Source organism: Desulfofalx alkaliphila DSM 12257 (assembly GCF_000711975.1).
Taxonomy (GTDB): domain Bacteria; phylum Bacillota; class Desulfotomaculia; order Desulfotomaculales; family Desulfohalotomaculaceae; genus Desulfofalx; species Desulfofalx alkaliphila.
Window position 1 is genome coordinate 173,014 of the sequence record NZ_JONT01000001.1, and the last position, 57,671, is coordinate 230,684.

The 57,671-nt window shown below is 43.3% G+C and carries 50 protein-coding genes, 6 tRNA genes and 1 pseudogene (1 of these 57 running past the window's edge); 40 read left to right on the forward strand and 17 right to left on the reverse strand.

Annotated features, from left to right (window positions below):
• The 7 genes from BR02_RS0100900 to BR02_RS0100935 all read left to right on the forward strand — a co-directional run.
• Positions 1 to 649: the 3' portion of a pyruvate, water dikinase regulatory protein gene (locus BR02_RS0100900; protein ID WP_238442371.1), read on the forward strand. Its footprint begins 146 nt before the window's first position; 649 of the gene's 795 nt are visible here — the last part of the coding sequence; its start codon lies off the left edge, out of view; the stop codon is at positions 647 to 649.
• Between the two features lie 141 nt (positions 650 to 790).
• Entirely contained in the window at positions 791 to 3,439 is a 2,649-nt protein-coding gene (ppdK, locus tag BR02_RS0100905) for a pyruvate, phosphate dikinase (protein WP_031513308.1), read from the forward strand.
• Between the two features lie 299 nt (positions 3,440 to 3,738).
• Positions 3,739 to 4,146: a hemerythrin domain-containing protein gene (locus tag BR02_RS0100910; RefSeq protein WP_031513310.1), complete on the forward strand. Its 408-nt coding sequence runs from the start codon at positions 3,739 to 3,741 to the stop codon at positions 4,144 to 4,146.
• 1,062 nt (positions 4,147 to 5,208) lie between these two features.
• Entirely contained in the window at positions 5,209 to 6,132 is a 924-nt protein-coding gene (locus BR02_RS14625; protein ID WP_169738547.1) for a GGDEF domain-containing protein, read from the forward strand.
• A gap of 383 nt (positions 6,133 to 6,515) precedes the next feature.
• Complete coding sequence (gene abc-f / locus BR02_RS0100925) at positions 6,516 to 8,159, forward strand: ribosomal protection-like ABC-F family protein (protein WP_034638604.1); 1,644 nt, start codon at positions 6,516 to 6,518, stop codon at positions 8,157 to 8,159.
• Positions 8,160 to 8,961: 802 nt separating this feature from the next.
• Complete coding sequence (locus tag BR02_RS14630) at positions 8,962 to 10,692, forward strand: MFS transporter (RefSeq protein WP_238442375.1); 1,731 nt, start codon at positions 8,962 to 8,964, stop codon at positions 10,690 to 10,692.
• Between the two features lie 406 nt (positions 10,693 to 11,098).
• Positions 11,099 to 12,280 carry an MFS transporter gene (locus tag BR02_RS0100935; protein WP_238442376.1) on the forward strand — a complete coding sequence of 394 codons (1,182 nt, stop codon included), beginning with the start codon at positions 11,099 to 11,101 and terminating at the stop codon, positions 12,278 to 12,280.
• Between the two features lie 137 nt (positions 12,281 to 12,417).
• On the opposite strand, the gene BR02_RS0100940 is transcribed toward BR02_RS0100935, so the two are convergent.
• Positions 12,418 to 13,284 carry an AraC family transcriptional regulator gene (locus BR02_RS0100940; RefSeq protein WP_031513320.1) on the reverse strand — a complete coding sequence of 289 codons (867 nt, stop codon included), beginning with the start codon at positions 13,282 to 13,284 and terminating at the stop codon, positions 12,418 to 12,420.
• A gap of 173 nt (positions 13,285 to 13,457) precedes the next feature.
• Here BR02_RS0100940 and BR02_RS15820 point away from each other — a divergent pair.
• The 4 genes and pseudogenes from BR02_RS15820 to BR02_RS0100955 form a co-directional block, all read left to right on the forward strand.
• A pseudogene (locus BR02_RS15820) lies at positions 13,458 to 14,441 on the forward strand (NADH:flavin oxidoreductase); the annotation flags it as partial.
• 60 nt (positions 14,442 to 14,501) lie between these two features.
• Positions 14,502 to 15,374, forward strand: coding sequence for an FAD-dependent oxidoreductase (locus tag BR02_RS15825; RefSeq protein ID WP_238442377.1), 873 nt, complete (start codon positions 14,502 to 14,504; stop codon positions 15,372 to 15,374).
• Positions 15,375 to 15,580: 206 nt separating this feature from the next.
• Positions 15,581 to 16,144 carry an RNA polymerase sigma factor gene (locus tag BR02_RS0100950; RefSeq protein ID WP_051688050.1) on the forward strand — a complete coding sequence of 188 codons (564 nt, stop codon included), beginning with the start codon at positions 15,581 to 15,583 and terminating at the stop codon, positions 16,142 to 16,144.
• Positions 16,141 to 17,688, forward strand: a complete 1,548-nt coding sequence (locus BR02_RS0100955; protein WP_051688051.1) for a LolA family protein — start codon at positions 16,141 to 16,143, stop codon at positions 17,686 to 17,688. Before BR02_RS0100950 ends, BR02_RS0100955 begins: the two co-directional genes overlap by 4 nt.
• A gap of 88 nt (positions 17,689 to 17,776) precedes the next feature.
• Here the strand turns inward: BR02_RS0100955 and BR02_RS0100960 are convergent, their stop codons facing one another.
• Entirely contained in the window at positions 17,777 to 18,682 is a 906-nt protein-coding gene (locus BR02_RS0100960; protein ID WP_031513326.1) for a DUF2935 domain-containing protein, read from the reverse strand.
• A gap of 79 nt (positions 18,683 to 18,761) precedes the next feature.
• On the opposite strand from BR02_RS0100960, the gene BR02_RS16075 reads away from it, so the two are divergent.
• Positions 18,762 to 19,127 (forward strand): YbaN family protein, encoded by a 366-nt coding sequence (locus tag BR02_RS16075; RefSeq protein WP_051688065.1) that lies wholly within the window; start codon positions 18,762 to 18,764, stop codon positions 19,125 to 19,127.
• Between the two features lie 19 nt (positions 19,128 to 19,146).
• On the opposite strand, the gene mnhG is transcribed toward BR02_RS16075, so the two are convergent.
• From mnhG to BR02_RS0101000, 7 genes are read right to left on the reverse strand one after another with little or no spacing between them, the layout of a single operon-like run.
• A complete protein-coding gene (gene mnhG / locus BR02_RS0100970; protein ID WP_031513329.1) occupies positions 19,147 to 19,515 on the reverse strand; it encodes a monovalent cation/H(+) antiporter subunit G in 369 nt (122 codons plus the stop codon).
• On the reverse strand, positions 19,502 to 19,777 hold the full coding sequence (locus BR02_RS0100975; RefSeq protein ID WP_031513331.1) for a monovalent cation/H+ antiporter complex subunit F: 276 nt from the start codon (positions 19,775 to 19,777) through the stop codon (positions 19,502 to 19,504). The genes mnhG and BR02_RS0100975 overlap by 14 nt, the downstream gene beginning before the upstream one ends.
• Positions 19,770 to 20,252 (reverse strand): Na+/H+ antiporter subunit E, encoded by a 483-nt coding sequence (locus BR02_RS0100980; RefSeq protein ID WP_031513333.1) that lies wholly within the window; start codon positions 20,250 to 20,252, stop codon positions 19,770 to 19,772. Before BR02_RS0100980 ends, BR02_RS0100975 begins: the two co-directional genes overlap by 8 nt.
• Before the next feature lie 29 nt (positions 20,253 to 20,281).
• On the reverse strand, positions 20,282 to 21,769 hold the full coding sequence (locus BR02_RS0100985; RefSeq protein ID WP_031513336.1) for a Na+/H+ antiporter subunit D: 1,488 nt from the start codon (positions 21,767 to 21,769) through the stop codon (positions 20,282 to 20,284).
• The gene (locus tag BR02_RS0100990) at positions 21,762 to 22,100 is read right to left on the reverse strand and encodes a Na(+)/H(+) antiporter subunit C (RefSeq protein ID WP_031513338.1); all 339 of its coding nucleotides are present in this window, start codon (positions 22,098 to 22,100) and stop codon (positions 21,762 to 21,764) included. The genes BR02_RS0100985 and BR02_RS0100990 overlap by 8 nt, the downstream gene beginning before the upstream one ends.
• 2 nt (positions 22,101 to 22,102) lie before the next feature.
• A complete protein-coding gene (locus tag BR02_RS0100995; RefSeq protein WP_031513340.1) occupies positions 22,103 to 22,528 on the reverse strand; it encodes a Na(+)/H(+) antiporter subunit B in 426 nt (141 codons plus the stop codon).
• Entirely contained in the window at positions 22,512 to 24,929 is a 2,418-nt protein-coding gene (locus tag BR02_RS0101000) for a Na+/H+ antiporter subunit A (RefSeq protein ID WP_031513342.1), read from the reverse strand. Before BR02_RS0101000 ends, BR02_RS0100995 begins: the two co-directional genes overlap by 17 nt.
• A 137-nt stretch (positions 24,930 to 25,066) precedes the next feature.
• On the opposite strand from BR02_RS0101000, the gene BR02_RS0101005 reads away from it, so the two are divergent.
• On the forward strand, positions 25,067 to 25,747 hold the full coding sequence (locus BR02_RS0101005) for a universal stress protein (RefSeq protein ID WP_114638755.1): 681 nt from the start codon (positions 25,067 to 25,069) through the stop codon (positions 25,745 to 25,747).
• A 23-nt stretch (positions 25,748 to 25,770) separates the two neighbouring features.
• Here the strand turns inward: BR02_RS0101005 and BR02_RS0101010 are convergent, their stop codons facing one another.
• Complete coding sequence (locus tag BR02_RS0101010) at positions 25,771 to 26,334, reverse strand: site-specific integrase (protein ID WP_031513347.1); 564 nt, start codon at positions 26,332 to 26,334, stop codon at positions 25,771 to 25,773.
• Between the two features lie 330 nt (positions 26,335 to 26,664).
• Between BR02_RS0101010 and BR02_RS0101015 the strand changes: the two genes are divergently transcribed.
• From BR02_RS0101015 to BR02_RS0101055, 9 genes are all read left to right on the forward strand, one after another.
• The gene (locus tag BR02_RS0101015; RefSeq protein WP_031513349.1) at positions 26,665 to 27,276 is read left to right on the forward strand and encodes a flavodoxin family protein; all 612 of its coding nucleotides are present in this window, start codon (positions 26,665 to 26,667) and stop codon (positions 27,274 to 27,276) included.
• 84 nt (positions 27,277 to 27,360) lie between these two features.
• Positions 27,361 to 28,350 carry a deoxyguanosinetriphosphate triphosphohydrolase gene (locus tag BR02_RS0101020; protein WP_031513351.1) on the forward strand — a complete coding sequence of 330 codons (990 nt, stop codon included), beginning with the start codon at positions 27,361 to 27,363 and terminating at the stop codon, positions 28,348 to 28,350.
• Positions 28,351 to 28,638: 288 nt separating this feature from the next.
• Positions 28,639 to 30,447, forward strand: coding sequence for a DNA primase (gene dnaG / locus BR02_RS0101025; RefSeq protein WP_157834906.1), 1,809 nt, complete (start codon positions 28,639 to 28,641; stop codon positions 30,445 to 30,447).
• A gap of 14 nt (positions 30,448 to 30,461) precedes the next feature.
• Positions 30,462 to 31,574: an RNA polymerase sigma factor RpoD gene (gene rpoD / locus BR02_RS0101030; protein ID WP_031513356.1), complete on the forward strand. Its 1,113-nt coding sequence runs from the start codon at positions 30,462 to 30,464 to the stop codon at positions 31,572 to 31,574.
• A 70-nt stretch (positions 31,575 to 31,644) separates the two neighbouring features.
• Positions 31,645 to 31,719 (forward strand) — tRNA-Asn (locus tag BR02_RS0101035).
• An 8-nt stretch (positions 31,720 to 31,727) separates the two neighbouring features.
• Positions 31,728 to 31,803 (forward strand) — tRNA-Ile (locus BR02_RS0101040).
• Positions 31,804 to 31,841: 38 nt separating this feature from the next.
• Positions 31,842 to 31,917: transfer RNA gene (locus tag BR02_RS0101045), tRNA-Glu, on the forward strand.
• A gap of 3 nt (positions 31,918 to 31,920) precedes the next feature.
• A tRNA-Val gene (locus tag BR02_RS0101050) sits at positions 31,921 to 31,996 on the forward strand.
• Between the two features lie 113 nt (positions 31,997 to 32,109).
• Positions 32,110 to 32,562 carry a GNAT family N-acetyltransferase gene (locus tag BR02_RS0101055; RefSeq protein ID WP_031513358.1) on the forward strand — a complete coding sequence of 151 codons (453 nt, stop codon included), beginning with the start codon at positions 32,110 to 32,112 and terminating at the stop codon, positions 32,560 to 32,562.
• 41 nt (positions 32,563 to 32,603) lie between these two features.
• On the opposite strand, the gene BR02_RS15710 is transcribed toward BR02_RS0101055, so the two are convergent.
• Complete coding sequence (locus tag BR02_RS15710; RefSeq protein ID WP_207640964.1) at positions 32,604 to 32,945, reverse strand: hypothetical protein; 342 nt, start codon at positions 32,943 to 32,945, stop codon at positions 32,604 to 32,606.
• A 150-nt stretch (positions 32,946 to 33,095) separates the two neighbouring features.
• On the opposite strand from BR02_RS15710, the gene BR02_RS14235 reads away from it, so the two are divergent.
• The 3 genes from BR02_RS14235 to BR02_RS0101080 all read left to right on the forward strand — a co-directional run bounded on the left by BR02_RS14235 (position 33,096) and on the right by BR02_RS0101080 (position 35,698).
• Positions 33,096 to 33,815 carry a tRNA (adenine(22)-N(1))-methyltransferase gene (locus BR02_RS14235; protein ID WP_034638608.1) on the forward strand — a complete coding sequence of 240 codons (720 nt, stop codon included), beginning with the start codon at positions 33,096 to 33,098 and terminating at the stop codon, positions 33,813 to 33,815.
• Positions 33,787 to 34,905, forward strand: coding sequence for a Nif3-like dinuclear metal center hexameric protein (locus BR02_RS0101075; protein ID WP_031513364.1), 1,119 nt, complete (start codon positions 33,787 to 33,789; stop codon positions 34,903 to 34,905). Before BR02_RS14235 ends, BR02_RS0101075 begins: the two co-directional genes overlap by 29 nt.
• Before the next feature lie 88 nt (positions 34,906 to 34,993).
• A complete protein-coding gene (locus tag BR02_RS0101080) occupies positions 34,994 to 35,698 on the forward strand; it encodes a zinc ribbon domain-containing protein (RefSeq protein ID WP_031513366.1) in 705 nt (234 codons plus the stop codon).
• Positions 35,699 to 35,831: 133 nt separating this feature from the next.
• Here the strand turns inward: BR02_RS0101080 and BR02_RS0101085 are convergent, their stop codons facing one another.
• Entirely contained in the window at positions 35,832 to 36,485 is a 654-nt protein-coding gene (locus tag BR02_RS0101085; RefSeq protein ID WP_031513368.1) for an undecaprenyl diphosphate synthase family protein, read from the reverse strand.
• Between the two features lie 159 nt (positions 36,486 to 36,644).
• On the opposite strand from BR02_RS0101085, the gene BR02_RS0101090 reads away from it, so the two are divergent.
• Positions 36,645 to 38,177 (forward strand): class I adenylate-forming enzyme family protein, encoded by a 1,533-nt coding sequence (locus tag BR02_RS0101090; RefSeq protein WP_031513370.1) that lies wholly within the window; start codon positions 36,645 to 36,647, stop codon positions 38,175 to 38,177.
• 18 nt (positions 38,178 to 38,195) lie between these two features.
• On the opposite strand, the gene BR02_RS0101095 is transcribed toward BR02_RS0101090, so the two are convergent.
• The 5 genes from BR02_RS0101095 to BR02_RS14640 form a co-directional block, all read right to left on the reverse strand.
• On the reverse strand, positions 38,196 to 39,110 hold the full coding sequence (locus BR02_RS0101095) for an ATP-dependent metallopeptidase FtsH/Yme1/Tma family protein (protein ID WP_031513372.1): 915 nt from the start codon (positions 39,108 to 39,110) through the stop codon (positions 38,196 to 38,198).
• 124 nt (positions 39,111 to 39,234) lie between these two features.
• Positions 39,235 to 39,310, reverse strand: a tRNA-Phe gene (locus tag BR02_RS0101100).
• 7 nt (positions 39,311 to 39,317) lie between these two features.
• Positions 39,318 to 39,393 (reverse strand) — tRNA-Val (locus BR02_RS0101105).
• A 111-nt stretch (positions 39,394 to 39,504) separates the two neighbouring features.
• The gene (locus BR02_RS14240; RefSeq protein WP_051688052.1) at positions 39,505 to 39,711 is read right to left on the reverse strand and encodes a universal stress protein; all 207 of its coding nucleotides are present in this window, start codon (positions 39,709 to 39,711) and stop codon (positions 39,505 to 39,507) included.
• Entirely contained in the window at positions 39,687 to 39,911 is a 225-nt protein-coding gene (locus BR02_RS14640; RefSeq protein ID WP_051688053.1) for a hypothetical protein, read from the reverse strand. The genes BR02_RS14240 and BR02_RS14640 overlap by 25 nt, the downstream gene beginning before the upstream one ends.
• Before the next feature lie 558 nt (positions 39,912 to 40,469).
• On the opposite strand from BR02_RS14640, the gene BR02_RS0101115 reads away from it, so the two are divergent.
• The 14 genes from BR02_RS0101115 to BR02_RS0101180 all read left to right on the forward strand — a co-directional run bounded on the left by BR02_RS0101115 (position 40,470) and on the right by BR02_RS0101180 (position 57,640).
• Positions 40,470 to 41,060: a 4Fe-4S dicluster domain-containing protein gene (locus tag BR02_RS0101115; RefSeq protein WP_238442372.1), complete on the forward strand. Its 591-nt coding sequence runs from the start codon at positions 40,470 to 40,472 to the stop codon at positions 41,058 to 41,060.
• A gap of 3 nt (positions 41,061 to 41,063) precedes the next feature.
• Entirely contained in the window at positions 41,064 to 41,933 is an 870-nt protein-coding gene (locus BR02_RS0101120) for a CoB--CoM heterodisulfide reductase iron-sulfur subunit B family protein (protein WP_031513376.1), read from the forward strand.
• A gap of 301 nt (positions 41,934 to 42,234) precedes the next feature.
• Entirely contained in the window at positions 42,235 to 43,404 is a 1,170-nt protein-coding gene (gene sat / locus BR02_RS0101125) for a sulfate adenylyltransferase (protein WP_031513378.1), read from the forward strand.
• A 211-nt stretch (positions 43,405 to 43,615) separates the two neighbouring features.
• Positions 43,616 to 44,056 (forward strand): adenylyl-sulfate reductase subunit beta, encoded by a 441-nt coding sequence (gene aprB, locus BR02_RS0101130; RefSeq protein WP_031513380.1) that lies wholly within the window; start codon positions 43,616 to 43,618, stop codon positions 44,054 to 44,056.
• Positions 44,057 to 44,119: 63 nt separating this feature from the next.
• Positions 44,120 to 46,000: an adenylyl-sulfate reductase subunit alpha gene (gene aprA, locus BR02_RS0101135; RefSeq protein ID WP_031513382.1), complete on the forward strand. Its 1,881-nt coding sequence runs from the start codon at positions 44,120 to 44,122 to the stop codon at positions 45,998 to 46,000.
• Positions 46,001 to 46,218: 218 nt separating this feature from the next.
• Entirely contained in the window at positions 46,219 to 47,469 is a 1,251-nt protein-coding gene (locus tag BR02_RS0101140; protein WP_031513384.1) for a CoB--CoM heterodisulfide reductase iron-sulfur subunit A family protein, read from the forward strand.
• A gap of 4 nt (positions 47,470 to 47,473) precedes the next feature.
• A complete protein-coding gene (locus BR02_RS0101145) occupies positions 47,474 to 49,714 on the forward strand; it encodes a hydrogenase iron-sulfur subunit (RefSeq protein WP_031513386.1) in 2,241 nt (746 codons plus the stop codon).
• A gap of 255 nt (positions 49,715 to 49,969) precedes the next feature.
• Positions 49,970 to 51,079 (forward strand): HD-GYP domain-containing protein, encoded by a 1,110-nt coding sequence (locus BR02_RS0101150; protein ID WP_031513388.1) that lies wholly within the window; start codon positions 49,970 to 49,972, stop codon positions 51,077 to 51,079.
• Positions 51,080 to 51,174: 95 nt separating this feature from the next.
• On the forward strand, positions 51,175 to 52,329 hold the full coding sequence (locus tag BR02_RS0101155) for a S1C family serine protease (protein ID WP_031513390.1): 1,155 nt from the start codon (positions 51,175 to 51,177) through the stop codon (positions 52,327 to 52,329).
• Positions 52,330 to 52,395: 66 nt separating this feature from the next.
• Positions 52,396 to 53,646, forward strand: coding sequence for a nickel-dependent lactate racemase family protein (locus BR02_RS0101160; protein WP_031513392.1), 1,251 nt, complete (start codon positions 52,396 to 52,398; stop codon positions 53,644 to 53,646).
• Positions 53,647 to 53,766: 120 nt separating this feature from the next.
• On the forward strand, positions 53,767 to 53,985 hold the full coding sequence (locus tag BR02_RS0101165; protein WP_031513394.1) for a FeoA family protein: 219 nt from the start codon (positions 53,767 to 53,769) through the stop codon (positions 53,983 to 53,985).
• Positions 53,986 to 54,009: 24 nt separating this feature from the next.
• The gene (gene feoB, locus BR02_RS0101170) at positions 54,010 to 55,920 is read left to right on the forward strand and encodes a ferrous iron transport protein B (protein WP_031513395.1); all 1,911 of its coding nucleotides are present in this window, start codon (positions 54,010 to 54,012) and stop codon (positions 55,918 to 55,920) included.
• 26 nt (positions 55,921 to 55,946) lie between these two features.
• Complete coding sequence (locus BR02_RS0101175; protein WP_031513397.1) at positions 55,947 to 57,140, forward strand: D-alanyl-D-alanine carboxypeptidase family protein; 1,194 nt, start codon at positions 55,947 to 55,949, stop codon at positions 57,138 to 57,140.
• 59 nt (positions 57,141 to 57,199) lie between these two features.
• Positions 57,200 to 57,640: a Fur family transcriptional regulator gene (locus BR02_RS0101180; RefSeq protein ID WP_031513399.1), complete on the forward strand. Its 441-nt coding sequence runs from the start codon at positions 57,200 to 57,202 to the stop codon at positions 57,638 to 57,640.
• The last annotated feature ends 31 nt before the right edge of the window (positions 57,641 to 57,671 follow it).

Below are 57,671 nucleotides of genomic sequence, written 5' to 3' on the forward strand. Positions count from 1 at the left end.
CAACAGTATTATTGCATACACACTGGTTATTCCTGAACTGAGAGACGCCTTGGTGCTTGAGGCGTCCCGTTATAATATCCCCTTGGTGGATATCATGGGCCCCATATTAAGTGCAATTGAAAGCGTAACCCATAAATCACCTAAATTCGAGCCAGGATTGGTTAGGCGACTGGACGAGGAATACTTTCGCCGGGTGGAAGCCATTGAATTTGCAGTGAAATATGACGATGGAAAAGACCCCAGAGGTATTACCAAGGCGGATTTGATAGTGTTGGGAGTATCACGCACCTCAAAAACACCATTGAGCATGTATTTGGCCCACAAACGCATCAAAGTTGCCAACGTGCCACTGGTGCCGGAAGTTTGCCCGCCGGATGAAATATTTCACGTGTCGCCCAACAAAGTAATCGGCTTAACCATTCGTCCTCAACAGCTAAACGTCATTCGGCAAGAAAGGTTGCGCACACTGGGCTTAACGTCCCATGCCGATTACGCCAGCATGGAAAGAATTTTAAAAGAACTGGAATATGCCGAAGGCATAATGAAACGGGTCGGCTGTACCGTAATAGATGTAACCAACAAGGCAGTGGAGGAAACAGCCAGTAAAGTGCTGGAGCTTTATTACCGGGGCAAGAGAAATAACCGTTAGCCGGTAAACCACCTTACAACCGTGAACGAAGTTGTCTGTTAAATAGTGCAGGGTTGGTTTCCATGCCCGCCCCGTAAGACAACCTTTAATATAATTTAGATTTGCCAATCAATTGACAAAAATCGTCAGGAGGGAAAACAAATGTCAAATGCCAAATACGTGTACCTTTTTCATGAGGGTAAGGCAGAAATGAAAAGCTTGCTGGGGGGCAAAGGTGCTAACCTGGCTGAAATGACACACATTGGACTACCGGTACCGCCGGGATTTATTATTACCACAGAAGCCTGCATTGACTTCTATAACGCCGACAGGCAGTTTCCCCAAGGCTTAGAAGAGCAGGTGCTGGAAAAGGTAAAGATTTTGGAAGAAACCACAGGCAAAAAATTTGGGGATCCCGAAAGACCGCTGCTGGTTTCGGTGCGTTCAGGTGCGGTAATTTCAATGCCCGGAATGATGGATACCGTACTAAACCTGGGCTTGAATGACGAAACGGTAGAAGGATTGGCTGCCTCCACCAATAACCCACGGTTTGCCTATGACTGCTACCGCCGTTTCTTGCAAATGTTTGGTGATGTGGTGCTGGGTATCGATCACCATTATTTTGAAGTGGTGTTAGAAAGCCAAAAGGTAGATAAAAATGTGTATTTTGATCACCAACTCACAGCAGAAGATTGGCAACAGATAATTGCAAAGTATAAGCGGATTATTGAAAAAGAAACAGGCAAACAATTCCCCCAGCAGCCTATTGAGCAGCTGTTTTTAGCCATTAATGCGGTATTTAACTCCTGGAATACCGACCGGGCGGTGGTTTACCGTAGAATACATAGAATTCCTGATGATCTGGGTACCGCTGTCAACGTTCAAGCCATGGTATTCGGCAACATGGGCGATGACTGCGGTACAGGGGTAGCTTTTACCCGTAATCCCTCAACCGGTGAAAAATCACTGTATGGTGAGTACTTAACTAACGCCCAGGGTGAAGATGTGGTGGCCGGTATTCGTACCCCGCAGCCCATATCTAAACTGGCGGAAGAAATGCCCGATGTGTACAGGCAATTTAAAGAAACATGTGAACTGCTGGAAAAGCATTACCGCAACATGCAGGATATCGAGTTTACCATTGAACGGGGCAAGCTGTGGATGCTGCAAACAAGAAACGGTAAGCGCACTGTGCAGTCTGCAATAAAAATAGCGGTTGATATGGTTGAAGAAGGGTTAATTACTAAAGAAGAAGCAATCACCCGTGTAGAACCGGCACAATTGGATCACCTGCTGCACCGGCGTATTGACCCCGACGCCAAACTGGATGTTTTGGCCAAAGGATTACCTGCTTCACCGGGGTCTGCAGTGGGCGCGGTGGTGTTCGATTCTGATCTGGCAGAAAAAATAGCCCAAGAAGGCAAAAAAGTATTGCTGGTAAGACTGGAAACAACCCCAGATGATATTCACGGCATTGTTGCTGCCCAAGGTGTGTTAACCTCCAGGGGTGGCATGACCAGTCACGCAGCGGTGGTAGCCCGGGGTATGGGTAAACCCTGTGTATGCGGTTGTGAAGCCATTAAAATAGACTATGCGAGCAAAAGCTTCCGGGTGGGCGATAAGGTAGTAAAAGAAGGGGATGTCATTTCAATTGATGGCAGCACCGGCCAAGTGATAATGGGCGAAGTGCCCATGATTGATCCCGAGATTTCGCCGGAGTTTCAAAAGCTCCTCCAGTGGGCCGATGACATTCGTAGGTTAGACGTGCGCGCCAACGCCGACAACCCAGAGGATGCCCGCAAGGCCAGAGAGTTTGGTGCCCAAGGCATTGGCTTAACCCGTACCGAGCATATGTTCATGGCGCCTGATCGTATACCGCTGGTACAAAAAATGATATTGGCAGACGATATAGAGGGTAGAAAACAAGCACTGGATCAACTATTGCCAATGCAGCAAAATGACTTTTATGGCATATTAAAGGCAATGGACGGTCTGCCGGTATGTATTAGATTACTGGATCCACCCCTGCACGAGTTCTTACCCAGCGCTGAAGAACTGGCAGTTGAAATAACTAGACTTAAACTTTCCGGTGAAAACGCAGAAGAATTATTAGAAAAAGAAGACTTGTTGCGCCAAGTGCGCACCTTGTCGGAATTTAACCCCATGCTGGGACACCGGGGTTGCCGTTTGGGCATCACCTATCCCGAAGTTTATGAAATGCAAGCACGGGCCATCTTCCAAGCCACTGCACAGTTGGTAAGCGAAGGTTATACCGTAATTCCGGAGGTAGAAATTCCACTGGTAATTGAAGAAAAAGAGCTGGCCTACTTAAGACAGGTAGTGGTGGAAACAGCTGACCGGGTTAAAGAAGAAACCGGCATTGATTTTCACTACACAGTGGGCACTATGATTGAAATGCCCCGGGCTGCGCTACTGGCCGATGAAATAGCAAACCAGGCAGACTTTTTCTCCTTTGGCACTAACGACCTTACCCAAACCACCTTAGGTTTTTCCAGGGATGATGCCGAAGGTAAATTCATGCACCACTACCTTGAGCGTAAAATACTAACTGACAATCCATTTATAGTGCTAGATCGCAAAGGTGTGGGCAAACTAATGCAGATTACCGTTGAACAGGGTCGCAAAGTTAAGCCAGATTTATTAATCGGTATTTGCGGTGAACACGGCGGTGAGCCCAGTTCGGTAGAGTTCTGCCATATTATCGGCTTAGATTATGTTAGCTGCTCCCCTTACCGGGTGCCCATTGCCCGGCTGGCTGCCGCCCAAGCTGCGGTTAACAACAGGGACTAATTGAAATAGAGCTGAAATAAATCATAAGAACAGGGTATTGTCATTTAATTGGCAAGGCCCTGTTCTTATATTTATCAGGCTTCGGCAGAGACCCGGTGGCCGGGGCGGGGCTAGAATTGCCAGCCGAAATGTGATCCTTTCTGAACATTCTATAATGAAAGGCAATCCCTTCCCGCAATTCTGAATGGAGCCAAGCGGAAGAAAAATCCTTATTATATGATTTACGTCACAGTAAAGGCCAGGCAATACAGGTATAATGTAGAAAACTTACAATAATGTCAGGAAAGGAAGGGGTTTTGATGAGTAATTTAGACAATCTAAATAGGCAGCACCAAGAAATTGCACAGGTGATAAAAGATATTGAAGCCATTATTAATCAAAAGGATATTGAGCAGGAAAGTTTTAATTTGTCCTTTAAAATTGGCCTATTGGCAGGAAAGTTGTTAACCCACTTAAGTTCAGAGGATAAGTATCTTTACCCTGCCCTGGTTAGCCATGCCCATTCTAAAGTGCAAGAAACAGCCAAGCGGTTTAAAAATGAAATGGGAAACCTAGCCAACGACTTTACGAACTATAAAAAAACATATATGATAGCTAACAATATTAAAAAGAATCCAAGCCAATTTGCAAAAGACACCGCCACTGTTTTTAATGCCATTAAAAAAAGAGTAGAGGCAGAGGAAAAAAACTTGTACCCGCTTTTGTAGAATTTCCGCCCTAAAACCAAGCCCGATTTATTAATCGGTATTTGCGATTTCTGTCATATTATTGGTTTAGACTTTGCTAACTGTCTTCCTTACCGGGCGCCCATTGCCCGGCTGGCTGCCGCCAGGCTGCTGTTATCAGCATAGACTTTTGAAAAACAATTGGAAAAGAGCTTAGAACAAGGGTATTGTTACTTATTTATAGAGGTAATACCCTTGTTGTTTTTTTGGGCTTAGGCCTTTGTATGGGAAAAACATCTTATAATCCTCCTTGCTACCATGTTGCATAATAGTAATAATGTAATAGTGAAAACAGCTTTTGTACCTTAAATACTTCTTAGGGGTGATAATGCAGTGCTTTTAGCCGGCTTAGTCTTTGGTTTGTTGGATGGTTTGTTTCACTTTTTGGTGGAGATATTCTTATTATTCAAGGTATCTTTGAAATAACCGGGAAGGAAATCAGCAGTGCAGGATATTATACAATTTTTGCTCTTTTGGGTTTAATAGGTGGCGGGATTAATAATAAAAACTAGAAGATGGCCGGTAAACAAGGGTGGTACTCCGCTTGGATTTTCAAGCGGTATATTTTTTATTAAAGGTTAATGTACCTATGGGGACCTCCATTAGCAGTTGTTTATTTATCCCCCATTGAATACCGCAAAGGTAATAGATTTTTAGTTAGCCAGGAAAGACATGGCAAGGGGTTTATGATAATATAGTATTTAGAGAACTAAAGAAAGTGGCAGCATAGCAAAAAACAAAATGGTATATTATAAACCATTGCATATTAGAGTGGTGGTGAAATAAATAGATAAGATTCAAAAAAAATACTGGTCATTTGCATACTTAAAGGGGAAAATTATAAAAACCTTCCGTGATAATAGTAGCATTTTAGGTGAGTGTGCACCCATTAATATCCGGAGGATTTATTATTTATCAATTATTGCCATCCCATTGCGTATTATTGATATTTCTCTCTTTACTTTCTCGAAATCCTATGACACACCGGTTTTGAAGACCTGGAGTCAGGGAATTATTGCATCCCATCTTATATTGCTATTTTTTATGATTGCTTTCTTCTTAGCAGCCCATAAACTAAAAAACAGAACAGAACCAAATACCGCCATGTCTGTATTACAATACATTGTTGTGCTTGTTATTATGGCGTCAGGCATTGCCGTAGTCACTGTTGATCAATTGGTAACCACCAATATCACGCCTTTTTTGTTAATTTGCATTATAGTCGGCTCTGTTTTTTTAATTAGACCATTGATTTCTTTTATGATTTTTATAACTTCGTATGCGGCCTATTATTATTTAATAGCCTTAACCATAACCAACCAGCAGATACTGCTTTCCAACAGGGTTAATGGAATTACTGCCATAGGAATCGGTTTCTTGCTTAGCCTTATTATGTGGCATTATAATTTCACCAATATTACCCAAAAGCGGTGCATTGAGAGTCAACAAAAACAATTAGAGAAAATGGCATATTATGATCCCCTTACTGATTTGCCTAACAGGCGTTATCTAGAGAAATTGCTGGAACGAGAGTTTTCTTCAATGCAGCGTTGCGGTCATGAAACGGTTTTAATAATATTAGATATTGATAACTTTAAAAACATTAATGATACCTACGGTCATCCGGTAGGTGACAATATACTTAGGCAACTGGCCAATCTTTTAATAAACAATGTTAGAGAATCAGATACCGTATCTAGGTTTGGCGGAGAAGAATTTATTATCCTTATGCCCAAAACTTCCGTGGAGGAAGGGTATGCCTTTGCTGAAAGGCTAAGAAAGTTAATTATGGAAAAAAGATTTACCGTAGGGGCCATTACATTACAAGTTACTGCCAGCTTCGGTGTATCTTCAATGGCTGATATAAATAATCAAAATTTAGAGGATTACTACTTCCATGCAGATAAAGCGCTCTATTTGGCTAAACAAGGGGGTAAAAATAGAGTTGAAGTGGCCTGTGGGGGGTAGGATGGCAGACTGAGCATAATAAGTCTGGGATAGAAGTGCCCTACAAAAAGTTGACACTAAAGGGAATGAATAATATACTGAAATGGGTATTATCAAATTAAATTTTAAGAAAGGGTAAGGTACCATAAGCGATGCGCAACTAATCCACTTATTCTCAATTTAAAATGTGATGGATATAAGCCTTGATTGTCGCTACAACAAGAAAGGTTTTATTGGTGCACATTTTTTTAATATGGGTGGATAGTATTTTCTTTTAATTCATTGCTTTTAGATACGTTAGCCTTGCAAATTAAGTCTTTCCTGGGCAGCCTCTTCTTTTGGGTATGTTCCCGGGTAAGGATTTAATGAATACTATCCTCTCCATTTTTCAAGGAGGGGTTTTTTTGTTATTAATTGAGTGCAGCAAGATTAAGAAGTCCTTTGGCCATAGGTTAATCCTGGATATAGATGACTTAAAGATTTATTCAGAGGATCGAGTCGGCATAGTAGGGGTTAATGGAGCAGGGAAAACTACCTTGCTTAATATATTAAGTAAAAGGATGGAGCCTGATGAGGGTTGGGTTAGGCTATACGGAAAGGCGGGGTTTATCTCCCAGCTGGATGAGCCCGATAGAAAGTATATAAGTGAGGAAGCCGCCGCTAAATTTGGGATTAGACCCCTTTGGAATGGGAAGATGAGTGGGGGTGAGAAAACCCGCTTTAAACTTGCACAGGCTTTGGAAGAGCCAAATATGATGATTTTTGCCGATGAACCTACCGTCAATGTGGATATGGAAGGCATTGAACTTGTTGAGGGGAAATTTGCAGACTATCAAGGGGCCCTAATAATCATTTCCCACGACCGGAGCCTTTTAGATAAGTTATGTACCCAGATTATCGAGATAGAAAATAGTAAAATAAAAATTTATAAGGGTAATTATAGTGATTATCGGGCTCAGAAGATGAGGGAAAGGGAGCGGGCTCAATTTGAATATGAGGAGTATATTAAAGAGAAAAAGCGGTTGAAAACAGTAATGATCAAGATCAAACAAAAGGCCAAGGGCATGAGGAAAACCCCCAAAAGGATGGGTAACTCCGAGGCCAGGCTCCATAGGCTGGGTCCCCAAAGGGCAATGGCTGGCTTGGAGAGGGCAGTTGAAAATGTTAAAAAGAGAATTGAACACTTAGAGGTTAAAGAAAAACCCAAAATTCCACCGGCTATTAAAATGGATCTTTTAGATTCCGGGAAACTCCATAGCAAAATAATCGTTGAAGGAGAAAATCTCAATAAAGCATTTGGTGAAAAGGTGATATTTAAACAGGCAGCCTTTAAGATATATAATAGCTCCAAAGTTGCTTTAATAGGCCCTAACGGTAGCGGCAAGAGCACCTTAATTAAAATGATTATCGACGGTGACGGGGCCATAAAAACTGCCCAGGGAGTAAAAATAGGTTACTTCAGCCAGGAGTTGGAAATTCTTCGAGAAGACCAAAGTATTATTGAAAGTGTAATGGAAAGCAGTATCTACCCTGAAAATTTCGCCCGGCTTATTCTGGCCAGACTGCTTTTTAGAGAGGATACTGTCTATAAAAAGATTAGTGTTCTAAGCGGTGGCGAAAGGGTAAAGGTTTCTTTTGCTAAAATACTTTTGGCGGATAACAATATGCTAATATTAGATGAACCCACCAATTATTTAGATATTAATTCTCTGGAAGTGGTAGAGGAAGCCCTCAGGGAATACGACCGAACTCTTTTATTTGTTTCCCATGATCGAAGGTTTGTAGAAAACGTGGCCGATCAGATCATGAGCATCGAGAATTATCAAATTAGAATGTTTTCCGGACCCCTCAGCGAGTATTTGGCAAAGAAAAACAAAAGCTCAGACAGTGGGGCTGAAGAAATTGAAAAACAAATAATTCTTCTGAAGAATCGTCTATCAGAGGTGATCGGAAGATTGTCAATGCCATCTAAAGAAGATGATATCTCAGCCCTGGACCGGGAATACTATCAAATTTTAAGGGAACTGAAAAATCTGGAGAAAAAATAAGCCAAGTTTAAAATCCCCGTTAAAACCAACGGGGATTTTCTTGATCTTACAAGGAAGGGATAAATCAGTGTTTTTTATGCCCTGGCAAAATGATAGCCATATTTAAAATCATTCCCGAAAGGAAAAATTATCTTTCTAAGGTGATAGTCGTGGGGTGTTGTCACTTAGTTGGCAAGACCTTTTTCGTTATTTATTATGCAATGTCATATAGAAAACTGACTTATTCAGGTAAATAGTATATGATAATTATTCACCTAACCGTAGACCTGAAAGATGGCAAATTACCAGGGGACTAATTTAAAGCACCCACATCTTTATATAACATCCCATAAGCTATTCGCCGCATAAAAAGTGAAAAAAAACATTTAGACAAGCAAATAAGTACCTATTAAAAATGCCCTGGAGCATTTATTTTAAGGGTTTAAAGCAAAAAGGCCTGAAGAAAATGGCTAAATTGAGTGTCTATTGCAGTAGTATGTAACGTGTGATACAGACTTTAGAGGAAATACGACATATAATTACAGTCAACTTGTTCATGTAATATACATCACAAGCAAGATTGGAGGTAATTGGATCTACATAAAAGATATTTGTGGAAATCAGGAAGCATTTTTCTGGGCTTTATCCTTGGGTTATTTACCAACCCCTTCCTTTATCTTATTTCATTTTTTATTTTTCCGCCGGCTTGTCTCTTCTATAAATGTAAAGGCAGGCAATCGGTTTCAGTTTGAACAGAACTTAATTGGGTGTGATAGAGATAAAGAAAATCTACTACGGGTATGTGGTTGCGGCAGCGTCTTTTATGTTCTGGTTTGCGGCCTGGGGAACCTTTACCACCTTTAGTATCTTCTTAAAACCGCTAATTGAAGATTTTGGCTGGCTGAGGGCAGATATTACGCTGGCCTATTCAGTTTCATGTATTGTGCAGGCCATCTGTGCACTGGGCATGGGGAGGTTAACAGATAAGTTTGGGCCGCGGCTAGTGGTGGGTGTATTTGGTTCTTTAATCGCCTTGTCCTATCTATTGCTTTCAAAGGTGGCTTTTCTTTGGCAATACCAGCTTGTTTATGCGGTTATATGTGGCATTGGGCTTAGCACTGTCACTGTTCCCATTATGACTACCATCGCAAGATGGTTTGATAAAAAACGAGGGACTGTTTCCGGGGTAGTCCAAGCCGGAATGGGGATAGGTGGTTTAGTATTTGCACCCTTTACCGGTTGGATGATCCTGGAGTTTGGCTGGCGAACTTCTTATCAAGTTCTTGGTTTTATAACCTTACCTCTTATTTTGCTCTCAGCGCTACTATTAAAAGGCAGCCCAGAGGATAGGCCGAATTTACCGAATAAAACAACAGCGGGAGGGGTTCCTAAAAAGCGCAATATCAAGGGGTTTACCATAGGTAAGGCAATTAAAACAAGGCAATTTTGGATGATTGCTCTTATGTCGCTGGTAACTATGGTTTTAAGTTCTATATTGCCTAACATTCCTGTTACTATTTTAATGATGGGTTTTGTTTTAACATTGCTTAATCAATTGGGGGCACCATTTAGAAGCGATTTAACGGCCCTTTTATTACTGTGTATAGCTTTCCCTGCGGTGATAGGCGGTATTGTAACCCCAATTGGTGCCACAACACCTAATTTTTTAATAATTAGTATTACTCAAGACGTTCTTGGAGTTACCATACCCTTTAGTAGCTGGGTCATTGCATGTTTACCTATAGCCGCCATACAAGTCGTAGCTATGTTGCTAATTTTTAAGTTCTGTTACAGCACTGATCTTCCTGGTTTAAAAAGCATAAGGGAAATAAAAGGATCTATTGTTGAGGAATATAGTGCTTTGGGCCAAATGTCAAAAAGAGAATCCTTTTCACTTTATGTCTTATGTTTAGCCATTTTTCTGTTTATGGTTCCAGGTCTTGTTACGATTAGTTTAGGGCAAGAACATTCTTTGGCGAAACTATTTAACACCTACCTAAGCATGGAAAAAGTAGCACTTTTTGCAGCCATAGTGCTATTAATTATCCCCATTGACTGGAAAAACCGAGAATATGTTTTATCTTGGAAAGAAGCCGGCGAATCACTGGACCTGGGTTTGTTTCTATTTATTGCAGTAACAATGACTTTGCCCGCCGCATTTATGGAAACAGGGCTGTTGGATTATGTAACTATTGTGTTGCAAGATCTTGTGGGTGAAATGTTTCCGATTTTAGTGGTGTTTATATTGGCTTGCTTAGTAAGTCTTTTAAGTCAATTGGGCTTACAAATGCCACTGATAGCCTTGTTTATACCCATAACGGCCAGTTTAATAGATGCTATTGGGGGAAACCCTTTGGCAGCAGTGCTGGCGGTGGGTATGGCAGCGGTGGGAACTACTTATGCCGTGCCTGTCAGTACACCCGTTCACGTGATACCATTTTCCACGGGTAGAATTTCAATGGGTCAATTTGCAAAGAGTGGTGTGGCTTTTAGCATAGTATCTACTTTACTTTTAGTTTTTGTGCTTTATCCGCTGGCTTGTTTAATTTTATAAAAGCAATGGGTTTCAGATCAAGCAGAACTTATTTGGTGTGACGCCGACAGAAAAAATCTACTAGGCTATATGGTTGCGGCGGCATCCTTTATGGACAGGCCAGGGCTGGATATTCCTCTCCGGTATTTACCATAGCTCAATGGGATTCAATGAGAATTGAGGAGTCCAAAGCTTTTTTTATAACAATTGATCGGCGATTATAAGCTCACGGGATGGCTGATTTACATGGATACGCCTCCCCCAATAATTCTTATTCAATGGGGTATGCCTAGTTTCTAGCTATAGTAATAAAGTTAATGGTCTTCTATGGTAGCTGCAGCCCCAGCACTGGCAATTGGTGTGGACTGTGTTTGGAGTATTCACTCAATTAAGTATATTTATAATGCTAAAGGAGGCGATAAATTTGGTGAATCACCGGGTACAAGATTCATATAAATGGGTGGTCCTAAGTATTTCTTTTCTTATGATGATGTGCTTTGCTTTATCCTTACAAGTGTTGCCGCCACTTTTTGAGCAAATAATGAAAGAAGTGTCTTTCTCGAACTCCCAGGCAGGAATCTTAATGGGGGCTTACGCTATTCCCGGGATTTTTCTCCCTTTCTTAGTTGCCTATCTGGCTATTCGTTTCGATATAAAAAAATTGATTATTGTGGCTTTACTTATTATGATTGGCGGATTAACAGCCTTTTCTTTTGTGGGATCTTTTCCACTTTTTATTTTATTTAGACTAATGGCAGGGGTGGGAGCGACTGTGTTAGTGGTACTCGCTCCTCTCTTAATTACTATGTTTTTTGATCGAAACAGAATGGGAATTGGCATGGGGATCTTTAATATGGCCGTGCCGTTGGGTACTGTCTTAGCAGCCAATTTTTCCGGTCTTTTGGGACAAGTATTTGGCTGGAGGGTTATGTTACAGGGTGTTGCAGGTTTTTTAGGGCTGGTGCTGCTATTTGTGATAATAGCCCTTTCGCTGCCTAAAAGTAACGACTCTAATGGGTCAAGTGGAGATTCAAGGCCGAAGTTCAAAGGCAGTATGAGTTTATGGTTTCTGGTTGCCATTTGGACACTTGCCAATGCTCAGCTTTTAGCTTATGTCACTTTCGGCCCTCAGTTTTATCAGTCTATCGGTTTAGGGGAGCGTGCAGGATTTTTAACCAGCTTGATTATGCTTGCATCAATCTTTTTAGCACCGATCATGGGGTTGCTTTTTGATAAAACGGGTCGTAAAAAACCTTTTTTCCTAATGGGGAATCTTATCATCTTAATTTCTTTTGCCTTCTTAGCTGCGAATTTCTTTGGTCTCCCCTTATGGGCTGTTGCTTTGGGGGTCGGCTTTGCTCCGATACCTGTCTTCGTTTTTACCCTTCTTCCTGAGACAGTTAAACCCCACGAGATAGGTATGGGGATGGGGATGCTAACAGTTGCCTCGAACTTAGGTACAACGGTAGGCCCCCCTGTTTTAGGCTCAATGCTAGATCAAACAGGTGGTAATTTCTTGATTTCATTTATTGCTTTGGCAGGGGTATCGGCAGCAATCATCGCCCTTACCTTTGGGTTAAAAACCGGGGGCTTAGGGAGGAAAAATTAAATTATGTTTGTCTGGGCAAACAAGCGCCACATGATAGCAGGCCTTCAAATTCCCTCAGTGAGTAAAAAAAATAACCTGAATTTAAAATCCCCGTTAACACCAACGGGGATTTTCTTGAAACTACAAAGAAGGACAAATCAGTGTTTTTTTCGAACAGGGATCCAAACTTCACTATAGGCGTAACCCTTTTTATGTTCATTCATTTTAGTAAAAGAAAAAGTGGGGACCTTGATCACTTCGTAATTTGAGGAGGGGAGCCATTCTGAATATATTCTTGCCATTGTTGTTTGTAAAGTATCAGGAAATGGCCCTTCATTGGGAAATATTGCCCAAGTACAGGCTGGCACCGGCACTTTTTCTAATAAATCACTTACTTGTTCTTCAGTGGTTAATACACCGATCAAGTGAGTTAAGTAGCCTTCTTCTTTTAAAAAATTAGCGTCTGCATCATAAGAAGCATTTACAATTTCATAGGGCTCCATATTTTGAAGAGAATGCATTTCTGCCCTTTGTTGGTCCGTTATGCTTTGGGCAAGCTTTACAATCTCCATATTAACCCCTTCAAACTGCATAGGAACACGCCTGCTTACGCCGACTAAATTAAATGCGGGCTTGTCTTCAATTCTAAACTCCATGGTACTTCCTCCTTTGATTGTTATTACAAATGAAAGCTTGGGAAACACTTTACTTATGCCTTTTTTACTTACATCTGAAGGCAAAAAACCACTCCACCTTTTAAATGCCCTGGTAAAACCGTCCAATGACTGGTAACCATATTTAAAAGCAACGTCCGTTACTTTTTCTCCATTTAATAAATCCTTATTTGCTTCCGACAATCTTCTGTTTTTTATATATTCACTAAGGGTCATTCCTGAAAGATAAAAAAATATCTTTCTAAGGTGATAGTCTGACACCCCGGCATATTCAGAAATTCTTTCAAGGGATAGATGGTCTGTTAAATGCTCTTCAATATAGTCAATGACACCGTTTAATTCTTTTAACATGGCCCCCTCCTTTTCATATCTACATGATACCAAAGCTTTATTAATGATACTCGACTTTATTAATAAAATAATATCGAATCACCTTTACTGAATCAATTTTAATCATAGGGCACATAAATAATAGCAAGAGGTACAAACTATAACACAGAATTTTACAAATGGGAGATGTAGCTATGTTTGAAAATTTTCTTTCGCCTGGCAAAATAGGCAATTTAACGCTGAAGAATCGTTCGGTTTTCCCGCCAATGGGCTCCGGATATGTGGACAACGAATACCCTAAGCAGCAATTAATCGATTATCATGTGCGGAGGGTGCTCGGTGGCTGTGCCATGAATATTGTAGAAATTGCCACCGTTCACTATACAACGAAATCCCCCACCGTTTTGGGGATATATGATGACAAGTTTATTCCGGGCCTTGCGGAATTGGCAAAAGCAATTAAAGACGCCGGCGGTATTGCCTGCATTCAGCTGTGGCATGGGGGCAGACAGACCTCAGGGAAACCTTTCGGGGGCCAGCCCGTTGCTCCCTCTGTGGTTACCAATGCATTTATTGGGGAAGAACCCAGGGCTCTGACACTTGAAGAAGTGCAGGAGATAATCTCAAGCTAAGGCGACGCTGCAGTGAGGGCCAAAAAGGCCGGCTTTGATGCGGTTGAAATCCATGGGGCCCACGGCTACCTTATTGATCAATTTCTCAACCCTTATACAAACAAAAGAACTGACCAATATGGGGGCAGTCTTGAGAACAGGGCCCGCTTTGGTTGCGAAGTGATTGAGGATGTCCGGTCAAAGGTTGGCAGCGATTTCCCAATTATTTTACGAATGAGCGCCATTGAGCATGTAAAAGACGGTATTGAGTTAGAAGATGCCATTGAGGCGGCTAAACTTTATGTTCAAGCCGGGCTTGATGCCCTGGATGTTTCACAGGGATGTTATGATGCCTTGGCCTATACCGTCCCGCCCTATTATTACCCTGAAAAGGTTAATGTTTACAACGCCTACCAAATAAAAAAACATACCGGTGTTCCCGTTATTGTAGCCGGAAGAATTAACAATCCGGAACAGGCAGAAGAAGTACTGCGGGAAGGTATGGCCGATTTTATAGGGTTAGGGAGGCCACAGCTGGCGGACCCTGATTTTGTGAAAAAAACCATGGAAGGTAAGACCGACGATATTGTTCGCTGCATTGCCTGCAATCAGGGTTGTGTTGGAAGAATGTTCAAAGGTTTAGGCAATAGCTGTATCTTTAATCCTGCCACCGGCCATGAAAGGGAAGTGGTGATCAAACCTGCCCAACAAAAGAAAAAGATACTGGTTATCGGGGGAGGACCGGCAGGATTAGAAGCAGCCAGGGTAGCACAAATTCGAGGGCATGAAGTTATTCTTCTGGAAAAGGATGTTGCCCTGGGTGGGCAATTCCTTGAAGCCGGCCGTGCACCCCATAAGGATATTTTCTCTAAGGCAGCCATCCATATGGGCTACCGGGCATTTAAGGCAGGTGTGGATATCAGGGTTTATACTCCTGCAAATGAAGAAAGAATAAGGGAGATCAATCCTGATGTAATCATAGTAGCCACCGGGGCTGAACCGATAATACCGGATATCCCGGGTATTGACCGCCCCAATGTGTTTGAGGCAAGGAAGGTTATAGTATCAGACCAATACATCAGTGCCCATAAGGTGGCTGTTATAGGTGGCGGGCTAATTGGATTGGAAGCAATGGAAATTCTCAGCCAGCAAGGTAAAGAGGTTGTAGTTATTGAAATGACGGACCAGGTTGGTAAAGACCTGGAGATGTATATAAAGCCTTATGTTTTTGGTATTATTGAAGAAAAGTCCGTGGCCGTTCATACCAATACTAAATGTGTTGAAATTAAGGATGATTCTATCATTGTTGAGAAAGAAGGAAGGCGGCAAGAAATACCTTGTGGGGCGGTAGTTATAGCCGTTGGCTCCAAGAGCAACACATCCATTGTGGATACGGTGAAGAGGCTTGGCTATGACTATTACCTTGTAGGCGATGCCAAAGAACCGGCAAAAATCTTGCCGGCCATATGGGGGGCAAACGAAATCGCCAGAACTATTTAGGTAATCTGCAGGGCACCTTACGGATTTTGACGTAGGGTGCCTTTGTAGTGGCCACAACAAAATATACCCAGAAAAAACTATCGATTTTTTGTCGATAGTTTTTCTTGTGGAATAAGCATGGAAAAAATTTTATGTAACATATAGGATATCAATATCGTTTATATTTATGAATACAAACAACCGGCCGAAAAGAAGGTGTAAAACTTGTGATAGCTGCTGATGTATATAAAAAGGCTGCGGAGGGTGACCCCAAAGCCATAGAAAAAATATGTGTGGCCACTTGGGAACCCCTTTACCGCTTTATTTACTATAAAGTACAAAACCGAGAGGATGCAGAGGATGTTACCCAGGAAACATATGTTAAAACACTAAGTTACATGCAGAAAAACAAGGCTCCCCAAGAAAATTTTTTGGGCTTTATGAAAACTGTTTCTCTAAATATAATCCGGGATCGGTGGCGTAAAGAGAAACGGGGAGGGGTGTTAGTGAATTTCCAACAAATAAATCCGGCAGAAACAGCCGCCGGTGATCAGCAAAATGCCATAGCACAGCGCTTACTGTTGGAAGGTGCAATGGCCAAGCTGAGTCAGGAACAGCAAACCATTCTTGAACTGCGAATTATAAAGGGCTATTCGGTGGCTGAAACTGCAAAGCTGCTGGGGAAAACGGAAGGGGCAGTCCGCACAGCACAGCATCGAGCCTTGCAGGCCTTATCCCGGTTGCTGGATGATAAAGAGCTGCAAGACCAAAAAGGGGAGGGATCATGTTGAGTAAAAACAGTGCGGAAGAAAAGCTTTCTAATTATATAGATGCCTTAAATAATGAACAACATTCAGAAACAGCGGATACCGCCAATGACCCGGAGCTGGAAAAGCTGCTGGCAACGGCTCGGCTGGTCCGTTCTTTGAGAGAGCCTGTCATGCCTGAGGATGGGTATCCACAGAAATTAGCCCGGACCGTGGCCGGTGAGGTCCAAAAAGCAAGACAAAACGGACAAGCGGCTAAATCCAAACCAAAGTCTGTTAAAGGAATTTTACCGGCTATGGCAGCCTTGGCTGCCGGTTTGCTGATATTTGTATTAGTAAACTGGTTGGGTCCATTTAATCAGGATGTGGTTTATGCCATGGAGAAGGCAGTTACCCAATTGTCAAATTATCATGGTATCCTGGAAATGCGTACAAAGAATGCCGTGGGGGAGGAATGGTTGGTACGTCAGGTGGAGCTTTGGGCCGAAGATGATAAATATGCCATCAGGCAAGATGATGGTACTCTGATTATTAATAACGGCCGGCAAAAGTGGCAGATCAGTCATAATGATAGGGAAGTAGCCTTGCTGCCGCTGCTGCCAGATCACACCCGGAACAATTTTGACCTGCGTGATGAGGCCAAACGGGCAAAACAATACCCTCACACTATTGTTGGCTCTGAGTTGATTGCCGGTCGGCAAGCAACAAAACTTGCAATTTCCCCGCCGGGAGGAATGGAGTATTATCTATGGGTCGATATCGAGACCAATTTACCCATTCAACTGCAAACAGCCATGCAAAATGCACTGCAGACCACATATACCTTTGTAAGTTTTAAACCCAATACTGAAATTGATCCTCAAATATTTACCTATCAGGTACCCCAGGGATACCGGGTGGTAGAAAACGAGCCGGGACAATTGGTAGCCACCGTTGAAGAGGCAGCCGCCATCAGCGGAGTAACACCTTTGTTGCCGGAGAAGGCACCGATCCGCATCCTAGCCTTTCAAGATAGAATTATCTTTGATTATGGCGATACCACCATTACAGAAACAATGCCTAAGGGAGATTTTGAACCGGCAGCCAATGCCTCCTTAGGTGTTGCCGCCGGCGGCCCCCTTGAGGTATGGTGGGATAGACTGCGGTGGAGGCAAAATGGCCTTGAAATTCAAGTGGAAGGGGTTCAACGGCTGGAGCTGGCCGGTCAGATTGCACCTGATCTCACCGTTCCCAATTCCAATCAAGACCTGGTAAGTAAGGCCCAGGTTAAAGTTTCGGTAGATAAAGAGCTTGTTGAAGCTGACCAAAAACAGGTGGATAGGGGAAGCAGCCCTTGGCAGCTTGATCCTTTGCAGGTATCTCTTACTTTTGTAAATTTAAAGGTAACACCGGAAGGAATTCAAGGGGAGCCAGAAATACCCATGTCGTCCTATAAAGTGGTGGCAAACAATTCTGCTGAAGCGGTTGTGGAAGTGGGGCATGGGCCAATCGAGCGGGTCTATCTAAAGCGACTGGTTCGGCAGGATGAGACAGGTATCTGGTCGGTGGTAGGATACGATCCCCGTTAAGTTTCCTTGGGACAAAAGGCGGGAAAGAAAGGCAAGCAGGGTATTGTCTCTTAACAATGGTTAGCAGACAGTACCCTGTTTTTATTTCTTACCTGCATCCTTTCATCATACGCAGCAATCGTAGGTAATGATTGGCCTCACGAAGCACATGATCTGCAAGGAGTAGGGGAATAATGGATTTAATTTCACATTCCAATAAACCTTCCGTGGCCGCCTCTTTAAAGTCTCTAATTTCTTCTGTGGTGACCAAGCTTCTATGAATTATTTGCTTTTCGGCTTCCTTAATGCAGTCTTCCACTAACTTTTCAAATTGTTCCGCAAAGCCTTCGGCAGTTCCCTTGAGAACTTCTTCGCTTGGATCTAACATCCCGTCTATAAACTGGCCATGTTCCCCCATAATATTATTCCAGAAATCGAGTTCTTCACAGACTGCTTTTTTCGGCAACTTTCTGTTCTGCAGGCATTTTAGCATTTCTAAGTAGTATATTGCTTCCCATGTAACATGTTCTAATATTTCAGGATATAAGGTGACAAATATTTTACACCCCAATGCCAGGTCCAATATTTTTCTTTGAAAAGCAATAACTTCTTTCAGCAGATTAATAGATCTGGCATTTATTGCATATACTATGCTCTCAAGCTGTTCTCCATCAACGCATTTTGGATTGCTGGCCAGTTCAAGCTCAGCTTTGGTGATCATTGTATTAAGGCCTGCTCCGGTTAACCTTGAGGTTACTTTTTCGGCCCTTAGGGTATAGGGGGTTACAAATTCATTTGACCTAATGGCACTCTCCGATATAAGGCCGTCGGCATAGACCACCGTTTCATGTAAGAGCTGTTCAAAACTCTTTTTTAAACTATTGGCTTCATTTATTAAACTGGCTTCAACCGGTTGTAAGTTGGTTTCAATAAAAAACAAGTGCTCTTTCATTATTCTTTGAAAAAAAAGATTGGTTTCTAAAGAAATCTGAATAAATTTTTCCCTTGTTAACAAGAAAATTCCTCCTTATCTAATAATATCTAAATTATATTATTAGATAAGGAGGAAAGTGTGCCAAAGACAGGTGACGGGAATGAAAAAGATCCTACTGACTCTTATAGGTACTCTTAGCTTAATATTGGGGATCATTGGTATCATTCTGCCCATACTTCCTACAACCCCATTTTTATTGCTGTCCCTTTATTGCTATGTGCGAAGCAGTGAAAAAATATATTATTTTATTCTTAACAATAAATATCTTGCTCCCTATGTGAAAGATTATATTTCCGGCAAGGGCATACCGCTCAAGGCCAAGAAGAAAGCAATCTTTTTGATTTGGTTAACCATAGGATTTTCTATTGTATTTGTAGTAAGCAATCTTTTTGCCAGAATAATCCTTTTAATAATTGCTGTCCTTGTATCTATATATATTTGGACGAGATCCACCCGAGAAAACTAGACTTGTGAAGACCTGAGAATCATTTTTGTTCATTTGCTGCGGACATGACATAGTCTTTTAAATCATCTTGAACGTTCTCCTCAGCAAGTTCTACATTTGAGTAATAGGCAGCCCGCAAGATTACATGGGCAGAAACCGGTGAAGTTAAAAAAACAAAGAATATCCCTAAGAACAGTTTAATGCTAAAATATCTTTCCAGAATTAGGAAATAAAGAAAAGTGCCAATGAGAACAAATAAAACACTTAAGGTGGAAGTTTTCGAAATGGCATGGGCACGGTTATAAATATCGGGTAGACGAATAAAGCCAACGGCACTAAGGAAACCAAAGATTGTCCCTATTAAAATGATTATGGCAATACCTAACTCAATTAAATCATTTCCGCTCAATGATAACACCTCGCTCAATAAACTTGCCAAATGCGATGGTTCCAATGAAGGACAAAATGCCAATCAAGAGTATTAATTCAAAAAAGGCAGTGTTTCTCAACAGCACAGAAAAGATTGCCACCCCGGCAATAATGTTAGTGCTTAAGGCATCCAATGCCTGAACCCGTTCGGGGGCGGTGGGGCCCTTCACCAGCCGATACATTATGGCAGTCACCGTTAACAATAAAAAAAACAGTGAGCAAAAGAGTATCCATTTAATCATTTCTTGTCACCTTCTTAATTGCTTCTTCAAATCTGTCCATTGATTGTATAACTGCAATACTGAGTTCCGGCATATCCATGGTATGAACATAAAGTATTTTATTATCCGAAGAGATTTCCATTACAACTGAACCCGGAGTTAAAGTAATAAGGAGAGCTAGCAGTGTAACTTCAATATCACTTTCCAAGGTGGTCTTAAATGAAAAAATTCCGGGTTTAATGTTAATTTTTGGGGTAATAATTTTTCGGATCACTAAAATACTGGACATAAACAGCTCATACATAAAGATAAGAAACAGTCTTAGCGCAGCATATAAGGTAAACAGATAAAATTTTGTAGGGAAGAACCGGCGCAGAATAAATATAACAAGCAAACCAAAAGTATAGCCACCTAAAAAGGTTAAGGCGCTCCAACTATCCTGAAAAAACATCCATAAAAAACCAATAAACAAATTGATTAATACCTGTATGGGCATTGGAACCACACCTCTTTCTTGCTAAGCCACTAGCGGCGATTTTCTCCTAAAACAGCTTCTATATACATATTTTGTTCCATCAGCCCTGTTACAGCCAGATCCACGTATTCATGAATCCCCTCTGCACCTAATCCAAGGGCAATAGTTAAGCCGGTGAGAATGCCGATGGGCAGTAATAATCCTTTTGCTGTTCCCTTTAATGTTTCGGCAGTATAGTTTGTATATCCCCAAAAAACGTTCATAAAGATTTTCATCACAGCGTACAGCACCATAAGGCTGGTGAAAAGCCCAATTGCGCCCAGCCAAAAGTAATCAGCCTGGAATGTTCCTTCTGTGATAAAAACTTTGCCGAGAAAACCGCTTAATGGTGGTATGCCTGATAAAGACAGGGCGGCGATAAAAAACATCCACCCCAACCGGGGATGCAAGCGGATGAAGCCACTCATTTCCCTGATCTTACTGGTGCCGCTCAAATGAATAGTTGCGCCGGCAGAAAGGAAAAGCAGCGCTTTAACAATCATATCATGAATTAAGTAATACAAGGCCCCGGTCATTCCTGCCATGGTAAAAGAGGCAAATCCCGCCAGAATGAAGCCCACTCCCACCACCACAGTATAGGTAATGATTTTTTTAATATCCCAGTAGGCCACCGCTCCAATTGCCCCTAAAACCATGGTCGCTGCGGCCAAAACTCCTATAAATAGGTGGGTTACCTCCGGTTGATGGTAGAATATCAGGGAAAATGTGCGAATAATGGCATATATTCCCACCTTGGTCAATAGGGCGGCAAATATAGCCGAGATGGCGGCCGGCGGAGCACTGTAAGACCCCGGAAGCCAGTAGTAGAGAAATAAACCGGCCTTTAAACTAAAAACAATTAAAAATAAAAAGGCAACTGTGGTTATCAGGCCGCCTTGCCCCACTTCTGCTATGCGTACAGATAGGTGAGCCAAATTTATGGTACCGGTTATGGCATATAGTGATGCGATGGCCACCAGAAAGAGAAATGAAGAAATCATATTGATTAACACATACTTAATGGATTCATTCAGTTGTATCTTTTCTCCACCTAAGGAAATAAGCACATATGAGGCAACCAGCATTACCTCAAAGCAAACAAATAAGTTAAATATATCACCGGTTAAAAAGGAACCGTTTACGCCGGCAATAAGGAATAAACATAGGGGATAAAAGTAATGTCTTTCCCTCTCGATTCCAATGGATGAAAAAGCATATAAAACACAACAAAAAGTTACAATGGCGGTGACTAAAACAAGCAATATGGCAAACATATCTGCCACCAGACTAATACCAAAGGGGGCCGCCCATCCACCCAATTGCAGGGTTTGAATACCATCTATTTTTATTTGCTCCATTAATAAAATAGATACTGCTCCAATGGCTAATGTCACTGCCAGAGTTAATAACCGATGAAACCATAGATATTCTCTTAAAATAACCATCAGCATTCCGCCTATTATTGGCAAAATTATGGGCAGTATAACTAAATTATTCATTTCCATGACCTCTCAATTGTTCGATGTCATCTGTTCCCGATACTTTGTAAGCTCGGTAACATAAAACTATAAATAAAGCAGTTGTGGCAAAGTTAATTACTATGGCCGTTAATATAAGGGCCTGGGGCAAGGGATCAGTAAAAGACTGCTCCTTTAACCCAAGGAGGGGAGGAGCTCCCTTTTTTAAGCCTCCCGCTGTAAGGAGGAGCAAATTGACACCATGACCGATAATAGATGTGCCTAAGGCAATCCTTAATAATCTTTTAGTTAATATTAAATAAGTTCCTATGGCAAATAAAACCCCAATCATTATTGACATGTATGTTTCCATAACTAACGATCATCCCCTATGGTCATAATAATGGTTAAGGATGTTCCGATCACTGCTAAGGCTACCCCAACATCAAATAAAACGGCTGTGGCCACCTCTGTCTTCCCGAAAATGGGCAGATTAACATAATTACTTGTTTGCGTTAAAAAGGGGTCACCGGTGATCATGCCCATTACACCTGTAAAAACAGAGATTAATATTCCTATTGCCGCAACCACCTTAAAATCTAAGGGGATATTTTTTCTAACCTTATCAATGCCGTGGATAATAAACAGTAGGGTAATAGCCGCCACAAAGGTCAGGCCACCAATAAATCCTCCACCGGGGTTATGATGACCGGAGATAAATAAATTTATGGCGAATGTAAGTATGATCACCACTGTTACTCTGGTAACAGTACGCAAAATTACATTATTCGGCTCCCTCACTCTTTTCACTCCCTGTCAGACGCAGCTTGACCAATGCATATACTCCTAACCCTGCCATAGTTAACACTAAGATTTCCAGCATTGTATCAAAGCCCCGAAAATCAACCAAAATGGCGTTTACAATATTCTTAGCCCCTGCCAGTTCATAGGCATCCTCATAATAACTTGAAATGGATTCAAATAATCGGTTGCCGTTTGCCGACAAAGCCACAATTGTTATAACAATGCCCACACCAAGGGAAACCAATGCATTTGCCGCCTTAAATTGGATGGGGCTGTTTTCTTTCTTAAGTTTAGGCAAATGGTAAAAACACAGTAGAAATAAAACTGTTGTTATGGTCTCCACAACCAGCTGGGTGAGAGCCAGGTCCGGTGCCCTGAAAATAACAAAGAAGAAAACCACAAGAAAGCCCAAGGCCCCAACGGCAATAATAGCTGTTAACCTTGACCTTGCCACAAGAACCAATGCTGCCAAAATAACCGTGCCAATGATCAGTGCAAATTCGTAAGCGTTGACCAATGCATCATTGCCGGTGTCCATAGATAGGTCGCCCAGTAAATATAAGGCCCCTCCGATAATTACAATAATGAAGGTAAAAATATACACCAGATAATCACGTACAAAACCGGTCATATAGCCTTTGGTTATGGACAAGGACAGGGCTTCGGTTTTTTCCAAGGCCAGTGCATACAGATGGTTTAAGGTTAAGGCTTTCGGGTAGAAACGATAGATACCGTACCATTTCTTTAAGTATTTATACATTAAAGTTCCCACAGCCACTATGCCAATGGTCATAAATAATTCGGTGTTAAAACCGTGCCAGGCACTGATATTGATGTCTAACAAATCCCTTTGGGCAAAGGTCGGTAAAACAGCGGCCCAGGCCGGCTGTAATAAATACTGGGAGAAGTAATTGGGAAATAAGAATATGACCACTACCGTAGCCGCCAGTATTAGCGGGGAAATTAACATACCAAAGGGAGCCTCGCGTATTTGTTTATCGGCCTGATTAAATTTCTGTTTTCCCGTGAAGGTTTTAAAAATAATTATCATACAGTATATAAAGGTAAAAACACTGGCAATCCAGGCAACCACCGGCACTATAGTCCCAAATGAGTCCATATGGAAAAAGGACATGTCTGAGGCCTTTAAAGTGGCGGTAAAGAATAATTCTTTACTTAAAAACCCGTTAAAGGGAGGTAAACCGGCCATTGCAAAACTGCCTATCACAGCCAGAGTAAAGGAAATGGGCATCAGGTGCATTAAGCCGCCTAACCTTCTGATATCTCGGGTACCGGTTTGAAGGTCAATAATGCCCACAACCATGAACAAACAGCCTTTAAAGGTGGAGTGGTTCATTAAATGGAAAAGGGCTGCAAAAACAGCTATTGTGTACACCGTGCCGCTGGGCCCAATATCAAAATATAAGGCAGCAGACCCTAATCCTAACAAACTCATTATTAGTCCCAATTGGCTAACGGTTGAAAAAGCCAGCAATGCCTTTAAGTCGGTCTGTTTTACAGCATTAAAGGAGCCATACAAGAGAGTGAACAAACCGATGATGGAGACAAACCAGAACCATTCGGGAATGCCACCAAAGGCAGGGGTAAAACGGGCCACCAAGTATATGCCGGCTTTCACCATTGTGGCCGAGTGTAGGTATGCACTGACGGGAGTAGGAGCTTCCATGGCATCCGGCAGCCAGATACTAAAGGGAAATTGTGCGGATTTTGTAAATGCTCCCAGCAGAATCAGTACTATTGCAGGAACAAGTAATGGATGGGTCTGGATGATATCTGCCTTGCTCATCATTACCTGTATGCTGTAGGTGTCTGTGATTATTGAAAGCAGGATTAGACCTGCTAACATTGACAGTCCACCGAAAATAGTGATCAGCATGGACTTCAAGGCGCCATATCTGGACTTATCCCTTTGAAACCAATAGGCAATTAACAGGAAGGAAGAAATGCTGGTTATTTCCCAGAAGACATACAAAGTAAAAATGTTATCGGAAAAAACCAGTCCGAGCATGGCCCCCATAAATAAGAGTAAATATATATAGAAATTGTGTAAGGCCTCCCGCTTTTTGGACATATAATAGATGGAATAAAGAACTACAAGCACACCGATTCCGGTTATTATCAATCCAAACAACAGGGATAGCCCGTCAATATATGCAGTAAAATTAATGTCATAGGCAGGAATCCATGGGGCTGTCATTTGAATTGTTTTCCCGGAGGAGACAAGAGGCATATAGGATAACAGAAAAGCAAAAATAGCCAGAGGGGCCAAAAGGACAAACCAACCGGTATGGATTTTGGGCAGGAATTTTCTATATAGAAAAGGAACTACTACGGCGTATAGGAATGGAAAAAGAATTATCAAGTGAAACAAAGACATCAAAATCCCCCTTGCAGACCAAGACTTAATTTAATAATGAATGGCAAATGTATTGACTGTGAATAGAATTTAAGTTATAGTGTCATACATGAATTTTATGATAACTATATAACAAGCCATAAGAGGTGCATGTCAAATTGACAATTAAAAAAGAACGCATGGATGAAAGCATCCTTGTTTGTGTCTATTATGGGCCAAACGGTGCACGGCTAATACGACGGGGTTGTAAAATTGCGGATATGCTTAACTGCCCCCTTTATATTTTAACCGTTGACCCAAAACCATTTGATGAATTGGATGCTGAAAAATCTAACTATATCACCAAATGGAAACAGTTGGCGGAAGAACATAAGGCCGAAGCCTTTATACTCAAGGACAATGAAAAACGCCCGGTTTATAAGGTGATTGCAGAGGTGGCCCGGGAAAAGGGGATCACGCAAATAATTATTGGCCAAACAGCCCAAAGCCGCTGGGAACAAATTGCTAAGGGTTCTATTATCAACTCTTTATTACGTGAAATTCCCTTTGTGGATCTCCACATTGTCTCAGTTGCGCGGTTTCTCAAGAATCATGAAGGAAACTTCGAAAAAGGCGTACGGGCGTACCTTGTAAAGGAAGATGGATACTACCGGCTGGTTTTTAAACACACAAAAGAAGTTGTATACGAAGGTATCTTTTTTAAGGAAATTGGCACAGACTTTAATAACGGCATCTTTAAATTTATGAAAGATAAAGAAACTTTACAGGTTGCCGTGGCAGAAGATATTGTAAAAGAGTTAGTCAGTGTGGATTTCGATGAGAGTTCAAGTGTTCAATGACCGGGACAGCCATTAATAACAGTTTATAAGTTCACATCCACTTTTATTAACCGGTTTTCAAGGCTGTCAATGCCAATGTACCTTAGTGTTTCGGCCGGGGTGCTATGATTAAAAATCTCCATTAAAATTGAGATGGCAATACCTTTACGGTAGGCATGGTAGCCAAAGGTTTTCCTTAAGGTATGGGTGCCGATTTTTCCATTAATGCCAACCTGTTTTGCAGCATTGTTGATAATCCGGTAAGCTTGCTGCCGTGTGATAGGTTGATTGTTCTTTTGTGATTTAAAGAGATAGTCCCTTTCCGTTAACTGGGAAAGGGACATATATTTTTCTAATTCTGCCCGCACTTTACTATTTATATAGAAAGCCTTTTCTTTCCCACTTCTATCATTATATACGTATATGAATTCTTTACTTTTATTACCTTCCCACACATCACCGACTTTTAACGCCAACAAATCACTGACCCGCAATCCCGTATTAATACCTAATACAAAAAGCAAGAGGTTTCTCTGGGATTGTCGCCCTAAAACGCCCTTAATGGCATCAATACATTGGATATCTTTAATGGGATGGACGTATTCCACATTAACCCCTCTATTTCTCCAAAATACTGCAGGAATGTTACACAACAAAATACTAACATAGAATATGTAACATTACAATACAGCGGTTTAAATTTATAATATAAAAATTTTGCAGTTTAACATCCTATTATAGCATGGGTAAGTATAGCATGAGTAAGTGGCTGCATATAATTTTTCTTTAAGTGTGGGAGGAGAATACTTTTCCACGTCGAATGATAGGTCGAGCGGATACCGAAGGAATATGCAAGTTATGCCCGTAATAAGGTTATAATGTGCAGTTTTAAGGCATAGATTGAAGAAATGCACTAATATAATTAAGGGAGTGTTAACATGCTGATAATTGCTTTAAACGGCAGCCCAAACAAAAATGGTAACACCGCTTTTTTATTACAGGAGGCAATGGAAGTTATCCGGTCTCAGGGTGCAGAAACAAAGATATTTAACTTGGCTGAGGCGGTGGCCGATGCTAAGCACCCCTTTTGTATCTGCTGTTCAACGCCCTGCAGTGGGGTATGCTATAAAGGTACCATGTTAGAGCAAATGTTTAATGACCTGAGGCAGGCAGACGGCATTATTTGCGGCAGTCCCGTTTATTTTGGCACAGCATCTGCACAGATGAAAGCCTTTTGGGATAAAACCCGCGCCCTGCGCAAAGATAAGGCCTTGATAGATGTGGTGGGTGCCTCTATAACCAGTGGCTCATCTCGTTTTGGCGGCCAGGAAAGTGCAGCCCGGGCAATGCATGAAATTATGCTTACCCACGGAATGACTGTGGTGGGCGACGGTTACTACGCTGATGATGCCGGTCACCAGGCGGCATGCGCACAAAGGCCTGTTTCCCAAGACCAAGAAGGAATTAAAAGAACCCGAATTTTGGCAAAACGGGTGGTAGACCTGGCAAGGGCCACAGCTGAGATGCGTGCTAATAATCGTAACAAATAAATATGGCAGGCGGATAGGGTTGATTAGCAAGATGACAGTGACGGGGAAGTGGGATTATTGATCAGTCGCTACATAACAGAGGATATGGAAGAGAAGTTGCTTTCGCCCTTTGCTGTTCGCAGCAAAGAAAGCCGGGGTCGATTAAGATCGGAGCCCCAATGCTCATTGCGCACTGCCTTTCAAAGGGACAGGGATCGAATCATTCATTCCAAGGGTTTTCGCCGGTTAAAACAAAAAACCCAGGTGTTTATTATACCGGAGGGTGACCATTATCGCACCAGGCTAACCCATACCTTAGAGGTATCCCAAATTGCCCGCACCATAGCCAGAGCATTGCGTTTAAATGAAGACCTAACGGAGGCAATAGCTTTAGGCCATGATTTGGGTCATACCCCCTTTGGTCATGCCGGAGAAGAGGCTTTAGACGAGATACATCCCGGAGGCTTTAAGCACAATAAACAGAGTTTGCGCGTGGTAGATTACCTGGAGGGTGACCGGGGGCTAAACCTTACATGGGAAGTGCGGGATGGCATATTAAACCATACCGGGCCGGGTATTCCGTCTACCCTGGAAGGTCAAGTGGTTAGACTGGCTGATCGTATTGCCTATATCAATCACGATATTGATGATGCAATAAGGGGGGGATTGCTAAACATTGAGCAACTTCCCCAAGAGTGTTTGCAGATCCTGGGCCGCAAGCACAGCGAACGAATTAATACCATGGTGTGCGATGTGGTGCAAACCAGCATTGGCAAAGACAGTGTAGTAATGAGTGATGAAATAAAACTGGCCATGAAACAACTGAGGCAATACATGTTTGATCATGTGTACATAGGCTCTGAAGCCAAACGGGAAGAGGCAAAGGCTAAACAGGTGGTTCAGTATCTGTATAACTATTTCTGCCGGCATCCCATGCATTTACCCCGTGAATTTAAACAATATGACGATGAAACAAAGCAAAATGTGGTGGATTATATAGCCGGTATGACAGACCGCTATGCCATTCGCGTATATCAAAAGATATTTTTACCAAGCCCCTGGGTAGACAAAGAAGAAATGTTTAACTTATTCTAAAAAATGGCAATACTAATGCTATTGACAAACATAAAAATTGTCGAAAAGGGTGCAGGAAAATATAAAGCAATAGCGAATTCTTATACTACCAACGAATATACACACCGTTTAAATTTAAATTACTTATGGATTAAAAAGCAGGAATAACCTACAATTTATCGAATGCTATTTTATGAAGGATTTTGGTCACAAATAATTTACATCATGTGGGTGGACAAAGGTAGTCCACCCCTATGTAATAGGGCATTCCTATTATGGGTTCAAATGTATTACTCTGGGGTGGTGATTGTGGGTTATATTCCTGAAGAAGTGGTAGAAGAGGTTTTACAAAAGACCGATATTTTACAAGTGATATCCGAACATATTAAATTAACAAAGCGCGGCAAATACTATTTTGGTCGCTGCCCTTTTCATCAAGAAGACACGCCGTCCTTTTCAGTAACTCCAGAAAAGCAAATTTTTTACTGTTTTGGTTGTAATACCGGGGGTAATGTATTTAAATTTGTGGCTTTAAGCGAAGGTTTAACTTATGCGGAAGCAATTCGCAAGATGGCTGACCGGGCAGGGGTTAATATTCCTGAACAAAAGCCGAAAAATTCCCGTGAACAACAGCAAAGACAGCGGGCCTACAAAATAATAGCAGCGGCGGTTGATTTTTACCGCTTTCAGCTACAACAACCACAGGGCCGAAAGGCTTTAAATTATCTAAAAAAACGCGGCTTAACCGATCAAGTGATAGAAACATTTCAAATAGGCTATGCACCCGACCATTGGAGCAGTTTAATAGATTTTTTAACATCAAAAGGGTGCAGGGAAAAAGAGTTGGTTGAGCTTGGTTTAGCCATAAAAAGTCAACAGGGAACAAAATACTTTGACAGGTTTAGAAACCGAGTGGTCTTCCCTATACAGGATGCTGCAGGCAGGGCAGTGGGTTTTGGGGGCAGGGCCCTGGACGACAGCAAGCCTAAATACCTAAACACGCCGGAAACATCCTATTTTAATAAGCGCCATATTGTTTACGGCCTACACCTGTCTCGTCCGGCAATTATAGAAAAGGGTTTTGCGGTGGTAATGGAAGGATACCTGGATGTGGTCACCGCCCACCAATATGGTATCAAAAACGCTGTGGCATCACTGGGCACAGCGCTGACCGGCGAGCAGGTAAACCTAATGAAGAGGTATACCGATGAACTGCTTGTCTGCTATGACGCTGATGCAGCCGGACTGCAAGCCACATTACGAAGCCTGGATTTAATTCAACAAGAGGGCTGCCGGGTAAAGGTAATTAGTATTCCCCAGGGAAAGGACCCTGATGAGTATATAAGGGATAAAGGTGTAGAAGGATGGCACAACTTAATAAATTCTGCGTACAATTTAATTGAATACAAATTGAAAGCATCTGTTGCTAAGGGTACTCCGGTATCTGTTGCAGAAAAAATGTCAGTATTGGAAGAGGTTCTTCCTAACCTGGCCGCCATAAAAAATCCTGTGGAGCAAGAAGAGAACATGAAGCTGGCCGCTTCCAATTTAAACGTAAGCTGGGAGGCAATAAAGGGTGAATTAAAGAGATTTATTGCAAAACAGGGAAAAAAGTGGTCAAATACGGATAAATTTACTAAAAGGAAACATAATATAAAGCCAATGGATAATTCTGACCATGGTGCGAAAAGTGCCCGGCAAAAAGCCGAGTACACCGTTCTTGGCTTAATATTATCAGATTACAATCTTTTTTCAATAGCTAAGGATAAATTATCTATAAATGATTTACAAGACGATCAATTAAGGAAGATATATGCTCTGTTAACAAACGGAGATGACACTTATATTAATGAGCCTGCCAAAATGATGCACCAGTTGGAAGAGCGGGAGCAAAGGCTGTTGGGTAGATTGTTGATTGAGGAAATACCCGGGGAAAATCCGGTTGAAATATTGCATGACTGTATCAACACCTTAAAAAACGTATCCAGTAAGCAGCGATATCACGAAGTTCTAAACCAATTAAAAGATGCTGAACAGGTTGGAGACCAACAACGCATTAACACGTTGTTGCAGGAGTTGCAGCAACTCCATCAAACAATGAATTCAGATTTGCCCTAGAGGGGGGAAGAAGCATGAGGGACGAACAGAAACCAGATTATTTTAAGGAATTGTTGGAAAAGGGTAAAAAGCGTGGTGCTCTTACCTATAAAGAAATAATGGATACACTGCAGGGGGCTGACTTAACTCCTGAGCAAATTGATGACATTTATGAAAAATTAGCCAGTAAAGGAATAGAAGTTGTACCGGAAGCCTCTGATATAGAAACACTTAATCCTGCAGAAAGTATGGAGACAGATAGTACCGATGAGAATGTAACAGAAGAGGTGGATGTGGACCTATCCGTTCCTGAGGGGGTCGGTATAGATGACCCGGTTCGCATGTATCTCAAGGAAATTGGCCGTGTCCCTTTATTAACGCCCGAGGAAGAAGTTGCGCTGGCCAAGCGAATGGAGGAGGGCGACGAGGAGGCTAAGAGAAGGCTGGCCGAGGCAAACCTGCGCCTGGTGGTGAGCATAGCTAAACGCTATGTGGGCCGCGGCATGTTGTTTTTAGATTTAATTCAAGAAGGCAACCTAGGCCTGATTAAGGCGGTAGAAAAATTTGATTACCGCAAGGGTTATAAGTTTAGTACCTATGCCACATGGTGGATTAGACAGGCCATAACCAGGGCCATTGCAGACCAGGCCCGTACCATTCGTATTCCGGTACACATGGTGGAAACCATCAATAAGTTAATTCGTGTTTCTCGCCAGCTGCTACAGGAACTGGGAAGGGAGCCTACACCGGAAGAAATTGCAAAAGAAATGGATATCACCGAAGAAAAGGTCCGTGAGATTATGAAAATTGCCCAGGAGCCGGTTTCATTGGAAACCCCCATCGGTGAAGAGGAAGACTCTCATTTAGGGGACTTTATAGAAGACCAAGATGCCAAGGCGCCGGCTGAAGAGGCATCGTATACGCTGCTAAGGGAGCAATTGGATGATGTGTTACACACCTTAACAGACAGGGAGCAGAAGGTATTAAGGCTGCGGTTTGGTTTGGATGACGGCCGTGCCCGTACATTAGAGGAAGTGGGACAAAAGTTCGGTGTCACAAGGGAGAGAATTCGCCAAATTGAAGCCAAGACCCTGCGCAAGTTGCGTCATCCCAGCCGCAGTAAAAAGCTGAAGGATTATTTAGACTAGAATAATTTTACACAACAAAACCCTTGACCTTACAATGAAAATTAAGTATAATAGTTTTTGTCGATGGCGCTCCTCGATAGCTCAACGGTAGAGCACCCGGCTGTTAACCGGTAGGTTGTAGGTTCGAATCCTACTCGAGGAGCCAATAAACAAGGGCCCATAGCTCAACGGTTAGAGCTCCCGGCTCATAACCGGTCGGTTCTAGGTTCGAATCCTAGTGGGCCCACCAAAATTATAATCATGAATTAATAATTCAAGATTTAAAAAGGCCCCTTGGTCAAGTGGTTTAAGACACCGCCCTTTCACGGCGGTAACACGGGTTCGAATCCCGTAGGGGTCACCATAAGGGCGATTAGCTCAGTTGGGAGAGCGCCTGCCTTACAAGCAGGATGTCGGCGGTTCAAGCCCGTCATCGCCCACCACAGAACCCTAAGTTGCAAGAAATGCAGCCTAGGGTTTTTTACATTACAAACCGGCAGGGATGCCCTGCCCGGCCTTTTTGGCTTTAAATATCCCTAATTAATGGAGTCCAATGATGTACTATAAAATTATTTCCACAGGTAAACACAATGAATTGCTATGGGAAAACCAGGCAATAAATGATATAAAGGCCTTTATGCAGGCAGTGTCTGTCACCTATGGCTTAGATTTTAAACTTGTTTTCAAAAAAAATTCTAAGTATGTTAAGGTGGTATTATTGGACGCCCACCCTAGGGAGACTGATAACTGGAGGGCTGAGTTCCAATTTCGCACCTGCGGCAAAAATAACGGGGGTATATTTTTAAAGTTTATTAGATTTCCCGTAAGGCTGCAGGGAAAGGGTTTAGGTACCTATTGTGTTAACTGGCTGGAAGACCTTGCAAATAAGTACGGTTTTAAATATATAGTCTTCAGTGCATATAATTCTGCAGACGGTTTTTGGCGCAAATTAGGCTATCAGTATAGTAATAATGAAGAATTTATTCAAGAACTATATTTTAGCAATTGATTAAGGTGGTGCAAAAAGGCACCACCTTAATTAGTTTACGCCTACCAAAAGAAGGGGCGGCGTCGAAACGGTGGGAAGAAGAATGGCGGGAAGAAAAACGGTGGAAAAAAGAAAAAGGGGAAACGACGTCTAAATGGAAATCCGAATCCGGGACCCCTAAATTGATTTTGATCAAAGGAATTGGGACCGGCGATGTCAAAGGGCCAGGGTCCGAATCCGGGGCTTGCTCCGGGCCATGGCCAGGGCCAGCGGGGTCTGCTACCAAAGCCAGGACAGCCGCCGGGTCCGTAACCGTATCCCGGTCCATACCAATAGTCCGGCCCCCACCCAGAACCAGGCCCTGGTCTGTTTGCTACACCGGGGCGAGGCTTAGTTGTGGTCATTAGAATACCTCCTTTAGTTTGGAATCTATAACATATTATGGGAGGGAGGGAGTTGTTGTTACATATAATGGCAATAATAATGCTAGCCCCCATGAATAAAAGGGAGCAAGAAAAAGGGATATTGGCAATCGCCGGAGAAATGATACTATTATGAACTATCCTGGATTAAGTAAACGTTTATCAATTTTAGCCGGCTATGTGGAGCAGGGAAAAATTATAGCGGATATCGGCACTGACCATGGCTACCTGCCCATAGCCTTGGTAAAATCGGGGAAATGCCCCAAGGCCATTGCCTGTGATGTAAATAAAAAGCCCTTGGAAGTGGCAGCTAAAAATATAACTGCCAATGGATTAGACAGCAAAATAGAACTGCGCCGGGGAGACGGGCTACAGGTGGTCCAACCCGGCGAGGTGCAAGTGGTGATTATTGCCGGTATGGGCGGTAACACCATGAAAAAGATCTTACAAGAGGCGCCTGCCGTATTGGATTCTTTAGAGGGGCTGATACTGCAGCCCATGGCAGATGAAGAAAGCCTAAGGCGATGGCTGGTGACCAATAATTGGAGCTTGGTAGACGAGACCTTGGCCTATGAAGAGGGGCGATTGTATACCTTTATTGTCTGCCGGCAGGGAAATGAGCGGCAATATAGCGATGTGGAACTGGAAATTGGCCCGCGGTTAATTGAAAAAAGACATCCCCTATTGCCTGCTTTGTTGGATAGACATATAATTAAGTACAATAAAATACTTGATGGGTTGGAAAAAAGCAATAAACCCCAGGCTAAAGAGAAAGCTCACTATATAAAGGAAAGAATACGACAGATTGGTGAGGTGGCAAATCATGTCGATAAAGAACAAACAAATATTTAAAATGATAGAAGAGCTGGCACCTAAGCACCTGGCCGAAGAGTGGGACAATGTGGGCCTGCAAATAGGAAGTGCTGCCAATGAGGTGCAGCGTGTGCTTTTAGCCCTGGATATAGATGAAGAGGTGGTGCAAGAGGCCGAGTACCACCGGGCACAGCTGATTATCACCCATCATCCCCTGTTAATCAAGGCAATAAAAAATATTAATGTGGACACCCCAAAGGGTGGCTTAATAGCGCGGTTGTTAAGTAAAGGCATTACGGTCTATGCTGCACATACTAATTTAGACAGTGCAGCAGGCGGTGTAAACAGTGTGCTGGCAGAAAAGCTGGGCCTGCAGGATATCCATGTGCTGCATGTAACCGGCACCGAAAAATATATTAAACTGGCGGTTTTTGTGCCGGCAGAGGATGTGGAGCAGGTGGCTGCCGCCCTTAGCGGCGCCGGTGCCGGCTGGATTGGTAACTACAGCGACTGTAGCTTTAGAACCGCCGGTGTGGGCACCTTTCGCCCCGGGGAGGGCACAAACCCCCATATCGGTGAGCAGTCCAAGTTAGAATTTGTAGAAGAAGTGAAAATAGAAACAATAGTGCCCCAAGAAAAGATTCTGCCGGTGATTAAAGCAATGATTGCCGCCCATCCTTACGAGGAGGTGGCCTATGACTTATATCCTTTACAAAACCGGGGGCCGGCCTATGGTTTAGGCAGAATAGGTACTTTAAGCCGGGAACAGAACTTCGGTGAATTTGCCCGGCATGTTAAAGAGTTATTAGGCTTGGAGGTAATTAAAGCCGGCGGTCCGTCAGATAAAACAATAAAAACTGTGGCGTTGTGTGGCGGCTCAGCCGGTGAACTGTGGCCTAAAGCTGCCGCCAAGGGGGCCGATGTGTTTATATCAGGCGATATTAAATATCATACTGCCCAAGACATTATCGCAGCGGGCTTGTGTTTTATTGATGCCGGTCATTTTCATACTGAATTTCCGGTAATTGAAAAATTATATAATTACCTGACTTCCCGCTGTGCTGAAAACAATTTAGAAATTGAATTCATTATATCAAAATCGCAAAAGGATCCCTTTGTATACTTTTAGGATGAGGTTTATTGCCTCATCCTTTTTATATTCACAGGCCATCCGGTGGGCACAATCACTGTTAAAAACTAATAAAGGGGGTTGTTTTATGATCAACTTGCAGAAACTTTGGGATATGCAACAACTGGAAGCAAGGCAAGGCAAAATCGAAAGGATGCTCAAACAAAATGATATCGTCCTAGAATTAAGGCGGATTAAGCGGAACATTGAGGCCGGTCAGCGGGAATTTAAGTCTATGAAAGAAAGGTATAGGGCCCTGGAAAGAGAAATAGATCAAGAGGATTATCAAGTGGGTGAACTCAAAAAACAAATAACAGAACTAAATGGCAAGCTCTTTGGCGGCGAAATGCTGAATAAGAAAGAAATAGCAGGTGCAGAAAAGAGAATAGCTGCCCTGAAGAGGCAGGTAAATGAGACTGAAAATGCCGGTATCATGTTGCTGGAGGAGCAGGAGATATTAAAAAATAAGCTCTTAAAATTAAGTGAAATACTGAAAGAGCAAAGGGAAGAATTTTATCTGCTCAGGGAGCGCTATTACCAAATGCAAAAGAAAAACCAAGATGAGCTATCCCAAATTATCCAGAGCAAAGAAAAACTATCCCAGGGCATTGACGGTGAAGTAATGCAGCTATTTTATAAAATGCAAGAAAAGCTAAAAAAACCGGTGGCTAAGGTTGAGGACGGTGTGTGCGGCGGATGCCATATGACGGTTACCTTTGATAAGTTAAAAGAACTGAAAAAGAATAAAATAGTAAAGTGCGACAATTGCGGCAGATTGATCTTTAAAAAATAAAATATTTACCCCCTTTGCCAGGCCCGGCATTATTACTCTTAGGTGTCCCGCGCCGGCCATGATCGAAAGGAGGGTGACCTGACGGGTTTAAAATTACTTGGGTCACCCTCTTTTAACAGCGTAAATGCCAAATTCATCCACCCAGTGTAATATCCTGCTCTTGGTACCATTTTAAAGCCTCATAAAAGTGATCCCGTTGAAAATCCGGCCAAAGGTGGTCTACCACATAGAAATCAGCATATATTGATTGTACCGGTAAAAAACCGCTTAATCTTCTTCTGCCGCCCCACCGAACAATTAAATCAATTCTTGAAATGTCGGAGGATGCTATGGCCTGATGCAGGTTTTTATTGTTGGCGCTGTTGGCGATGCCCTGGTCTAAATCCCACTTCCAACCGTAATTAACAAGAAAGTTAATTTTAATTAATCCCCGGCCAAAATGCCGGCGGGTGGTAAAGGGTAGTAGTTCTTCAGGAAATTGCGGTGAATCTGTGTTGCCAATTACCAGCAGCGAAGCGTCATGGTTAGCCAACCTTTTTACGGCGTCAACGCAGGCCTTTTGAAAAGCTTTTTTTTGAACAGCGGGACGCTTTGTGTTATCTTGGGTAAAACCGTAAAAGGTAACCTCCGGGATGCCCAATTCTAGGCATGTTTCATATAAGGCAAAGCCCGGATCAATGCCCTTATCATAGCCTGATTCTTTAGGTAATCCTTGCCGCTGGGCCCATCTTCTATTACCGTCGGGTATTATTCCCACATGCTTAGGTAAACGTTTAAATTTTTGCATGCCTCTTGTTACACCTCTAAAGACTTTTTCCAAATTAGTCATAATGTTAATATTTACAAACTTCTTCTTCGGTATACATAAAATTCGTATTCAAAATATTTGTCTTGATGTTAGAATATATATAAAGGCCCATGGGGCCAATTAAGGGAGGTGCCCGCAATGGGTAATATGAACCTGCCGCTGCGTTTGAAGGAACTTGGTGACCTCTTACCTGACCACCAGGCTATTATATATAGAGGGCAGCGTATAAGTTATAAACAGCTTTCTAACATGGTAGATAAACTTGTGGCCGGCCTTTTGTCAATGGGGGTAAAAGCCGGTGACCGAATTATCATTTCCCTTGCCAACTGCCCGGAGTTCGTTATTAGCTACTATGCATCACTAACCATGAATGCCGTTGTGGTACCGCTTAACCCCGATTACACCTTAGGGGAATTGAGGGTGATCGTCAATGATTGTCAGCCGGCGGTGGTAATTACTTCTGCCAAAGGCCTAAGTCTGTTTAGGCAATTAGAAGACCGACAGCCACATCAACGAAAGCTGGTGGTGGTAGATGCAGATGAAGCCATTGCCGGCGCAATAGCATTTGATGATTTAATAAACCGCAATGATGCCGGCAATGAAAGCTTTTTCTATAAGGAAGATGAAACCATAGAATTACTTTACACCTCCGGCACCACCGGTGTGCCTAAGGGGGCCATGTTAACACACAAAAACCTATATAGCAATGCCAGCACCATTACCCAATTAATGAAAACCAATGAAAAGGATAGGGTGATGCTGGTTGCCCCTGCCTATCATGCGGCAGCCCAAACGGCTTGTATGAACCATGCTGTGTGTGCCGGGGCCACCTTGGTGATACACAAACGGTGGCCCGGACCCAAAACGGTCTTAAAGGATTTTGAGGATCAAAAAATAACCATCTTTTTTGGCCCGCCTATTTTTTATACCATATTATGTAACTACTCGCAGAGGGCTGATTATGATACCGGCTCCTTGAGAATCTGCCTGAGCGGTGCATCCTCTCTCCCTGAAGTTATCTTCAACAAATTTAAGGAATCCTTTGGGGTAGAGATTACCGAAGGCTATGGCCTGTCAGAAACATCGCCGGTGGTGTCCCTGACGCCTCCCTTTGGGTTAAAAAAGATAGGTTCGGTTGGTCTGCCCATTCCGGGGGTTGAAGTACAGATAGTTGATGAGAGAAAGAAAGAGCTGGCCCATGGACAGGTGGGAGAAATTGTTGTAAAGGGTCCCAACGTCATGAAGGGTTATTATAACAAAGAGACCGAAACCCGTGCGGTCTTAAGGGACGGTTGGTTTCATACCGGTGACTTAGGCTATAAGGATGAAGACGGTTATATTTATATTGTGGACCGCAAGAAAGACTTAATAATAAGGGCTGGGCTAAACATCTATCCCCGGGAAATTGAAGAGCTGCTGCTCACTCACCCCGACGTTTTAGATGTGGCGGTAATAGGTGTTGCTGACAGCTTACACGGAGAAGAAATCAAAGCCTTTATTGTCACCCGCACAGGAGAAGAGATAGATGTTAAGGAACTGAGGAATTTTTGCAAGGGCAAAATCGCATCTTATAAAATCCCCAAATACTTTAAATTTAGCAAGGCACTGCCTAAAAACGCAGCGGGCAAAACTCTTAAAAAGGTGTTGCGCACCATTGAAGAAGATGATTAAAACATAGAAGACTCCCGGTTAATTCCGGGAGTCTTCTGTATTGGCAATAATTGTTCTAATTTCATCACCGGTTAAAAATTTATTTTCCGCCAACTCTTTGGCCACTGCAATAACCGATTGCTTATTGGCCTGCAATTTTTCTTCCACTAATACTGCCTGCTGTTGAACAAGCTCTTGATAGAGGGCTGAGCGCTCTGCCTCGGTGAGAACTTCCCAGGGAACCGGCCCCAGGGGAGAAAGTCCGTTGTTACACATATTTATTATCAATTGTTGAACCCTTTCTAAATCGTCTTGGGCCCCGGTGGATAACCCTTCTTCAGCATAGATCATTTTCTCTGAGACCAGACCTGCCAAATATATGCGGATACTTTTTTCAATATCTTCTTTTGTCAAAAAGCGCGACTCCCTTGACCCCATCACATAGCCGCCGGGTAGCGGCTGTAAAAACCAGCCCTGGGAGTTACTAATAACATGGGTTTCGATTATCTCAGCTTGAACGGTGGAATTAGGGAATTCAATTTCCCTCATTACAGCATGGCCGGCCTCATGAACGGCTAACTTATCCAGCTCGTCCGCTGTCCAAGGGGCAGGGGCGGCAAAGTAATTCAACAGGCCAAAACAATAGGCTGCAGAGAATGTCAGCGCCAATAAAGATGATATTATCCCGGCCAGGGAACAAAAGGCGGCTGCGGAAAAGGCCTTGCCGGCAGCTCCCTTGTGGTCTTTAGTATTTGATCTGATGGCCTTAATTGAAACTAAGAGCAGTATGGCCCCCAACAGTATTAGGGGCAGTGTAAAATAGATTAACTGATAAAAGGCTTGATTAATATCCAATAAGGTTTGATAAGTTTGCAAAAACATTAACCGTGAAAAGGGCAGGTAGGCCAGAACTAGATAACCAAGGGCAATAAGCGCTAAAATATAAGCGTACATATCCCACCTCTTTTTTTAAAAATCACTTTTATAATTAATTCCCGTTTTAGGGTGCTTATCCTTCCGTTAATAATAAAAACAAGCCAAAAAGAAAAAAGCCCTCGAGTATACCGAAGGCTTTTAATGGTGCCACGAGCCGGAATCGAACCAGCGACACGCGGATTTTCAGTCCGCTGCTCTACCAACTGAGCTATCGTGGCCGGCATATGGTGGGCGATGACGGGCTTGAACCGCCGACATCCTGCTTGTAAGGCAGGCGCTCTCCCAACTGAGCTAATCGCCCATTGCGCGACAAGTGTTATTATAGCAAAGTTATTTTAAACAGTCAATAGCTAATCGTTAAAAAGGCGGCGCCCAGATTGACTTCAAAATTAATTTATACATTAAAATAGAATTAGCGATAAATTAAAACCGGGCACCTGGCAGGTCTTACCACCCTCTTGCTTACGCTGCCCATAAAAAAGCCCTTTAGTTCCCCCAAAGCTCTACTGCCCATAACAATTAGCTCGTAGCCGCCTTTACTGAACCGACATATTGAATCTGCCGGATCACCTATGAGCACCTCGGTGTTAATTTTTATTCTCTTCTTACCAAGTCCCACTTTAATTTGGTAAGTAGCTTCTCGCCCTCCCTTACTGTTTCATCCATTAGTTTATTTTTAACCGGGTCGGGGCCTTCATCCGGACAATTACAATCTCTTTCTATGTACCTGGCCACACTGGACGGCAGTGGCAGCGTAACGTGCAGTAATGTTATATCAGCATCCACCTTTTCTGCTAAACCGGCCGTTCCTGGCAGCATTATAAAGAAGGTTCTGAGCCGTCAACCGGCACCAAAATGCGCTTGTACATTTATACCAATCCATGTTTAAAAAATACTATTATTGAATTATTCGTAAAAACTTGTTAAATTCCTACAATTTCGAAGGCTTTTATGCATATCTTGTCCGCTGAAAATAAGTATAGAGAATTTTTTGGATATTTTATAAATTTTAAATCAAACAAGCAGGATTATTTTACCGGGTAGCGAATATATACTTCTAAATAAAATAGTTTTACTAATTATTAACAAAAAAATAAAGTTAGCTGCGCCAAAAAAATATTCCCACAATAATTATACTTGTAAAAGCCGATAAAACATGTTATTATTTACACAAGCTAACTGAATAACTGACCAAATGCTTGGACACAAGTGAAATACAAGGCTAATTACCGCTGAGAATGTGCCCATTCCTATTAAGTAAGCCAGTTTTTTTATATTACATAAAAATTTTTAACACAGAGTGTTCGCGACTTCACAATCACAAGGGTTAACTAATTTTAATATATTTGTTTAACCGTATGTGAAGGGAGGGGAAGGATGCTAATGGCTGAAGCCGGAGCAACTAGAAAATACGACCCAGAGTTTACTAAGGAAGTTTATAAAATGGAAAACGGGCATTGGGTCAAGATGTGCATGCAGTGTGGTATATGTCCCACAACTTGTACCCTGCGGGGACAAATGGATCTATCGCCCAGAAGGATTATTCAGCTTATTCGTTCTGGAGCGAAGGATGAAGTACTAAAGAGTAATACCATGTGGCTGTGTACCTCTTGTTATACATGTGCTTGCCGATGTCCGCGTGGTGTGCCGATGATGGATGTTATGCATGACTTGCGTCGTTTGGCAGAGGAGGCAGGCTATGTCAACAATAGTTCCCATATGTCAAAGGTTTACTATGGTGATGTAGCCAAGCGTGGGCGTGTTTGGGAAGGCGGGCTTACCATAAAGTATGGTTTAAAACTGGGCATCTTCAATGCCATGAAGCTCGGTTTAGAAATGCAGGATGTTGTAATGCAAATGATGAAACACAAGCGTTTACCTATATTTCCGCCGCCCAGCGTAAAGAATCCAGCTAACCTGCGTAAAATGTTGGACAAAGCTGCAGCTTTGGCAAAGGAGGAGGGCTAATTAATGAAGTATAGTTTTTATCCCGGATGTGCCAGTGAGGGAAATGCAATAGCCTACTATAAAACCACCAAAGCTGTTGCCGAAAAGTTGGGTATTGAACTAAAGGAAATAGAAGATTGGAATTGCTGTGGTGCCACTGTAACATCCAGCGTTATCGGAGAGTTCGCTGCGCAGGTTTTGGCGGCACGCAATCTGGCCCTTGCTGAAAAGCAACAGCTTGATGTTCTAGCTACTTGCAGCTCTTGCTATGCCATTTTGGGTTTGGCGAACAAAAAGTTTGCTGACAGTAAATATAAAGAAAAGGCCAATATTGCTTTAAAAGAAGATGGCTTACAGTATGACGGAAGCTTACGGGTAAGATTCATCTTAGATGTATTAGTAAATGATGTTGGGGTAGATAAAATTGCAGCCGCAGTTAAAAAGCCTTTAAACGGTTTGAAAGTGGCTGGTTATGTTGGTTGCCAAAGTGTAAAAGCTCTCAGGGGGGAATATGATGATCCGGAGTATCCCACTGCCCTGGATAATATTATCACTGCCCTGGGAGGACAACCGGTGGCCTTTGAAAACAGCAACAAGTGCTGTACCGGCTCCCTGGCACTTACTGCCCCTGAAATTACCATAACGGCAGTTCACCCCATCTTAGACGGTGCTGCTAAGGCGGGAGCAGATATAGTTGTTACCCCTTGTCCCCTGTGTCAAATGAACTTAGATGCCTACCAAGCCAGAGCGAACAAACAGTTTCAAGCCAATTATACACTGCCTGTCCTATTCCTCAGCCAACTGATGGCTTTGGCCATGGGCATGGATAAAAAACAGGCCTGCTTGGAGTACTGTATAGTATCGCCCTATCAAAAACTGGCTAACTGGGCTTAATCAAGCTGAACTCCTGCTTATAAAATTAAAAAAATACTTGGGAAAAGCAGGACTTTCCATGGTCAATATTGAATAGTTTGTACAAGAAGTTACAAGCTAGAATCTTTTTTAGGTGTAGCAGAGCAAGTGACATACTACACCTGAGATTTATAAAGAAGGGGTTACTTGATAACCAAAGCACATTAATTAAAAACCCCTTTAGTCCGTTGTAGCGGCGATTGCGACTGAAAGAACCATCACAATTGCACAAATAGCACAATGGACAATTATAATTCTAATATTTAAGGAGGTTAGAAGTACTATGGCATTAGTTGCACCTCATGGCGGAAAGCTGACCCCGGTTTTAGCTCCGGCAGAACAGCGCGCCGAATTGGAAGCCAAGGCTAAAACACTACCGGTTATACGTATGAGCTCTCGGGAAACATCCGACTGCTTGATGATTGGTATGGGAGCATTCAGCCCGCTGACTGGCTTCATGAACAAGGAAGACTATGAGTCAGTTGTTAACACCAAGCACCTGGCAAACGGATTGGCCTGGCCCATCCCCATTACCCTATCAGTAACTAAGGAACAAGCCAATGATTTGGCCATTGGTCAGGAAGTTGCACTGGTTGACGATGAAACCGACATCTACGTTGGTATTGTAACCGTTGAAGACAAATATGAGTACGACAAAACCAAAGAATGTAAAGAAGTATTCTTTACAGACGATGCTGAGCACGCCGGTGTTCAGAAGGTTATGGCACAGGGTGAGGTAAACATCGGTGGTTCACTGGTGACCTTTAGTGAACTGGGCTATGACGAAAAGTATGCCGGCTACTATGCCCATCCCCATGAAACCCGTGCTCTGTTTGAGTCAAAAGGTTGGAAAACTGTTGCTGCCTTCCAAACCCGTAACCCACTGCACCGCTCACACGAATTCTTGTGCAAAATCGGTAACGAGGTATGCGACGGTTTATTCATACACCCAATCGTTGGTAAGTTAAAGGCCGGGGATATCCCTGCAGAAGTGCGCTTCAAGTGCTACCAAGCACACTTGGAAAACTACTTTAACCCAGCTACCGTGGCCATGAGAGTATATCCCATGGAAATGCGTTATGCCGGTCCCAGTGAGGCATTACTCCATGCTATTTTCCGTCAAAACTTTGGCTGCAGCCATATCCTAATTGGCCGTGACCATGCCGGCGTTGGTAGCTACTACACTCCTTATCAAGCTCAAGAAATCTTTGATTTATTTAAGCCTGGCGAAATTCTTTGTCAGCCCATTAAAGTTACCGCTGCTTACTACTGTAAGAAGTGTATGGGTATGGCTACAGAAAAGTCTTGCCCGCACGGTCCGGAAGATCGCATCGCTATCAGTGGTACCAAGGTGCGTGCAATGTTTGCTGCCGGCGAACTGCCACCCTTAGAGTTCGGCCGTAAGGAAGTTCTTGAAATTCTTACCCAATACTACCAGAGTTTGGAGAAGTAATATATTGCAACGAACGAAGCCGGTTATTTACAACTACCAAAATTAAGGAGGTGGTTGAAGTCCGGTAGGTGAGTTGCCTAATTCACTGGTAATAGCATTACGAGTGGTTAATAGAGGTGCGGAGGGAAAAGGTTCGTGTTAAAGATTAATAACCTTCTTTCCGTCCGGTCACCTCAAAATAAAATAAACTATAGGAATAGGAGGTTAAATTATGCCTAGTTTTGTAATCCAAGAGAAGTGCGATGGCTGCAAGGGGCAGGATAAAACTGCTTGCATGTACATCTGCCCAAACGACTTAATGGTGCTTGACAGAGAAAAAATGAAAGCTTACAACCGTGATGTTTCAATGTGTTGGGAATGCTACTGCTGTGTAAAGATTTGCCCGCAGCAAGCTATTGACGTTCGTGGCTACGCTGACTTTGTTCCGATGGGTGCCAGCTGTGTACCTTTGAGAAGTTCCGACAGTATTATGTGGACTGTTAAGTTCCGTAACGGAATGATGAAGCGCTTCAAGTTCCCCATCAGAACCACTGAAGAAGGTAAAGCTGAGCCTGCCGGTGGATATCCAGCAGATCAAAATGACTTAAACGACGAAACTCTGTTTACAGAGCCTGCTTCCTTAGGCTTGGATGCAGTTCCTACTTTAAAGTAATCTCGTAAGTATCGTACTTGTCTTATAAAATAAATATTAGAAAGTTAGAAGGAGGTTAATATAATGCCGGTTAACTTTGAAACTGTAGAAGTTACAACTGATATTCTTCTTCTCGGCGGCGGTATGGCTGCATGTGGTGCTGCTGTAGAGGCTGCTTATTGGGCACAAAAGCATGGGTTAAAAGTAACCCTGGTTGATAAAGCTGCTATTGATCGTTCTGGTGCTGTTGCCATGGGTCTGTCTGCTATTAACCAGTATCTGGGCCTGGCAAAGGGCGAGAACACTGTAGAAGATTACGTTCACTATGTTAAGAACGACTTAATGGGTATTGCACGTGATGACTTGGTTTACAACATTGCCCGTCACGTTGACTCTTCCGTTCACCTGTTCGAAAAGTGGGGTCTCCCCATCTGGAAGAACGACGAAGGTAACTACGTGCGCGGTGGCCGTTGGCAAATCATGTTAAACGGTGAATCCTACAAGGTAATCGTAGCTGAAGCTGCTAAGAACGCCCTTGGTGTAGACAACATCTATGAGCGTGTTTACATTGTAGACCCCATCATGGACGGCGACAGAATTGCCGGTGCCATTGGCTTCAGTACCCGTGAAGAAAAAATTTATGTATTCAAAGCTAAAGCTGTATTGGCTGCCATGGGCGGTGCCGTTGGCGTATTTAAGCCTCGCTCCACCGGTGAAGGTTTAGGCCGTTCCTGGTACCCACCATTCAGCTCTGGTTCATCCGCATACTTTACCATGGTTGCCGGTGCTGAAATGACTTGTCAAGAAGTTCGTTTCATTCCGGTGCGCTTTAAAGACGCCTATGGCCCTGTTGGCGCCTGGTTCTTGCTCTTTAAATCCAAAGCAACCAACGGATTTGGCGAAGAGTACATGGTAACCCGTCGCAGTGAGTTAGAAAACTGGGGACCATATGGTAAGGTTAAGCCAATTCCTGCTAACTTACGTAACTACCTCGGCATGCTGGATGTAAACGACGGTAAAGGACCTCTATACATGCAGACTGCTGAAGCTATTGCTAACTTAGCTAAAGACTATAAAGACGATCCTAAGGCCTTCAAGAAGAAGATGAAGCAATTAGAAAGCGAAGCTTGGGAAGACTTCCTCGACATGACTGTATCACAGGCTATTCTGTGGGCAGCTTGCAACATTGCTCCGGAAGAAAAAGCTTCTGAAATTGCTGCTGCTGAGCCTTACTTCATCGGTTCACACTCCGGTGGATCAGGTGCTTGGGTAAGCGGTCCGGAAGACATTGCTCCTGCAGAGTACAAGTGGGGCTATGCTAACATGACCACCGTTAAGGGTCTGTTTGCAGCCGGTGACGCTTCCGGTGCATCCAGCCACAAATTCTCCTCCGGCTCACACGCTGAAGGACGTATTGCTGCTAAGGCTATGGTTAAGTTCTGCGTTGAAAACCCAGAAATGCCGAACGTTGACCCAGCCAAGGTAGAAGAACTGAAGGCTAAGATTCTCAAGCCCATGGTTCTCTTTGAAGAGAAGAGCGGCTTCACCACTGACCCAGATGTGAACCCTGAGTACATTGTGCCGAAGCAATACATGTTCCGTCTGCAAAAGCTGATGGACGAGTATGTGGGCGGTTGCTCAGCTAACTTCTCCACCAGTAAGACCTTACTGGAAAAGGGTCTTGAGTATCTGTTGATGCTGAAAGAAGACTCTGAAAAACTGGTAGCCCGCGATCTCAACGAACTGATGAGAGCATGGGAAAACATCCACAGAACACTACAGGCTGAATCACACATTCGCAGTGTACTGTTCCGTGAAGAGACCCGTTTCCCAGGCTACTACTTCCGTGCTGACTTACCGAAACTGGACGAAGAAAACTGGCTGTGCTTTGTAAACTGTAAGTACGACGCAGAAAAAGGTGAATTTGAAGTATTCAAGCGCGACATCATCAGACTGCTCGACTAATACAGTTTAAATAACTAGATAGTTAAATTTAAGATGGCCCGTGGCCGCGCTGGCCACGGGCCATTAAAATAAGCATAGAGCGTTTGGCCTGTGTCGATGTGAGGCCTTTTGACTCCAGGTGGCCTTACGGCACCTGGAATTTTATTTTCTGTGAATAGCCCTAAGCTTGTTAATAAAAGAAGTGCCTATCCAACTACACTGGACTAGGGAGTGAGAAAATGGAGAATAAAACTATATTAGTGGTAGGTGGAGGTATCAGTGGGATTACTGCCGCCACCGAGGCAGCAGAGGCCGGTTGTGAAGTCTTTTTAGTGGAAAAGAATTCCTACCTGGGCGGCAAGGTATCGCAAATTAACCAGTACTTCCCCAAAATGTGCCCTCCTAACTGCGGCTTGGAAATTAACTTCCAGCGCATTAAAAAGAACCCCAGAATTAAGGTGCTAACGCTTGCAGAGGTGGAAAGCATTTCGGGTTCAGAGGGCAATTTTGATGTTAACATTAAGTTAAACCCCCGTTTTGTAAACGGTAACTGCACAGGCTGCAACAAATGCACCGAAGTGTGTCCTGTCGAGCGTGCCAACGACTTTAACTTTGGCTTAGACAAAACCAAGGCCATTTACTTGGCTCATCCCTTTGCTTTCCCCATGAAGTATGTTATAGATGCCAAGGCCTGTGAGGGTGCTTCCTGTGGTAAGTGTGTTGAAGCATGTGAATATAAGGCCATAGATTTAAACATGGAAGCTAAAACAATGACTGTTAATGTCGGTGCCATCATTTGGGCTACCGGCTGGAATTCCTATGATATGGCCAAAATCAGCAACTACGGCGGCGGTCGCTATGAGAATATGATATCTAATATCATGATGGAGCGTATGGCTTCACTGACCGGCCCCACCGGAGGTAAAATTATACGCCCTTCAGACAATGCTGAGCCCAAGAAAATAGCCTTTGTTCAATGTGCCGGTTCCCGGGATCAGAATTATCAAAAGGCTTGCTCATCGGTATGCTGTATGGCTACCCTAAAACAGGTTAACTATGTGCGGGAACAAAATCCTGATGCCGACATTACCATTTACTTCATGGATATAAGGGCCATGGGTAAGCATGAAGACTACTACCAAAAGGTAATGGAGAAAGAGGTTAAGCTGATAAAAGGTAAGCCCAGTGAAATCAAAGAAAACCCAGACAATAAGAACCTAATTGTACTGTCTGAAGATCAGTTTACTCAGGAAATTACCACTCTGGAATATGATATGGTTGTACTGGCCACCGGAATGGCCCCGGCAACTGCTGAAGACAAGGTGCCTGCAGAGTTAAATTATGATGTAGACGGTTTTCTCATTGCCGGACCTCCAACACCTGGCATTTACGGCGCCGGCTGCACACGGAAGCCTGGCGATGTAGCATCTTCAGTACAGGATGCCACCGCTGCAGCGCTGAAGGCTATACAATCTACGGTGAGGAGGTAAGATGATGGACAAAAAGATTGGAGTTTATATCTGTACTGGCTGTGGTATCGGGGAAGCTGTTGATGTAGACGCCCTAGCCAAAGTAGCCACTAAAGAATATAAGGTTCCAGTTTGTAAAACAGATTCCTTCCTCTGTGGTTCCGAAGGCGTTGATTTAATTAAAGCCGATATCGAAGGCGAAGGTATTAATACCATCGTTATTGCTGCATGCTCGAACCGGGTTAACAATGATGTGTTTAATTTCGGCAGCGACAAAATTGTAGAGCGTGCCAATTTAAGAGAGCAGGTTGCCTGGGTTCACGAGGCGGATGATGAAGATACCACCATGTTGGGTGAAGACGTAATTCGTATGGCATGTGTAAAGGCCAAAGCAGTTGAATTACCGGACCCTTATGTTGTTGAAAATGTTTCTAAGGCCATATTAGTGGTCGGTGGCGGTATGGCAGGTATCACCGCTGCCCTGGAATCTGCCAAGGCCGGTTACAAAACTGTGCTGGTGGAAAAAGAGGCTACCTTAGGTGGCTGGCTAAACAAACTGTATAAGGTAACCCCCTTGGGCGCCCCCTATACTGACATAGAGGATCCCAACGTTGAAGCCAGGGTTAAGGAACTGGAGGATAACCCCAACGTTACCATATACACCTCTGCTAAAATTGTTAAGATTGAAGGCGCCCCGGGTATGTTTGATGCCACCATTGCAGCCAACGGCAGTGAAGTGGCTGAAAGGGTGGGTGCCATTGTGCTGGCTTCCGGCGCTGTGCCCGTAGACAATGCTAAATTGGATTACTTGGGTTATGGCCAGTACAAGAACGTTATTACCCATGCCGAATTTGAGGAAATGGCAAAGAACGGTAAGATTGTGCGCCCATCAGATGGGCAAGAGGCCAAAAAAGTTGCCTTTATCCAGTGTGCCGGTTCCAGGGATAAAGATCGCTTACCATACTGTTCTGCCGCCTGCTGTGTTGAAACCTTAAAACAAGCGACCTATCTAAGTGAATTAAACAGCGATGCCATTGCTTATATCTTCTATAAAGATATTCGTGCTTCCGGTACCTACGAACATTTCTATGAGAAGGTGCAAGGAACCGGTGCAGTATTTATTAAGGGCGATATCACCGGCATGAGTGAGGCCGGGGACGGAACCCTTAATCTGGAATCAGAAGATGTGCTCTTGGGTGGAAAGGCCAGCCTTGAAGGGGTTGACCTGGTGGTCTTGGCCACCGGTATGGTGCCCACAACAGCCTTTGGTAAAGAAGTTGTGATTGAAACAGAAGCAGAGGATGAAGCTGCGGCTGCCAAAGAGGAAGAAGAAGAAAAGGCAACACCGGATACCATTATAGCTTCGGATATTCTGAATTTGGGATACAGACAGGGTCCTGAATTGCCTACCCTCAAGTATGGGTTCCCGGATTCACACTTTATTTGCTTCCCATATGAAACACGGCGGACCGGAATATACGCCTGCGGTACCGTACGTGCCCCGATGGACATGGCTAAGGCAATAACCGATGCCACCGGTGCTGCATTGAAGGCTATCCAATGCGTTGAAGCTACCGCCGTGGGTGCGGCAGTACACCCAAGGAGCGGTGATTTGTCTTACCCAGATTTTAACTTAAATCGCTGCACCCAGTGTAAACGGTGTACAGAAGAGTGCCCATTCGGAGCTATTAACGAAGATGAGAAAACAAACCCGCTACCGAACCCCACCCGCTGCAGAAGATGTGGTACCTGCATGGGTGCATGTCCGGAACGGATTATCTCCTTCAAGAACTACTCAGTACCGATGATCGGCAATATGATTAAAGCCATTGAAATACCGGAAGAAGATGAAGAAAAACCAAGAATTCTGGTATTTGCCTGTGAAAACGACGCCATTCCGGCCTTGGATATGGCCGGTATCAACCGTGCCAAGTACAATCCATGGGTTCGTATAGTACCTGTCAGATGTCTGGGCTCACTGAACCTGGTATGGATTGCCGACGCAATGAGTAACGGATTTGACGGCGTACTGCTGATGGGTTGCAGGCATGGTGAAGATTACCAGTGCCACTTCATGAAGGGTAGCGAACTGGCAGAGATTCGTCTGTCCAAGGTGTCAGAAACACTGGACCGTCTGGGCTTAGAATCTGAGCGTGTTCGCACCGCTGAAGTGAATATCATGGACTTCCTGGAAGTACCAAAATTATTAGACCAGTTTGCTGAAGATCTAGATGAGCTGGGTCCAAACCCAATGAAGGACTTTTAAAAGAAGGACTTCTAAAAAAGGCACCCTGTGTAAGTCACAGGGTGCCTTGCCATTGGGTCCCGTAATTATACCCCTATGGGCCCTATAAATCACTCAAGGGACTAAGCATTTTATCCGGTTTGTTCTTCCGGGCACGGTTGGTAAATCTATAAAAAACAAATCATTTTATTAGAGGAAATTGTAAATATATGTAGAAATCATTCTTTACAGTATATTTATTATTTGCACTGGTTAGTGTTTTCGGAGGAATTTGTTTTGAGAAAAATAGGCATTGAATTTTTAAAAGAAGGCATGAAGGTAGCTCGACCGGTTTACAATAACAACGGCCAGGTGTTGTTAAATGCCGGCGTGCTACTAAATAAAAAATACATCTCTAAACTTAAAGAGTTAAATATACCGGCTCTTTATATTGATGATGGTTTACTTCCCGAGCTGGAAGTGGATGATATAATTGCTGAAGAAACCAGGGTTAAGGCCATCACTACCGTTAAGAACATAATGAATAAAGCGTCCAATTGTAAAATGTCTAAAAACATTATTATACCGGAGGCTGTTTTAGATTCTATTAATGATATACTGGATGATTTGTTAAACAATAAAAATATAATGGTAAACTTAACAGATATTCGCAGCAACGATGACTACGTTTTTGGTCATTCTGTAAATGTTTGTGTCTTGGCCTTGATCACCGGTATAGCAATGGGTTTTCCACGGAAGAAATTAATAGATTTGGCGGTGGGGGCCATATTGCACGACATTGGTAAAATGTGGGTACCCAAGGAAATATTGAATAAGCCAGGGAAATTGACAAGGGAAGAATTTGAGGTTGTTAAAAAGCATTCAGAATGGGGTTATGAAATTTTAAGAAATAAGGCCAATGTAAGTATTATATCCTGTGCTGCCGTATATCAACATCATGAGCGTTATAACGGTCAAGGTTACCCCCAGGGTTTGGTGGGTGATCAAATTCATGAACTGGCTCAAATCATTGGTTTGGTGGATATGTATGATGCAGTGGCATCTAATCGGGTATATAGAAAGGCATTCCCGGCCCACGAGGCCTTTGAATTGATAGCTGCTTCCGGCGACTATCTCTTTAGATATGATATTGTTGAAGCCTTTTTAGATCACGTGGCTGCATACCCGGCAGGTACCCTGGTGCTGCTAAATACAGGAGAACATGCCGTGGTGGTGGAAACCCCGGTGGGAATGTCTTTACGCCCTAAGGTAAAATTGCTTTATGATGCAGAGGGAAACCCCATAACCGAGAAGGTTTATATAAATTTAAGTGAGGTAGTTAATATAACTATTAAGCGATTGTTGGAGGACGATGAAATAGCGGCTTTGAAAAGAGCAACTTCATAAGGCGAGCAAAAACCTTCCTAGCATGAAGGTTTTTTGTTTTTATTCATTGAATATATAATTTTAGTTTATTGATACTATAAAAAAGAGGTGATAAAATGCCTAAGACTTCAAAAAGCAAGTTTTCTATCATCTTTACCGTCTTATTGGTTATATTACTTGTGTTTGCTGCCGGTTGCACCAAGGAAGGTAATAATGAACAGTCCGAAAACAAGAACAGCCAACCGCCCATCAGTGAAGGCGTTGAAATGTCACTGCCGGGGGTGGGGCCAAATACCATTGCTGAAATAGTTGAAGCAGCCAGTCCCGCTGTGGTTAAAATTGAAACGGTGGTCATAGAAGAGACCCAAAATCCCTTTCTTAATGATCCCTTTTTTAGACAATTCTTCGGTGTACCCCAACAGCCCCAATATCAAGAACGTACAGGCCTTGGGTCGGGGTTTATAATATCCCAGGAGGGCTATATTTTAACCAATGAGCATGTGGTGGACGGTGCCAAGGAAATACAGGTGAGGATTAAGGGCAGGGATAAACCTGTGCCGGCCAAGGTTATAGGTGCGGACTTTGATTTGGACTTAGCTGTGTTAAAAATACCGGGCTCTAAGGATTTGCCTACTCTAAAGATGGGCAGTTCAGAGCAAATTCGGGTGGGCAATTGGGTGATAGCCATTGGCAGTCCCTACGGCCTGGAAGACACAGTGACAGTGGGGGTAATAAGTGCCAAGGAACGTCCGGTTAGTGTGCAGGACCGCCACTATAAACACCTGCTGCAGACCGATGCATCCATTAACCCAGGCAATAGCGGCGGCCCCCTGTTGAATTTACAAGGAGAAGTTGTGGGGATAAATACGGCGGTAAATGCCCAGGCCCAGGGCATCGGATTTGCCATTCCCACCAGTACGGTTAAAGAAGTGTTGGACGATTTAATAGAAGAAGGACGTGTGGTGCGCCCTTGGATGGGTGTGCAGATACAAACGGTAACCCCTGACTTGGCTCAGTATTTCAGACTTAATCAGGACTGGGGAGTGGTCATAACCATGGTACTCAGAGGCAGCCCTGCGGAAAAGTCCGGCCTCAAAACCGGTGACGTGATTGTAGCCTTGGACGGTGAGCGGGTAGAGAATACTGATAAGCTCACCGATATTGTGCGGGCCAAGCAGGTGGGAGACCCGCTGGAGGTGGAAATAATCAGAGACGGTAAAAGGGCTCAGGTTAAGCTGATTGTTGAGGAGCGCCCGGCAGACAGCAGGTAAAATCATTGACGCAACACCGCCCCTAGGGCGGTGTTTATTTTTTTCATAAGCGGAAAAAATAAGCCCATGAGAATAAAACTTCCCTATGGTAAAGGCTTTATAAATGCAGAAATTGAGGATGCCAATCTTGCAGGTGTCTTGCTGCCGAAGACAGTTAATAATAGAAAGCCCGCCCATGAGATTATAGCCACTGCCCTGTCCAATCCCATTGGCAGCCCTTCGTTGTTGCAAATGGCCAGGGAAATGGCACCCTGCAGCACTGCCATCATTGTCAGTGATATAACCAGACCCCTTCCTTACCGCCAATTGTTACCGCAGATATTTTCTCAATTACACCGGGCAGGCATAACCAGGGACAAGATAACAATTGTAATAGCTACGGGCTGTCATCGCCCTAACAGCCGGGAAGAAACGGCGGAAATGCTTGGCAGGGAGGTGGCCAATGGCTATAAAATAATTAATCATTGCTGTGACAGCCACTTAGTTAAGGTAGGCAGTTTAAGTGACGGTACCCCCTTACTGATAAATAAAACTGTGGCTGAGGCCCGTTTGAAAATAGCCCTGGGCACTATCATTCCGCACAAAATGGCCGGTTTTTCCGGGGGATCCAAATCCATCTTGCCCGGAATAGCCGGCAGAAAAACCATTGAATATAACCATGCCAAGCTCAATCATCCCCAGGCAAAAACGGGCAATTGGCAAAATAACCCGGTTCGAAAACAAATGGATGAGGCTGCCAGAATGGTTGGTTTAAATTTTATTCTCAATGTAGTAACAGATATTGAAGACCAATTGGCATATGCGGTGGCCGGCGACGTGGTGCAGGCTTGGCAAACCGGGGTTAAACACTGTCTGGAGTTAAATAAGGTGGATGTGCCCCACAGGTGTGAAGCGGCCATCATCAGCTGTGGGGGTTACCCGCGGGATTTAAACGTGTATCAGGCCATAAAACCGATGGTTAACGCTGCCAAGGTAACCGCCAAAGGTGGAACCATAGTGGTATGTGCCCGCTGTCAGGAAGGTTATGGCGATAAAATTTTTAGTCGTTGGTTAAAGGAATCGAATGAGGCCGGTGATATGATCGAAAGGTTTAGACGGCAGTTTGTGCTGGGGGGCCACAAGGCCTATGTGTTGGCAAAGTTAGTGAATGATGTGGAAGTGGTATTGGTATCAGATTTGTCACAAAAGGAAACAGAATTACTGTACTTTAACTATAAGCCTAACCTAGCCAGGGCCCTAGAATACTTAAAGGAAAAACACGGCCCAAGCTATCGGGCCTGGCTAATGCCCTATGCAGGGCTCTTGTTAATAGAATAAGCTTTGTTTTGCCACTATTTTAGTTAATTAGTTATTGCAAAGGGTTAGCGGGGCGTATATAATTGATAGTGAAAATAATTCTCTTTAACGATGATAATCAGTGTCAGCCGGAGGTGCGAAATGACTCTTGATAAGGTAAAAAGAGGGCAGCAAATTGTAATCCGCAGCATTCAAAATGAACTGGCCCGCTTGCAAGCAGTCCGCTTTGGTTTAACAGAGGGAGCGGTGGTTACTTGTCAGGAAGTGGTTCCGGCAGGTCCGGTGGTGGTAAGGCGTGCACAGCAAGAAATTGCCATCGGCCGTGATATTGCCCGCGGTATTGATGTTGAGCTTGTATAAAAATATTACACCAGAGGTAGCAAAGTGAAAGATGTGAACATTGCCATAATCGGTAATCCCAATGTGGGAAAATCGGTTGTTTTTAATTATCTTACAGGAAAATACGTTGACGTTTCAAATTACCCTGGAACAACCATGGATGTTATTTGTGGACGGCAAGGTAGATATATTTTTACTGATACCCCCGGGATTTATGGCCTGTCTGACATCAGTGATGAAGAAAGGCTGGCCCGGGATATTATTTTGCGCTCAGATCTTGTTATTAACGTGGTTGATGCAGTACATTTGGAGAGAGATCTTTTTCTTACCCAGCAGTTGATAGATACAGGCACTCCTATTATAGTGGTATTGAACATGATGGATGAGGCCAAGGCCAGGGGAATCTACATAAAAACCGATGTACTGGAAGAGGAACTGGGTGTGCCGGTATTACCGGCGGTGGCTATGGACGGGGAAGGGCTGGGCCGTCTATTTAATAAAATATCCCTGGCCAGGGTGGGGAAGGCTACCCCCCAGCTACAAACTTTGCTGGGAAGCGGTGATTTGCCCACGGCCGCAGCCTTAATGGTGGCCGAAGGTGATAGGGAGGTGGCAGCAAGATATAATGTTGCCCCCGGAACACATCGCGATACCATATATGGCAGGCGTCGAGAGCGCATTAATCAGGTGATTGCCAAAACAATGAGGCAAATTAAGGTGGCGTCCACAACCGGTGAAATAATAGGTGGGCTGATGTTGCGCCCACTGACGGGCATTCCGCTCTTGTTAATCACCTTGGCCTTAATGTATTTAATTATTGGTGTTTTTGTGGCGCAAACGGTGGTTGATTATACCGAAGGGGTATTGATGGAAGAGTATTATGAACCCTTGGTGCGCCACCTTATAGGCATGGTGGTGGCAGAAGATAACCCTTTATGGGTATTGCTGGTGGGTAGGTTTGGTGTCCTTACAATGGCTGTGACGCTGTTATTTGGACTGCTTTTGCCCTTGATAGTCGGTTTACATTTGGTATTATCGGCCCTTGAAGACAGCGGTTATCTTTCACGCATTGCCGCTCTGTTAGATAGGGTGTTAATGGGAATGGGATTAAACGGACAGGCTGTAATTCCCTTAATACTTGGTTTTGGCTGTGTGACAATGGCCACCATTACCACCAGAATGTTGGGTACAGACCGGGAAAGACTAATTACCATTTTCCTACTGGCCTTTGCAGTGCCATGTTCTGCACAGTTGGCTATTATAACCGGTATGTTGGCCGGCTTGGGTTTCTTTTATATGTTGGCCTATATGCTAATTATCTTTACAGCAATGGTCAGTGCCGGGGCCGTGCTGGCCCGTGTGCTGCCGGGAACTTCCAGTCTCTTGTGGATAGATTTGCCGCCCTTGAGGTTGCCGCGGCTTAGTAATGTATTGAGAAAAACCTGGGTTAAGTCTTCAGAATTTATAAGAGAGGCGGCGCCGCTCTTTGCAGGCAGTGCACTGGTCCTGGGAGCCTTGGATGTAACCGGGGGTTTAGAAGCCATTGAAAACAGCTTGGTACCGCTCACCGTTACCTGGTTGGGTTTACCTAAGGAGGTGGCCGGTAGTTTTATAATGGGCTTTATTCGCCGGGAATTTGGTACCGCCGGTTTATTTACTTTTCCCATGAGTGATATACAAAAGTTTATTGCTCTAACAACATTAACATTTTTTGTTCCTTGTTTGGCCACAGCTATGATAATATTTAAAGAGCGGGGTTGGAAGCAAGGTGCTGCCATTTGGCTGATTATTTTTGCCCTGGCCTTTATTATAGGCGGAATTGTAGCAAAAACCATTGCTTTACTTGGCAGTATTGAAGGAGCTGCAGTAATGCCAATGTTAGCCGGTCTAACTCTGCTCATTTTAGTGCTAGTGATGAGGCTCAGCTGGCTAAATGATCGCTTTTCAAAAATGTAAACAAATCAATAAATAAGGTGAACTGGATGAAAAGGGCTAATGCAGTATTTATTTGTGTGCTATTAACCTTACAATTTTTCATGGCCGATGGAGCCTGTGCAGAACCCCAGGTGGTTGGAGAATCAGCGGTACTTATGGATGCAAAAACCGGTCAAGTACTGTACCAGAAGAATCCCGACAAAAAAATGTACCCGGCAAGTACCACCAAAATGCTCACTGCCTTGGTGGCCTTGGAGAGGGGTAACTTAGAAGATGAGGTTACCGCAAGCAGCAATGCAGTGAACACCGCCGGTTCTGCCATAGGGCTGCAAACGGGTGAAAAACTGACGCTGGAGCACCTCTTGTATGCATTGATGCTTGTTTCGGCCAACGATGCGGCAGAGGCCATTGCTGAGCACCTTGCCGGCACTGTGGAACAGTTTTGCCATATAATGAATGACACGGCAAGGCTAATGGGGGCTCGCAATACACACTTTACCAATCCCCACGGGCTACCTGACGAAAACCATTATACCACTGCCTATGATTTAGCGGTTATCGCACGACATGCCATGAAAAATACAGAGTTTATGAAAATAGCCGGTGCTAAATCAAAAATAATTTCTAGGGATGACCCCGAGGCATGGACCGATTTATACAATCACAACAGTTTACTGAGCCGTTATGAACATGCGGTGGGTATAAAAACCGGATACACCAGGGTAGCTCAGCAGTGCATAGTTGCTGCAGCGGAAAAGGACGGCAGGGAGCTAATTGCGGTGGTGTTGAAAACAAAAGGTGTAAACATTTGGTCGGATGCCATCACCTTGCTGGAATATGGTTTTAACAATTTCCAACCCCATAAGTTAATTGACATGGGTGAGGTTGTAGACCGGGTGAAGGTTAACTATAGCAAAGAAGAGATTGATTTGGTGGCCGCTGACCATCTTTATTACAACTTTCCTGTTGGATATCAACCCAATTTGGTACAGGAGTTAGAACTTTATGATGAACCGGAGGCGTCCTTGGATTCAGGCCAGGTGTTGGGAAGCTTGCTGCTGTACGAGGGTGATCATTACCTTACAGAGGTGGAAGTGTTGGCGTCAAAAGAGGTTAAACGCCCCCTAAGCACCTATTGGTGGTTTTGGGTAGGTATAATGACCACAACTACTCTGCTAATGGTAACAGTTTTGTACTTGTTTATGAAACTAAAAAGACTAAAATTCAGGCGTATCAGATAATTGTTGACATTACAGAAACTACCACATATACTGATAAAAAGTCTTGGTGGTGTTGAAAATTGAAAGAAGTTATAAACGATGTGGGGGCCAAGCTTCGTTCTAGGGAATATAAGTTAACACCCCAACGGAAGCTGATATTAAAGGTGTTGTTAGAAAACAGAGATCAGCATTTAAGCGCAGAGGATATATTTACGCTGGTGAAGAAAAAGGCGCCGGATGTTGGTTTGGCCACTGTTTACCGCACCTTGGAGCTTTTTTCCGAAAATGATATCATTCGCAGTGTTAATTTTGGTGACGGTAAAAAGAGATATGAATTTGGCCACCATCAAGAGGGTCACCATCATCACCACGCCATTTGCTTAAAATGCGGCCAAATTATAGAAATAAATGAAGATCTGCTGGATGAGCTGGAAAATCAGGTTATTAATGACCACAATTTTAAAATTACCAATCACGAGTTGAAGATTTTTGGCTACTGTTGTGATTGTAATAAAAAGTAGATTAGCGTAAATATACAAATTCACACCGCAG

Excerpts from the sequence above, each read along its gene's own strand:
- BR02_RS0101175 (WP_031513397.1), top strand. The coding sequence starts at position 55,947 with ATGAAAAGGGCTAATGCAGTATTTATTTGTGTGCTATTAACCTTACAA.
- BR02_RS0100980 (WP_031513333.1), bottom strand. The coding sequence starts at position 20,252 with ATGCCCATACAGGTATTAATCAATTTGTTTATTGGTTTTTTATGGATG.
- ppdK (WP_031513308.1), top strand. The coding sequence starts at position 791 with ATGTCAAATGCCAAATACGTGTACCTTTTTCATGAGGGTAAGGCAGAA.
- BR02_RS0100940 (WP_031513320.1), bottom strand. The coding sequence starts at position 13,284 with ATGTTAAAAGAATTAAACGGTGTCATTGACTATATTGAAGAGCATTTA.
- BR02_RS0101000 (WP_031513342.1), bottom strand. The coding sequence starts at position 24,929 with ATGTCTTTGTTTCACTTGATAATTCTTTTTCCATTCCTATACGCCGTA.
- aprB (WP_031513380.1), top strand. The coding sequence starts at position 43,616 with ATGCCTAGTTTTGTAATCCAAGAGAAGTGCGATGGCTGCAAGGGGCAG.
- BR02_RS0100990 (WP_031513338.1), bottom strand. The coding sequence starts at position 22,100 with ATGGAAACATACATGTCAATAATGATTGGGGTTTTATTTGCCATAGGA.
- BR02_RS0101075 (WP_031513364.1), top strand. The coding sequence starts at position 33,787 with ATGTCGATAAAGAACAAACAAATATTTAAAATGATAGAAGAGCTGGCA.
- BR02_RS15825 (WP_238442377.1), top strand. The coding sequence starts at position 14,502 with ATGTTCAAAGGTTTAGGCAATAGCTGTATCTTTAATCCTGCCACCGGC.
- BR02_RS0100985 (WP_031513336.1), bottom strand. The coding sequence starts at position 21,769 with ATGAATAATTTAGTTATACTGCCCATAATTTTGCCAATAATAGGCGGA.
- BR02_RS14640 (WP_051688053.1), bottom strand. The coding sequence starts at position 39,911 with ATGCTGCCAGGAACGGCCGGTTTAGCAGAAAAGGTGGATGCTGATATA.
- BR02_RS14235 (WP_034638608.1), top strand. The coding sequence starts at position 33,096 with ATGAACTATCCTGGATTAAGTAAACGTTTATCAATTTTAGCCGGCTAT.
- BR02_RS0100910 (WP_031513310.1), top strand. The coding sequence starts at position 3,739 with ATGAGTAATTTAGACAATCTAAATAGGCAGCACCAAGAAATTGCACAG.
- BR02_RS0101160 (WP_031513392.1), top strand. The coding sequence starts at position 52,396 with ATGAGAATAAAACTTCCCTATGGTAAAGGCTTTATAAATGCAGAAATT.
- BR02_RS15710 (WP_207640964.1), bottom strand. The coding sequence starts at position 32,945 with ATGACCACAACTAAGCCTCGCCCCGGTGTAGCAAACAGACCAGGGCCT.
- BR02_RS0101145 (WP_031513386.1), top strand. The coding sequence starts at position 47,474 with ATGGACAAAAAGATTGGAGTTTATATCTGTACTGGCTGTGGTATCGGG.
- BR02_RS0101165 (WP_031513394.1), top strand. The coding sequence starts at position 53,767 with ATGACTCTTGATAAGGTAAAAAGAGGGCAGCAAATTGTAATCCGCAGC.
- BR02_RS0101140 (WP_031513384.1), top strand. The coding sequence starts at position 46,219 with ATGGAGAATAAAACTATATTAGTGGTAGGTGGAGGTATCAGTGGGATT.
- BR02_RS0101115 (WP_238442372.1), top strand. The coding sequence starts at position 40,470 with ATGCTAATGGCTGAAGCCGGAGCAACTAGAAAATACGACCCAGAGTTT.
- rpoD (WP_031513356.1), top strand. The coding sequence starts at position 30,462 with ATGAGGGACGAACAGAAACCAGATTATTTTAAGGAATTGTTGGAAAAG.
- BR02_RS0101015 (WP_031513349.1), top strand. The coding sequence starts at position 26,665 with ATGCTGATAATTGCTTTAAACGGCAGCCCAAACAAAAATGGTAACACC.
- BR02_RS0101155 (WP_031513390.1), top strand. The coding sequence starts at position 51,175 with ATGCCTAAGACTTCAAAAAGCAAGTTTTCTATCATCTTTACCGTCTTA.
- aprA (WP_031513382.1), top strand. The coding sequence starts at position 44,120 with ATGCCGGTTAACTTTGAAACTGTAGAAGTTACAACTGATATTCTTCTT.
- BR02_RS14630 (WP_238442375.1), top strand. The coding sequence starts at position 8,962 with ATGTTCTGGTTTGCGGCCTGGGGAACCTTTACCACCTTTAGTATCTTC.
- BR02_RS14625 (WP_169738547.1), top strand. The coding sequence starts at position 5,209 with ATGATTGCTTTCTTCTTAGCAGCCCATAAACTAAAAAACAGAACAGAA.
- BR02_RS0101020 (WP_031513351.1), top strand. The coding sequence starts at position 27,361 with ATGGAAGAGAAGTTGCTTTCGCCCTTTGCTGTTCGCAGCAAAGAAAGC.
- BR02_RS0101120 (WP_031513376.1), top strand. The coding sequence starts at position 41,064 with ATGAAGTATAGTTTTTATCCCGGATGTGCCAGTGAGGGAAATGCAATA.
- BR02_RS0101090 (WP_031513370.1), top strand. The coding sequence starts at position 36,645 with ATGGGTAATATGAACCTGCCGCTGCGTTTGAAGGAACTTGGTGACCTC.
- BR02_RS0101095 (WP_031513372.1), bottom strand. The coding sequence starts at position 39,110 with ATGTACGCTTATATTTTAGCGCTTATTGCCCTTGGTTATCTAGTTCTG.
- BR02_RS0100975 (WP_031513331.1), bottom strand. The coding sequence starts at position 19,777 with ATGATTAAATGGATACTCTTTTGCTCACTGTTTTTTTTATTGTTAACG.
- BR02_RS0101055 (WP_031513358.1), top strand. The coding sequence starts at position 32,110 with ATGTACTATAAAATTATTTCCACAGGTAAACACAATGAATTGCTATGG.
- BR02_RS0101080 (WP_031513366.1), top strand. The coding sequence starts at position 34,994 with ATGATCAACTTGCAGAAACTTTGGGATATGCAACAACTGGAAGCAAGG.
- BR02_RS0101085 (WP_031513368.1), bottom strand. The coding sequence starts at position 36,485 with ATGCAAAAATTTAAACGTTTACCTAAGCATGTGGGAATAATACCCGAC.
- BR02_RS16075 (WP_051688065.1), top strand. The coding sequence starts at position 18,762 with ATGAAAAAGATCCTACTGACTCTTATAGGTACTCTTAGCTTAATATTG.
- sat (WP_031513378.1), top strand. The coding sequence starts at position 42,235 with ATGGCATTAGTTGCACCTCATGGCGGAAAGCTGACCCCGGTTTTAGCT.